This is a genomic window from Rossellomorea vietnamensis (assembly GCF_001305855.1).
GTDB lineage: Bacteria > Bacillota > Bacilli > Bacillales > Bacillaceae_B > Rossellomorea > Rossellomorea vietnamensis_A.
The window spans coordinates 1-57,671 of the sequence record NZ_LIXZ01000005.1 but is presented as its reverse complement, the minus strand read 5'-3'; the positions used below and the strand labels follow the sequence as shown (position 1 = coordinate 57,671).

The 57,671-nt window shown below is 40.9% G+C and carries 62 protein-coding genes (1 of these 62 running past the window's edge); 24 read left to right on the top strand and 38 right to left on the bottom strand.

Features of this window, described 5'->3' with window-relative positions:
• Both AM506_RS07705 and AM506_RS07700 read right to left on the bottom strand, forming a co-directional pair.
• Window positions 1–1,168: the 5' portion of an endonuclease MutS2 gene (locus tag AM506_RS07705; RefSeq protein ID WP_060671921.1), read on the bottom strand. The gene continues 764 nt to the left of window position 1, outside the view; 1,168 of the gene's 1,932 nt are visible here — the first part of the coding sequence; its start codon is at window positions 1,166–1,168; its stop codon lies beyond the left edge, outside the window.
• Window positions 1,169–1,592: 424 nt separating this feature from the next.
• Window positions 1,593–2,021, bottom strand: a complete 429-nt coding sequence (locus tag AM506_RS07700; RefSeq protein WP_060671920.1) for a DUF4395 domain-containing protein — start codon at window positions 2,019–2,021, stop codon at window positions 1,593–1,595.
• Window positions 2,022–2,394: 373 nt separating this feature from the next.
• Here AM506_RS07700 and AM506_RS07695 point away from each other — a divergent pair, with 373 nt between their 5' ends.
• Window positions 2,395–3,996 carry an ABC-F family ATP-binding cassette domain-containing protein gene (locus tag AM506_RS07695; protein ID WP_060671919.1) on the top strand — a complete coding sequence of 534 codons (1,602 nt, stop codon included), beginning with the start codon at window positions 2,395–2,397 and terminating at the stop codon, window positions 3,994–3,996.
• A 66-nt stretch (window positions 3,997–4,062) separates the two neighbouring features.
• Here the strand turns inward: AM506_RS07695 and recQ are convergent, their stop codons facing one another.
• From recQ to AM506_RS22470, 5 genes are all read right to left on the bottom strand, one after another.
• On the bottom strand, window positions 4,063–6,192 hold the full coding sequence (gene recQ / locus AM506_RS07690; protein ID WP_060671918.1) for a DNA helicase RecQ: 2,130 nt from the start codon (window positions 6,190–6,192) through the stop codon (window positions 4,063–4,065).
• 131 nt (window positions 6,193–6,323) lie between these two features.
• Complete coding sequence (locus AM506_RS07685; RefSeq protein WP_060671917.1) at window positions 6,324–7,925, bottom strand: amidohydrolase; 1,602 nt, start codon at window positions 7,923–7,925, stop codon at window positions 6,324–6,326.
• A 113-nt stretch (window positions 7,926–8,038) separates the two neighbouring features.
• A complete protein-coding gene (locus AM506_RS22715) occupies window positions 8,039–8,179 on the bottom strand; it encodes a hypothetical protein (RefSeq protein WP_160316860.1) in 141 nt (46 codons plus the stop codon).
• A gap of 120 nt (window positions 8,180–8,299) precedes the next feature.
• Window positions 8,300–8,515, bottom strand: a complete 216-nt coding sequence (locus AM506_RS07680) for a cold-inducible protein YdjO-related protein (RefSeq protein WP_034758928.1) — start codon at window positions 8,513–8,515, stop codon at window positions 8,300–8,302.
• A gap of 218 nt (window positions 8,516–8,733) precedes the next feature.
• Window positions 8,734–8,865, bottom strand: a complete 132-nt coding sequence (locus AM506_RS22470) for a YuzL family protein (RefSeq protein ID WP_152968553.1) — start codon at window positions 8,863–8,865, stop codon at window positions 8,734–8,736.
• A 145-nt stretch (window positions 8,866–9,010) separates the two neighbouring features.
• On the opposite strand from AM506_RS22470, the gene AM506_RS07675 reads away from it, so the two are divergent.
• Genes AM506_RS07675 through AM506_RS07665 form a run of 3 tightly spaced genes read left to right on the top strand, consistent with a single transcriptional unit; the run spans window position 9,011 to window position 12,795 of the window.
• The gene (locus AM506_RS07675) at window positions 9,011–10,534 is read left to right on the top strand and encodes a spore germination protein (protein WP_235576074.1); all 1,524 of its coding nucleotides are present in this window, start codon (window positions 9,011–9,013) and stop codon (window positions 10,532–10,534) included.
• A gap of 12 nt (window positions 10,535–10,546) precedes the next feature.
• The gene (locus AM506_RS07670; protein ID WP_060671916.1) at window positions 10,547–11,659 is read left to right on the top strand and encodes a GerAB/ArcD/ProY family transporter; all 1,113 of its coding nucleotides are present in this window, start codon (window positions 10,547–10,549) and stop codon (window positions 11,657–11,659) included.
• The gene (locus tag AM506_RS07665) at window positions 11,656–12,795 is read left to right on the top strand and encodes a Ger(x)C family spore germination protein (protein ID WP_060671915.1); all 1,140 of its coding nucleotides are present in this window, start codon (window positions 11,656–11,658) and stop codon (window positions 12,793–12,795) included. Before AM506_RS07670 ends, AM506_RS07665 begins: the two co-directional genes overlap by 4 nt.
• Window positions 12,796–12,828: 33 nt before the next feature.
• Here AM506_RS07665 and AM506_RS07660 read toward each other — a convergent pair whose 3' ends face one another.
• Window positions 12,829–13,176 (bottom strand): DUF1033 family protein, encoded by a 348-nt coding sequence (locus AM506_RS07660; RefSeq protein WP_060671914.1) that lies wholly within the window; start codon window positions 13,174–13,176, stop codon window positions 12,829–12,831.
• A 158-nt stretch (window positions 13,177–13,334) separates the two neighbouring features.
• Between AM506_RS07660 and AM506_RS07655 the strand changes: the two genes are divergently transcribed.
• Both AM506_RS07655 and yidC read left to right on the top strand, forming a co-directional pair.
• Window positions 13,335–13,790, top strand: coding sequence for a cupredoxin domain-containing protein (locus AM506_RS07655; protein WP_060671913.1), 456 nt, complete (start codon window positions 13,335–13,337; stop codon window positions 13,788–13,790).
• A gap of 534 nt (window positions 13,791–14,324) precedes the next feature.
• Entirely contained in the window at window positions 14,325–15,086 is a 762-nt protein-coding gene (yidC, locus tag AM506_RS07645; protein WP_060671911.1) for a membrane protein insertase YidC, read from the top strand.
• A gap of 43 nt (window positions 15,087–15,129) precedes the next feature.
• On the opposite strand, the gene AM506_RS07640 is transcribed toward yidC, so the two are convergent.
• Window positions 15,130–16,308 carry a D-alanyl-D-alanine carboxypeptidase family protein gene (locus AM506_RS07640; RefSeq protein ID WP_060671910.1) on the bottom strand — a complete coding sequence of 393 codons (1,179 nt, stop codon included), beginning with the start codon at window positions 16,306–16,308 and terminating at the stop codon, window positions 15,130–15,132.
• Between the two features lie 259 nt (window positions 16,309–16,567).
• On the opposite strand from AM506_RS07640, the gene AM506_RS07635 reads away from it, so the two are divergent.
• The 3 genes from AM506_RS07635 (at window position 16,568) to AM506_RS07625 (ending at window position 19,938) form a co-directional block, all read left to right on the top strand.
• Complete coding sequence (locus AM506_RS07635) at window positions 16,568–17,197, top strand: 5-bromo-4-chloroindolyl phosphate hydrolysis family protein (protein ID WP_060671909.1); 630 nt, start codon at window positions 16,568–16,570, stop codon at window positions 17,195–17,197.
• A 14-nt stretch (window positions 17,198–17,211) separates the two neighbouring features.
• Window positions 17,212–18,354 carry a toxic anion resistance protein gene (locus AM506_RS07630; RefSeq protein ID WP_060671908.1) on the top strand — a complete coding sequence of 381 codons (1,143 nt, stop codon included), beginning with the start codon at window positions 17,212–17,214 and terminating at the stop codon, window positions 18,352–18,354.
• Window positions 18,355–18,642: 288 nt separating this feature from the next.
• Window positions 18,643–19,938, top strand: coding sequence for an aldehyde dehydrogenase (locus AM506_RS07625; protein WP_060671907.1), 1,296 nt, complete (start codon window positions 18,643–18,645; stop codon window positions 19,936–19,938).
• Window positions 19,939–20,093: 155 nt separating this feature from the next.
• Here AM506_RS07625 and AM506_RS07620 read toward each other — a convergent pair whose 3' ends face one another.
• From AM506_RS07620 to AM506_RS07600, 5 genes are all read right to left on the bottom strand, one after another.
• Entirely contained in the window at window positions 20,094–21,668 is a 1,575-nt protein-coding gene (locus AM506_RS07620; protein ID WP_060671906.1) for a cation:proton antiporter, read from the bottom strand.
• Window positions 21,669–21,919: 251 nt separating this feature from the next.
• Entirely contained in the window at window positions 21,920–23,839 is a 1,920-nt protein-coding gene (locus AM506_RS07615; RefSeq protein ID WP_060671905.1) for a nitric oxide reductase activation protein NorD, read from the bottom strand.
• 10 nt (window positions 23,840–23,849) lie between these two features.
• Complete coding sequence (locus AM506_RS07610; protein ID WP_060671904.1) at window positions 23,850–24,731, bottom strand: ATP-binding protein; 882 nt, start codon at window positions 24,729–24,731, stop codon at window positions 23,850–23,852.
• A 133-nt stretch (window positions 24,732–24,864) separates the two neighbouring features.
• On the bottom strand, window positions 24,865–25,770 hold the full coding sequence (locus AM506_RS07605; RefSeq protein ID WP_060671903.1) for a GNAT family N-acetyltransferase: 906 nt from the start codon (window positions 25,768–25,770) through the stop codon (window positions 24,865–24,867).
• Between the two features lie 144 nt (window positions 25,771–25,914).
• Window positions 25,915–26,118: a DUF6501 family protein gene (locus AM506_RS07600; RefSeq protein ID WP_060671902.1), complete on the bottom strand. Its 204-nt coding sequence runs from the start codon at window positions 26,116–26,118 to the stop codon at window positions 25,915–25,917.
• Window positions 26,119–26,317: 199 nt separating this feature from the next.
• Here AM506_RS07600 and AM506_RS07595 point away from each other — a divergent pair, with 199 nt between their 5' ends.
• A complete protein-coding gene (locus AM506_RS07595; RefSeq protein ID WP_060671901.1) occupies window positions 26,318–26,647 on the top strand; it encodes a hypothetical protein in 330 nt (109 codons plus the stop codon).
• Window positions 26,648–26,672: 25 nt separating this feature from the next.
• On the opposite strand, the gene AM506_RS07590 is transcribed toward AM506_RS07595, so the two are convergent.
• The 3 genes from AM506_RS07590 to AM506_RS07580 form a co-directional block, all read right to left on the bottom strand.
• Window positions 26,673–27,299 (bottom strand): DedA family protein, encoded by a 627-nt coding sequence (locus AM506_RS07590; RefSeq protein WP_060671900.1) that lies wholly within the window; start codon window positions 27,297–27,299, stop codon window positions 26,673–26,675.
• A 119-nt stretch (window positions 27,300–27,418) separates the two neighbouring features.
• Complete coding sequence (locus tag AM506_RS07585; protein ID WP_235576073.1) at window positions 27,419–28,294, bottom strand: gamma-glutamylcyclotransferase; 876 nt, start codon at window positions 28,292–28,294, stop codon at window positions 27,419–27,421.
• 193 nt (window positions 28,295–28,487) lie between these two features.
• Entirely contained in the window at window positions 28,488–30,122 is a 1,635-nt protein-coding gene (locus AM506_RS07580; RefSeq protein ID WP_060672151.1) for an AMP-binding protein, read from the bottom strand.
• Window positions 30,123–30,506: 384 nt separating this feature from the next.
• Here AM506_RS07580 and sda point away from each other — a divergent pair, with 384 nt between their 5' ends.
• Window positions 30,507–30,641: a sporulation histidine kinase inhibitor Sda gene (gene sda, locus AM506_RS07575; protein WP_034758885.1), complete on the top strand. Its 135-nt coding sequence runs from the start codon at window positions 30,507–30,509 to the stop codon at window positions 30,639–30,641.
• An 80-nt stretch (window positions 30,642–30,721) separates the two neighbouring features.
• Here the strand turns inward: sda and AM506_RS22710 are convergent, their stop codons facing one another.
• The 3 genes from AM506_RS22710 to AM506_RS07565 form a co-directional block, all read right to left on the bottom strand.
• Window positions 30,722–30,859, bottom strand: coding sequence for a hypothetical protein (locus AM506_RS22710; protein ID WP_160316859.1), 138 nt, complete (start codon window positions 30,857–30,859; stop codon window positions 30,722–30,724).
• Between the two features lie 174 nt (window positions 30,860–31,033).
• Entirely contained in the window at window positions 31,034–32,275 is a 1,242-nt protein-coding gene (gene odhB, locus AM506_RS07570; RefSeq protein WP_060671898.1) for a 2-oxoglutarate dehydrogenase complex dihydrolipoyllysine-residue succinyltransferase, read from the bottom strand.
• 19 nt (window positions 32,276–32,294) lie between these two features.
• Window positions 32,295–35,141 (bottom strand): 2-oxoglutarate dehydrogenase E1 component, encoded by a 2,847-nt coding sequence (locus tag AM506_RS07565; RefSeq protein ID WP_060671897.1) that lies wholly within the window; start codon window positions 35,139–35,141, stop codon window positions 32,295–32,297.
• 552 nt (window positions 35,142–35,693) lie between these two features.
• Between AM506_RS07565 and AM506_RS07560 the strand changes: the two genes are divergently transcribed.
• A complete protein-coding gene (locus tag AM506_RS07560) occupies window positions 35,694–36,206 on the top strand; it encodes a hypothetical protein (protein WP_060671896.1) in 513 nt (170 codons plus the stop codon).
• Between the two features lie 13 nt (window positions 36,207–36,219).
• Here AM506_RS07560 and AM506_RS07555 read toward each other — a convergent pair whose 3' ends face one another.
• From AM506_RS07555 to AM506_RS07545, 3 genes are read right to left on the bottom strand one after another with little or no spacing between them, the layout of a single operon-like run.
• A complete protein-coding gene (locus AM506_RS07555) occupies window positions 36,220–37,629 on the bottom strand; it encodes a HAMP domain-containing sensor histidine kinase (RefSeq protein ID WP_060671895.1) in 1,410 nt (469 codons plus the stop codon).
• A complete protein-coding gene (locus tag AM506_RS07550; protein ID WP_060671894.1) occupies window positions 37,626–38,303 on the bottom strand; it encodes a response regulator transcription factor in 678 nt (225 codons plus the stop codon). The genes AM506_RS07555 and AM506_RS07550 overlap by 4 nt, the downstream gene beginning before the upstream one ends.
• Window positions 38,304–38,333: 30 nt before the next feature.
• A complete protein-coding gene (locus tag AM506_RS07545) occupies window positions 38,334–38,609 on the bottom strand; it encodes a hypothetical protein (RefSeq protein ID WP_060671893.1) in 276 nt (91 codons plus the stop codon).
• Between the two features lie 70 nt (window positions 38,610–38,679).
• Here AM506_RS07545 and AM506_RS07540 point away from each other — a divergent pair, with 70 nt between their 5' ends.
• The 4 genes from AM506_RS07540 (at window position 38,680) to AM506_RS07525 (ending at window position 40,942) form a co-directional block, all read left to right on the top strand.
• Window positions 38,680–38,868 carry a hypothetical protein gene (locus tag AM506_RS07540; RefSeq protein WP_060671892.1) on the top strand — a complete coding sequence of 63 codons (189 nt, stop codon included), beginning with the start codon at window positions 38,680–38,682 and terminating at the stop codon, window positions 38,866–38,868.
• 377 nt (window positions 38,869–39,245) lie between these two features.
• Window positions 39,246–39,971 (top strand): LamB/YcsF family protein, encoded by a 726-nt coding sequence (locus AM506_RS07535; RefSeq protein ID WP_060671891.1) that lies wholly within the window; start codon window positions 39,246–39,248, stop codon window positions 39,969–39,971.
• A gap of 52 nt (window positions 39,972–40,023) precedes the next feature.
• Complete coding sequence (locus AM506_RS07530; protein ID WP_060671890.1) at window positions 40,024–40,317, top strand: hypothetical protein; 294 nt, start codon at window positions 40,024–40,026, stop codon at window positions 40,315–40,317.
• 217 nt (window positions 40,318–40,534) lie between these two features.
• On the top strand, window positions 40,535–40,942 hold the full coding sequence (locus AM506_RS07525) for a secondary thiamine-phosphate synthase enzyme YjbQ (RefSeq protein ID WP_200908426.1): 408 nt from the start codon (window positions 40,535–40,537) through the stop codon (window positions 40,940–40,942).
• Window positions 40,943–41,043: 101 nt separating this feature from the next.
• Here the strand turns inward: AM506_RS07525 and AM506_RS07520 are convergent, their stop codons facing one another.
• On the bottom strand, window positions 41,044–41,433 hold the full coding sequence (locus AM506_RS07520; protein ID WP_060671888.1) for a thiol-disulfide oxidoreductase DCC family protein: 390 nt from the start codon (window positions 41,431–41,433) through the stop codon (window positions 41,044–41,046).
• Between the two features lie 219 nt (window positions 41,434–41,652).
• On the opposite strand from AM506_RS07520, the gene AM506_RS07515 reads away from it, so the two are divergent.
• Window positions 41,653–42,507: an STAS domain-containing protein gene (locus AM506_RS07515; protein WP_060671887.1), complete on the top strand. Its 855-nt coding sequence runs from the start codon at window positions 41,653–41,655 to the stop codon at window positions 42,505–42,507.
• A 50-nt stretch (window positions 42,508–42,557) separates the two neighbouring features.
• Here the strand turns inward: AM506_RS07515 and AM506_RS07510 are convergent, their stop codons facing one another.
• Both AM506_RS07510 and AM506_RS07505 read right to left on the bottom strand, forming a co-directional pair.
• Window positions 42,558–43,049: a hypothetical protein gene (locus AM506_RS07510; protein WP_060671886.1), complete on the bottom strand. Its 492-nt coding sequence runs from the start codon at window positions 43,047–43,049 to the stop codon at window positions 42,558–42,560.
• A complete protein-coding gene (locus AM506_RS07505; protein WP_060671885.1) occupies window positions 43,033–43,542 on the bottom strand; it encodes a hypothetical protein in 510 nt (169 codons plus the stop codon). Before AM506_RS07505 ends, AM506_RS07510 begins: the two co-directional genes overlap by 17 nt.
• 104 nt (window positions 43,543–43,646) lie before the next feature.
• Between AM506_RS07505 and AM506_RS07500 the strand changes: the two genes are divergently transcribed.
• Together AM506_RS07500 and AM506_RS07495 are read left to right on the top strand one after the other, a co-directional pair.
• Window positions 43,647–43,844: a hypothetical protein gene (locus tag AM506_RS07500; protein ID WP_235576072.1), complete on the top strand. Its 198-nt coding sequence runs from the start codon at window positions 43,647–43,649 to the stop codon at window positions 43,842–43,844.
• A gap of 447 nt (window positions 43,845–44,291) precedes the next feature.
• On the top strand, window positions 44,292–44,483 hold the full coding sequence (locus AM506_RS07495) for a hypothetical protein (protein ID WP_060671883.1): 192 nt from the start codon (window positions 44,292–44,294) through the stop codon (window positions 44,481–44,483).
• 68 nt (window positions 44,484–44,551) lie between these two features.
• On the opposite strand, the gene AM506_RS07490 is transcribed toward AM506_RS07495, so the two are convergent.
• Genes AM506_RS07490 through AM506_RS07480 form a run of 3 tightly spaced genes read right to left on the bottom strand, consistent with a single transcriptional unit; the run spans window position 44,552 to window position 45,671 of the window.
• Entirely contained in the window at window positions 44,552–44,896 is a 345-nt protein-coding gene (locus tag AM506_RS07490; RefSeq protein WP_060671882.1) for a VOC family protein, read from the bottom strand.
• A 23-nt stretch (window positions 44,897–44,919) separates the two neighbouring features.
• Complete coding sequence (locus tag AM506_RS07485) at window positions 44,920–45,285, bottom strand: aminoacyl-tRNA hydrolase (RefSeq protein ID WP_060671881.1); 366 nt, start codon at window positions 45,283–45,285, stop codon at window positions 44,920–44,922.
• 56 nt (window positions 45,286–45,341) lie between these two features.
• Window positions 45,342–45,671: a hypothetical protein gene (locus AM506_RS07480; protein WP_060671880.1), complete on the bottom strand. Its 330-nt coding sequence runs from the start codon at window positions 45,669–45,671 to the stop codon at window positions 45,342–45,344.
• A 171-nt stretch (window positions 45,672–45,842) separates the two neighbouring features.
• On the opposite strand from AM506_RS07480, the gene AM506_RS07475 reads away from it, so the two are divergent.
• Genes AM506_RS07475 through AM506_RS07465 form a run of 3 tightly spaced genes read left to right on the top strand, consistent with a single transcriptional unit; the run spans window position 45,843 to window position 47,099 of the window.
• On the top strand, window positions 45,843–46,436 hold the full coding sequence (locus AM506_RS07475; protein ID WP_060671879.1) for a TetR/AcrR family transcriptional regulator: 594 nt from the start codon (window positions 45,843–45,845) through the stop codon (window positions 46,434–46,436).
• A gap of 4 nt (window positions 46,437–46,440) precedes the next feature.
• On the top strand, window positions 46,441–46,785 hold the full coding sequence (locus AM506_RS07470) for a DMT family transporter (protein ID WP_060671878.1): 345 nt from the start codon (window positions 46,441–46,443) through the stop codon (window positions 46,783–46,785).
• Window positions 46,785–47,099, top strand: coding sequence for a DMT family transporter (locus tag AM506_RS07465; RefSeq protein WP_060671877.1), 315 nt, complete (start codon window positions 46,785–46,787; stop codon window positions 47,097–47,099). The genes AM506_RS07470 and AM506_RS07465 overlap by 1 nt, the downstream gene beginning before the upstream one ends.
• A gap of 42 nt (window positions 47,100–47,141) precedes the next feature.
• On the opposite strand, the gene AM506_RS07460 is transcribed toward AM506_RS07465, so the two are convergent.
• The 3 genes from AM506_RS07460 to AM506_RS07450 are packed head-to-tail and all read right to left on the bottom strand — an operon-like array spanning window position 47,142 to window position 50,885.
• On the bottom strand, window positions 47,142–48,248 hold the full coding sequence (locus AM506_RS07460) for a Ger(x)C family spore germination protein (RefSeq protein ID WP_060671876.1): 1,107 nt from the start codon (window positions 48,246–48,248) through the stop codon (window positions 47,142–47,144).
• Window positions 48,245–49,354, bottom strand: coding sequence for a GerAB/ArcD/ProY family transporter (locus tag AM506_RS07455; protein ID WP_060671875.1), 1,110 nt, complete (start codon window positions 49,352–49,354; stop codon window positions 48,245–48,247). The genes AM506_RS07460 and AM506_RS07455 overlap by 4 nt, the downstream gene beginning before the upstream one ends.
• Window positions 49,338–50,885 carry a spore germination protein gene (locus tag AM506_RS07450; RefSeq protein WP_060671874.1) on the bottom strand — a complete coding sequence of 516 codons (1,548 nt, stop codon included), beginning with the start codon at window positions 50,883–50,885 and terminating at the stop codon, window positions 49,338–49,340. The genes AM506_RS07455 and AM506_RS07450 overlap by 17 nt, the downstream gene beginning before the upstream one ends.
• A 187-nt stretch (window positions 50,886–51,072) precedes the next feature.
• On the opposite strand from AM506_RS07450, the gene AM506_RS07445 reads away from it, so the two are divergent.
• The gene (locus AM506_RS07445; protein WP_060671873.1) at window positions 51,073–52,164 is read left to right on the top strand and encodes an AI-2E family transporter; all 1,092 of its coding nucleotides are present in this window, start codon (window positions 51,073–51,075) and stop codon (window positions 52,162–52,164) included.
• A gap of 163 nt (window positions 52,165–52,327) precedes the next feature.
• On the opposite strand, the gene AM506_RS07440 is transcribed toward AM506_RS07445, so the two are convergent.
• The 3 genes from AM506_RS07440 to AM506_RS07430 form a co-directional block, all read right to left on the bottom strand.
• Window positions 52,328–52,597: a hypothetical protein gene (locus AM506_RS07440; RefSeq protein ID WP_060671872.1), complete on the bottom strand. Its 270-nt coding sequence runs from the start codon at window positions 52,595–52,597 to the stop codon at window positions 52,328–52,330.
• Window positions 52,598–52,675: 78 nt separating this feature from the next.
• The gene (locus AM506_RS07435) at window positions 52,676–53,380 is read right to left on the bottom strand and encodes a peptidase E (RefSeq protein WP_060671871.1); all 705 of its coding nucleotides are present in this window, start codon (window positions 53,378–53,380) and stop codon (window positions 52,676–52,678) included.
• A gap of 138 nt (window positions 53,381–53,518) precedes the next feature.
• Window positions 53,519–55,018 carry a glycine betaine uptake BCCT transporter gene (locus tag AM506_RS07430; protein ID WP_060671870.1) on the bottom strand — a complete coding sequence of 500 codons (1,500 nt, stop codon included), beginning with the start codon at window positions 55,016–55,018 and terminating at the stop codon, window positions 53,519–53,521.
• 200 nt (window positions 55,019–55,218) lie between these two features.
• On the opposite strand from AM506_RS07430, the gene AM506_RS23300 reads away from it, so the two are divergent.
• Window positions 55,219–55,341 (top strand): hypothetical protein, encoded by a 123-nt coding sequence (locus AM506_RS23300; RefSeq protein ID WP_268788382.1) that lies wholly within the window; start codon window positions 55,219–55,221, stop codon window positions 55,339–55,341.
• 166 nt (window positions 55,342–55,507) lie between these two features.
• On the opposite strand, the gene AM506_RS22705 is transcribed toward AM506_RS23300, so the two are convergent.
• The 3 genes from AM506_RS22705 to AM506_RS07415 form a co-directional block, all read right to left on the bottom strand.
• On the bottom strand, window positions 55,508–55,666 hold the full coding sequence (locus tag AM506_RS22705; protein WP_160316858.1) for a hypothetical protein: 159 nt from the start codon (window positions 55,664–55,666) through the stop codon (window positions 55,508–55,510).
• 141 nt (window positions 55,667–55,807) lie between these two features.
• Window positions 55,808–57,328 carry an MDR family MFS transporter gene (locus AM506_RS07420; protein ID WP_060672150.1) on the bottom strand — a complete coding sequence of 507 codons (1,521 nt, stop codon included), beginning with the start codon at window positions 57,326–57,328 and terminating at the stop codon, window positions 55,808–55,810.
• Between the two features lie 139 nt (window positions 57,329–57,467).
• The coding region (locus AM506_RS07415) for a transposase (RefSeq protein WP_160316857.1) at window positions 57,468–57,671 on the bottom strand (204 nt) is incomplete at its 5' end.

The following is a 57,671-nucleotide window of genomic DNA, read 5'->3' as shown; positions in this document are numbered from 1 at the left end:
GGGAACTGAATGTACTCAAGTTTTGTTGAAGACTCTGTCCATCCCCGATGTCCAGAAGGATTTGTTGATACAAACTTATTTCACTGCCCTCTGCTGCGGGAATATGCAACCCACATTGGGTCATGAGGGTAAGAAGCCCAACCGTCTTTATGGTTACGGTTTTCCCCCCGGTATTAGGGCCGGTGATGACCAATGCATGAAATCCTTCCCCCATCTTGATCGACAGTGGGACTGCGTGTTTCCCGAGCAGAGGATGAACGGCATTGATCAAGTGAATCCTCTGTTCTTCATTTACAACAGCTTCCACTCCATCATGGGCGCGACTATATTTTGCTTTGGCAAACAATACATCATAATGGACCATCGTTTCAACCGCGAGTGTTAATTGTGGCTCGTATGTTTGCACCATTCCAGTCAATGACCATAGAATATTTTCAACTTCATGATCTTCTTCGAGTCTTAAAGTGAGGAGCTGATCCTGTTGTTTGCTTAATTCCTCCGGCTCGATATACAGGGTTGAACCCGATGCTGAAGAATCCAAAACGGCACCTTTCATTTTCCCCCTGAATTCTTTCTTGATCGGAATGACATATCGCCCGTTTCGTTGACTCACGATCGCTTCTTGAAAGTATGATTTGTATTTAGCCGATTTAACAATCGATTGTATCTTGTCCTTTAACCGTTCTTCCTGGATTCCTGATTGCTTTCGTATCCTTAACAATTCTTTACTCGCATAATCGTCGACTCTGCCGTTTCTAATGCATCGGTTGATTTCCTCACTGAGATCGGGGATATCTTCAATTGAATAAACATAGGAAGAAACTCTCGGCGCCAGCCATTGTTTATCTTCCATATATTTTTTCAGCTTTTTACATGCATCGAGAAAATAATATAAACTTGTGAGCTGATCCGGCCTGAGGGGCATCCCTTTATTCAGATTTGCCATGATGCTTTCCACCCCGTCTAAAGCGTGAATCGGTACACTGGCACTTTTCTTTAAGATGTGGACAGCTTCCGTTACCTCTTCCAGGCGCATTTCAATTTGACGGATATTTGTCGACGGACGTAAGTTCATTAATTCCTTTTTCCCTTCTTCCGTAAGGGCAAACCCCATTAGTTCTTCTTTCACTAAGTTAAATTCAAGTGTTTGAAACGTTTTTTCATTCATTCCATTTTCCTCCGAATATACAAAAATAGACCACAACGAACAATGTCCATCGTGGTCTTCCTTCACTCGTATACAATCCTCCCCATCATTTTAGCGCACGTGTAAACGCAAACAGCCTCCCAATCAACTATGTGAAAAGAAGTCCTAACTTGCGGGATTGTGCACAAAAAAGAGCTGTGCACAAAGACACAGCTCTCCTGATTAAAGGTTGAGTATGCTATGACCATTGTTCTTAACTGCATTTTGAAGGCATAGCTAAATAAGCTGATTCAATCGCCTGAATTAAAATGGCCACTGCCTGCAAAATGTCCGTATTCATTTCACGGTTAGTTAAGAACGACACCTAACATATAACATACTCCCTTTGTATACACTATTTAAATTCAAGATTAGTTTACGATGGATTCCATCTATTGTCAATAGGTTACTGTAATGAACGTTTATATTGAAATCTTTTCCACTGAAAGCGAATGAAACATCCTATGCAGAATCCTGCAAGGGCGACTGATGCAGCCACAAAGACCATTCCTGAGAAGAGATAAAACCCTGTATCCCATCCTGCCAGGGAACTTATGATGGCGCCACCTAAACAGCTCACTGCAATGATATTGTTGAAGCGTTGCTGCTCAGCATCTTCTGGCGGATATGAGGAAGGTTCTTTCTTTAAGAAAAACTTCCCTGCCTTCATGACGGGATTATATTTAAAAAGTAGAGCTGACATTCCGACTAAGAACGGGAGCAGTAAGAGAAATTCTATTTGGAACAACCATGAAATGGCAACAGTTGATACGATGAACCATTGATTCAGCTGAACCAATGGTCTTGGTATTGAATTTGCTGGGGCTGAACTCATATTAATTCATACCTTTCTGATTGGAATTAGTGTAATTATAGTGTATGGGATAGAGATGAAAAAATCAAAAGAAAAAACCGAAACCTTCTGCCCATTTTTGGCCGGTTTCGGCTTCTTGTATATATAATAGAAAAGAGTCTGCTCGTTTCTGTCATTTCTTGAACGCATATTTTTTTGTAACCCCCGAGGTGGCCAAAATCGACCCATACATAAAAAAAGCCTGCTCCCATATGCTCCCTTTTTCTTTCACTCAAATCCTCTTTACTTATGTAAATACCCCGTAAAATTATCACTGTTCCTCCTAACACTCTATCTTTTTAGCATACTTGCGTGTTATAATCTTTTAGATTGAGTATTAGGAGGTTTTTCACATATGATTCAGGTATCAGATGTAAGCTTACGTTTTGGAGATAGAAAGTTATTCGAAGACGTGAATATAAAGTTTAACCCAGGGAATTGCTACGGACTCATCGGAGCAAACGGTGCTGGTAAATCAACATTTTTAAAGATTCTTTCAGGGGAAATCGAAGCGCAGACCGGCCACGTATCCATGGGATCGGGCGAGCGACTTGCTGTCTTAAAGCAGGATCACTTCGAATATGAAGAGTATGAAGTACTGAAAGTTGTCATTATGGGGCATACCCGTTTATATGAAGTCATGCAGGAAAAAGACGCTATCTATATGAAAGAAGATTTTTCTGATGAAGACGGTATGAGAGCAGCAGAATTAGAAGGTGAATTCGCCGAGCTTAACGGTTGGGAAGCTGAATCGGAAGCCGCTATCCTACTTAAAGGATTAGGAATCAACGAAGACCTTCACACAAAACAAATGTCTGAACTGACAGGTGGAGAAAAAGTTAAAGTACTATTGGCACAAGCACTATTCGGCAAGCCGGATGTCCTTTTACTCGATGAGCCTACCAACCACTTGGACATCCAGGCGATTCAGTGGTTAGAAGACTTCTTGATCAATTTCGAGAACACAGTCATCGTTGTATCACATGACCGTCACTTCTTAAATAAAGTATGTACACATATTGCCGATCTTGACTTTGGAAAAATCCAAGTTTATGTCGGGAACTATGATTTCTGGTATGAGTCCAGTCAATTAGCACTGAAAATGGCTCAGGATCAGAATAAGAAGAAGGAAGAAAAGATCAAAGAGCTTCAGGCATTCGTTGCCCGATTTAGTGCAAATGCATCTAAATCGAAACAAGCCACTTCCCGTAAAAAATCGTTGGAGAAAATTTCATTGGATGACATCAAGCCAAGCTCACGTCGTTATCCATATGTACAATTCAAGCCGGAGCGTGAAATCGGTAACGATGTTCTGCGTGTTGAAGGACTGACAAAAACGGTTGATGGAGTAAAGGTCTTAAACAATGTTTCCTTTATCCTGAATAAAGAAGACAAGATCGCACTTGTCGGAGCAAACGAAATTGCCAAGACCACTCTTTTCAAAATCCTTGCAGGGGAAATGGAGCCTGATAGCGGAACATTCAAGTGGGGCGTTACGACCTCCCAGGCATACTTCCCGAATGAAAACTCAAAGTACTTTGAAGGAAATGAACCTTCCCTTGTGGAATGGTTACGCCAGTACTCACCGGAAGATGAGAGTGAAACATTCCTTCGCGGATTCTTGGGTCGCATGCTTTTCTCTGGGGAAGAAGTATTGAAGAAACCGAGTGTCCTTTCCGGAGGGGAAAAAGTTCGCTGTATGTTATCGAAGATGATGCTTAGCGGGTCAAACGTTCTTCTACTTGATGAACCTACCAACCACTTGGACTTGGAATCCATCACGGCATTAAATAACGGATTGATCAACTTCAAAGGGGCGATGATTTTCGCAACCCATGACCATCAGTTCATTCAAACAATCGCGAACCGCATTATCGAAATCACCGAAGATGGTGTCATCGATAAGGAAACAACCTACGATGAATTCCTTGAAATGAAGGCTGCCATGAAGGCGTAACGAGATATAAATTAAAAGCAGAGGCCGAGAAATCGGCTTCTGCTTTTTTGGTGTGCGTGACAAGAGTTATGAACTTTGTCCGCTCTTCACTAAATACCCTTTAATTTGAAAATAGCTGATCTCTTTCGGCAGCTCTTCTTTTATTGGTTTCAACAGGTCTGTCCCTGCTTTTGAAACGGCTTCTTCGATCAGGCTTTCCTCTTCTTCTGTAAATAGAATGCTCCAATCATCGAGTATACCTTCCTGATAGGTACGAATGATATGATTTTCAATCGTAGCGGTACTCATCCCCCGCTCTATCGCAATCTCTTTAATTCCTTTTTGCTCCTTAAATAAGGCATAACTGATCAAATAGGATGCCGTATCAGATTTATTTGCCTTATGGACAGGTGCCGGCTTGACTATCTCCACTTGATGAGTTGGATTTTCTTCTAAAAAAGTTGAGATTTCTTGAATGAAAATTTCTCCATAGCGGTCTCTCTTACTTTCCCCTACTCCACTAACCTGTAGAAATTCTTCTGAGGTTTTCGGCATTTTCACACACATATCCTGTAAAGCCTTATCTGAGAAAATAACAAAGGGCGGGACTCCTTCTGAGTCTGCAATTGATTTCCGGAGGGCTCTAAGGGTCTGGAATAAACCATCTTCCTTAGGGATAATGGCCGAAACCGTAGGCTGGACCTTTCTAGATACGGTTCTTTCTCCCATTAATACCTCTTTCCCCTTGGATGACACTTTCAGAACGGGAAAACTGCCACCTTCAACCTGGATGATCCCTTCAGAAATCAAATAATCGATGAACAGTCCGACTTCTTTCTGAGATTGATCCTTCATTAATCCATAGGTGGAAAGCCTGTCAAATCCCCATTCAAGGATTTTCTTATTCTTTGATCCCGTCAGAACCCCACTGATCAGGGAGGTTCCAAACCTCTCATTCATCCTCATCATACAGGATAAGACCATTTGTGCTTCCTTTGTGACATCCTCGGATTCTCTCTCATCGAGGCAATTGCTGCAATGACCGCAGGCTTCCTCTACATGTTCCCCAAAATAGGTCAGAATGTAGTTCTGTAAACATGATTCTGTATGAACAAAATCAACCATGTCACGTAATTTCTGCATCTCATTCTGATGCAATTCCGGATTTATGATATTTTGATCAATGATGTACCGCTGCGTCTGTATATCCTGAGGGGAAAACAACAAGACACATTCGCTGTCCACTCCATCACGACCTGCCCTGCCGGCTTCCTGATAGTACCCCTCCATATTCTTCGGGATTTGATAATGGATCACGAAGCGGACATTGGACTTGTTAATTCCCATTCCAAACGCATTGGTCGCTATCATGATCGTAATAGAATCATTCAGGAATGCCTCCTGCTGGTCCTGCCTTAACGTATCAGAAAGCCCACCATGATATTTCCCGACGGATACTCCTTTTTTCTCAAAAAACATATAAAGGTTTTCAACTTCTTTGCGTGTCGCACAATAGATAATGCCTGAATGCTGCTGATTCTTTTTTACATAACCTTCTACCCAACGCTTTCGATCTTCTCCTTTTACCACCTGGAAAAATAAATTCGTCCTCTGAAATCCAGTCAATACTTTGTATTTTTCCGGAATGTGCAAGTGATGAAGGATATCGGATTGCACTTGGGGAGTGGCAGTTGCTGTAAGAGCAAGTATCGTGGGGTTTGAACGGAGCTGGTTCACTGCATTGTAGATCCCTAAATAGCTTGGTCTGAAATCATGGCCCCACTGGGATAAACAATGGGCTTCATCAACTGCTACAAGTGGAATGGGTAATGTATTGAGAAAACGAATGAATCCATAAGATTCCAACCGCTCGGGAGCAATATAAACAAGCTTGTAATCCCCTGATGAAATCTCTTCCATTCTATTTTCCACTTCACTGTTTGAAAGGGTACTATTAATAAAGGTAGCTGGAATACCCTCATGTATCAATGCATCCACCTGGTCTTTCATGAGGGAGATGAGTGGAGAAATTACAAGGGTCACGCCATCCATCATAAGAGCGGGAATCTGGTAACAAAGAGACTTCCCCCCGCCTGTAGGCATAATGCCGACTGTATTTTTCCCATCTAATATGTATTGAATGATAGTTTCTTGGCCATCCCTGAATTCATCATAACCAAAGTATTGTTTTAATACTTTTTTTGCTTCTGTGATCACAATCTTCCCTCCAAATGATATTCTTGTCCCTATATTGTATTAAAGAAAAGCCGAGGTGCCAATAGAAAGCCCAAAGTTCCCACAAAAAAGCCCCCTCTTTCTCTCCGTTTTGAGGGGGCCTTCCCATATTCTTATAACGAATAGACTTTCTTGCCATTATGCCATGTTTCCACAACTCTGATGTTGTTTAATTCTTCACTTGAAACCTCCTTGGGATGCCGATCCAGCAGTATGAAATCAGCACGTTCCCCTTCGGAAAGGGTTCCTGAATTATGTGGTTCATTTAATTCGATGATGGTGGGCATGGACGTATACCCTCTATATGCTTCATTCACTGTCAGCTTTTCCTGGGGCTGCCAGCCTCCTGATGGGTTTCCTGAAAGGTCGGTCCTGTTCACGGCTGCAAACATCCCTTCGAAAGGATCGAGGGAACCTATGGGCAAGTCGGAGCTTAATGTATAAGGGATGCCCCGGTTTACAATACTTTTAAATGCATCGCAATAGGGGGCCAGATCTTCTCCCACCCACTTTGCTTTCTGGTCCCATTCCCCCATCAGGAAAGAAGGCTGAGTTTCAATTGTGGGTTTGATTTTTTCCAACCGATACAATAAGTCTTCCCCCAGGGTTTGGGCATGGATGATTCTGTGATGAAACGTATCTGTTCCCGCTTCTTTCTGTTCGAGTGCGGTGATCGCCTGTTCAACCGCTTGATCGCCGATTGCATGCATGGCTACCTGCATCCGATTTTCACCTGCCAGCCTTACAAGTTCATTAAGCTCCTCCTGGGAATAGATCAATATACCGTTTGTATCAGGCTTGTCCTTATATGGAATCCTCATGGCAGAAGTATGAAGACGTTGAGTACCATCAAGGAAGATCTTCACAGCGCCCACCTTTACATGCTCTGTGCCTTCACCTGTCCGCTCTGGATGGCGCTCGAGAAAATCTTTCAGATGTTCTTTTTTAAAAATGTAATGATGCAAATATACCCTGATTGGTAATTCTCCCTCTTCTTCCAATTCGGTATAGGCCGTCCACAATCGATCGTAAGAACCAATGAAATTCAGGTCGTCCGTGTGAATGGTCGTAATCCCATTTTTGAGCATATGAGGAATCCCATGTTTGATTGCATCCTTGGCATCCTCACTGCTTCTGCTCCGGAAATGATGTTTGATGAAATGAACGGCACTATCCTTGAAACGACCTGTCCATTCCCCACTGTCATCTTTTTCTTTAAATGCATCTGGGATTTCGTTAAATTCCTCTTCATCCTTTAATAACTCCATGACCTTATGGTTCACTATGCATTCATGACCGTCCTGATGAAGAAAGAACATATACGTATGTAAATGCAGTTCATCCAGATCCTTACCTGTCAAAAGATCATTTCGGTCCTTAAACTCACTATCATCGAGGCCTCTTCCTACGATCCAATCCCCATTCTCCATCTCAGGGTAATATTCAAGAACTTCCTTTTTCATTTCTTCCCAACTTGTCACATGTCTAAGGTCCAGTTCCCTCTTCATTAATCCATAACGCAAAAAGTGCATATGTGAATCATGAAACGCCGGGGACAGCACTCTTTCCATACCATCGATGGCTTCCTTTGTTTCGCTTTGCCTTTCCCCGTCTGTAATTTCCCTTATTCTCCCCTCCTCGATCGTTACACTATATTTCTTAGTGGGGTTTGTGTATTCATGACCGTCATATAATCGAACATTCGAAATCTCCATTAGACACTTCCTCCTAAAGGTTTGGTATATTCTTGTTTATACCTCAACACGATTTGATTAAACGTAAAAAAAAGCTGTGCATGCATATTCGCATGTACAGCCCCTTCAATGAATCAGAACCATCTAAATGTTTTTTCTTCTTTATTTTCTTCAACTGGTTTGGACAGCTTCCAAAATCCGTCCCACACAGTTCCTTTATCCTCATTTTCAATGGAAGTACTTTTCACTTCTTTTTCTTTCTCTTTCTTGGACATGATGCTCCCTCCTTTAATACATACATACATTACATACTATTCAAATGTAAAAAAAGAGTTTAATCATTTTTCGAAATTCAAGAAAAAGAACCAATCAGAGGATTGGTTCTTTACGTTCAATCAGGATGATTTCATTGTAGGATGCGGATTATCCACTACTTGCAGTACTTTAGTGGAAGTCACCATATCTTCTTTACAAAGCGGACACTTTGGTGTATCTTCACTTTTGAAATTGTCTCTCATCCAGCCTTTACAATCTTCAGCGGAACAAGCCCAAATCTTGGTTTCCTCTGTTTTAATTTCTTCCTCAACTTGATTTCTACGACCAAAAGCCATTGAACGTCCTCCTTTAAGGTAAGTAGGATTTCCTTGCTATGCTTTCTAACAGGAAAATATTGATTGTGGTAATTTATGCTGCAGATAGTATGTGGTCAGTAATAGTACGATAATTAATCGGAACAATTGCATCGATTATTTCCATTATACCATACTTGACTCGATTTTAATATATCAACACTCAAGTAAGGGCACTATGTAAGGAAGGATAGAACGAATCACTTCTTCTTTTTGCTCCTTGAGGATGGAGCCTTCACTCCACCTGGCATTTCCTGACTGGTCGTTCCTTGGCCCTCTACTTGAGAAGAACCCTGAGCGGCTTTGGATGCATCTTTTTTTCTGTTGCTCATTGAAATCACCTCCATTTCTACCGTTCCCATGAACAACTTATTTTATGTACATCGTTTTAGAAATCCAAATCGCCCGTTTAATGAGTAAGAAACGGTTACATGGGAATTCTAATCATTAAATTAAGGTTTTAGGGTGTGGAAGTCTGTGTTCAATCGAAGAGGAAGAGAAGGTAAGAAGAGTATAAATAAACAAGGTTCTCCCCACAGCTTTAAGATTGAGGACTTACATAAGGAATTGCTTGTTTTGGTCAGCAATAGTGAAGATTTAGTATTCAGGACCATCACAATAGATGATCAAAAAATCGCAGTGGCATATTTTGACGATCTGATTAACCCGACTTCCATGCAGGACAGCATTATCAGGCCACTTGAAGAATCCAATCAGGAGCTGAACTATCAGCTGATTAAAGATACGATAAATATTGCAAAGCTTACAACAACCAATTCACTTACGGATGTCGTAGATAATCTAGTCAACGGGACCGCTTATATCTTTAAAGAAGGAGATACCCACGGAGTATTAGCAGATGTGGCGGATAAAGGCACCCGGGCACTTGAAAAGGCGGAAACCGAATCATTGGTGTTCGGACCGAAAATCTCATTCACTGAATCCATAACGAAGAATCTCAATTTAATTCGTTCTAACATTAACGACCCTAAATTATGCGTTGAGACTTTTATGTTGGGGTCAAGAACGAAGAAAAAAGTTCAAATGATTTATATTAGTGATATTGCCGAGGAAGAAAACGTCAACACGTTCAGACAGCGCATCACAGAAATTGAGATAGACAGCATTGTGGATTCAACTGTCCTTGCTCAATTGATTGAGGATAATTCATTCACCTTCTTCCCGCAATTCATTACGACAGAGCTGCCCGACCGGTGCACCATCTCCCTTCTTCACGGTAAGATTGCATTACTGGTGGATCGGAGCCCAACGGCCATCATCGGACCATCCACATTCATGAATTTCTTTGAATCTACCGAAGATATTTATATGAGATGGAATATGGGTACATTTCTGCGGATGATCCGCTTTGTAGCGATCTTTTTTTCTATTCTTTTAACTCCGGCATATGTAGCTGTCCTGACATATCATTACGAAGTGATTCCTTCTGCTCTCTTAGTATCATTGGGACAGTCACGGTCAAATGTACCCTTCCCCCCGGTCTTCGAAGCACTTCTGTTGGAATTTATCATTGAATTATTAAGGGAGGCCGGAGCCAGGTTACCAACCAAAGTGGGACAGACGATGGGGATCGTGGGTGGTATTGTCATCGGGCAGGCATCCGTTCAAGCAGGATTCACCAGTAATATCCTGATCATCATCATTGCGATTTCCGCACTTGGTTCCTTTACAGCTCCGAGCTATGCCATCGGGACTGCCGTTAGGATCATACGTTTCCCCATCATCGTCATGGCAGGATTGTATGGCGGAGTCGGAATCATGTTTTGCTTTTGCTTTATACTGATTCATTTACTGAAGATTACCACATTGGGGAGGCCTTATTTGTCCCCCATCTATCCATTTAGATTTTCGGATTTGAAATACAGTATATTTCGCATGCCCTATCAGTATTTAGTCAAACGTCCCGTCTCCAATCATCCCATTGACAAGGGACGTATCCCGATCAAAAAAGCGAAGATGAAAAAAGACGTCGATGAGTAAAGGGTGAAGTGTATGGAGGTCAATGTAAATCCTAAAGAACGACTGATGTTTAATGCATTTTTGCTTATGTTTATTTTACATACCGCCCAAACCGGAGTAGGAATTGCCGGACTACCAAGGATCATCTATATGGAGGCGAATAGGGATGCTTGGATCTCGGTGATCATTGCCGGAATTCTTGTTTCCATTGTGTTATTCCTCATGGTCAAAACACTTGAAACCTATGATAGTGCAGATTTATACGGGATCCATATGGACGTATATGGAAAATGGATCAGTAAAGGAATGAATGTAGTTTATATCCTTTTTTATCTGAGCGTGACGTATGTCATCCTCATGAATTACATCGAAATGGTACAAGCCTGGATCTTCCCGAGAATACCAACTTGGCTTTTGATGGGATTACTTATTTTTTTACTGGTATATGGTGTACTGGGGGGCATCAGAGTTGTGGTCGGAATTGCTTTTTTAGGGCTCATCCTGGCATTTTGGCTTTTATTCATGATTTATACTCCTGTAAAGTTCATGGACTTCAACCACCTCCAACCCGTCTTGACTTCCTCCCCTAAGGAGATCATGATGGGCGTCTATAAGACGAGCTTTACCATCATTGGCTTTGATTTGGTGTTATTTATCTATCCTTATATAAAGGAAAAGAAGAAAGTTTTAAAATACGCCCTCATCGGCACCGGTTATTCAACCTTTTTATTCACTTTGGTGACTGTTGTAAGCATTGGTTTTTTCTCAGAGGACGCTCTTTTAAAGACGATCTGGCCAGTTCTATCCATGTTCAAAATCTTGAGGATTCCAAACCTGGAGCGGTTTGAATTCATTGCCGTCTCCTTCTGGATGTTAGTCATCCTTCCAAACATATGCTTGTACTTTTGGGTAGCGACCAGGGGAATGAAGAGAGTATTTCATTTTTCGCAGAAAAAAGCCATCTATCTCTTCGCAGCCATCCTGTGGATATTATCACTATTCGTTCATGAAAGAGTCACGATGAATACGATTACGGATAAGGTGGGTACTGCAAGTTTTTTCCTCTCTTTCCTGTATCCCGCTCTCCTGTTTATCCTGGTCAAATTAAAAAATATCGGGAACAAGAAAAAAGGTGTAGATGTATGAATAAAATCATATTGCTTTTTTTGGTCTGTATCCCTTCGGTTTTCTTAAGCAGCTGTGTGGAAACGAAATATTTAGAAAAGCTCGGCCTGATTACCGCCGTCGGGTATGACCAGGCTGAAGATGACAAAATTTCGGGGACTCTTGTCCTCTATCAATTCAACCCTGCCATGGAGGATGTTGAAAAGGTCCTCTCCACCACTTCTAATACCAGCAAAGGTATCAAATTATCACAAAATCTAGAATCTGATCACAAGCTTGTATCCGGCCAGTTGAGGATCGTTGTATACGGCCGGGAGCTTGCAGCCAAAGGGATTTCTCATCTGGTGGATACACTCGAAAGGGATTCCGCAATCGGGAATATGGTGTACTTAACGATTGCCGATACGACGGCTGAAGAAATCTTGAGGTATCAGACGGAGGAAAAGCCTTCAAATAGAGGCACCTACCTTTACAATTTGGTCAGGCAAAACGTAGAAGCAGAGATGATTGTTTCTCCTACCCTCCAGGAATTCATCACGGATTACGGAAGCGTCGGTAAAGACCCGATTCTTCCCTTACTGACGGCATCCAATGGGAAGGTAGGGATAGACGGCTTCGCATTATTCACTAGGGATAAGTTCATTAAAGAAATTAAAAAAGACAAGATCTTCTTCATCCGTTCTCTTATGGAAGAATACAACGCAGGAAGTGTAGAGGTTGAATTACCTATGGAAAAGTTCAAGCCTTACTTATCGTCCCTCTCTGCAGCTCCGCTTAACGACAAAGTATATTTGATGATTGACAGCATTAAATCCTCCCATAAGATTCAGGCAGAAAAAAAAGAACGGGCTTCATTCAAGGTCGAATTGAACATTGAGTCACGAATACTTGAAATGACCGAAGAATTAAATTTGACTAAACCAAAAGCGCTTCAATTGGTTGAAGATGAAGTTGAAAAATATATTGAAAAGAACATTAAGGATACCCTCCTGATGCTGCAGGAAGAAGGAACAGATCCGATTGGATTTGGAATGGAGTACAGAAGTGTCAGGGGGCATGAGAATTTGACGAGAAAGGAGTGGGACAAACTGTATAAAGAGGCTGTTTTTGATGTGAAAGTGAATAATAAAATCATCCGGACAGGTGTGATCGATTAACAAACGAACAGGTCTATCCGATATCGGATAGACCTATCGTTCCATTCTATTGGTGATTTCCGTGATGATTGAGTCTTCATTAATCTCCATCGGCTGTTCATTTTCAAAGATGACCAATCCGTAATAGACCTGCAGATCATCATCACAGGCTTCGCAAAAATACACCTCTTCAGGATCCCAAAATGCTATGGAGTGAAATTTCTTCGTTTTTGCCTTTGGATAGCGTTCACTGAATCGTTTCATTTCCGATAGAAATGTCTCTACAGCTTCATCCCTGTTATCAAATGTCCACTCCCTATCAATATCCTTTTCCCAGCCTTCAAAAAACCACCACGGCTCTGCATCACTTTTTGTTGTTATAACTCTCCATGTCGTTTTCAATGCTTCACCCTCCTTGCTATCATGTCCAAATTGTACATAAAATGGGCCAGAAAGAAAAACATTTAACTTACCACCGTATAAATTATTGACAAGTTCCCTCATGTACAAGCATACGTTTAATAGAAAAGTACGATGCTGCTTGCGAGGAGGGAAATCATATGAATTTCATTGTATTGAAGAAAGGTTCCATCATTGCCATTTTGGTGACGATCCTGGTGATTACAGTCGGTACGATTTGGTCGTTATCTTCAAAGAACTCATACCCCACGGTGTCACTATCAGAAAAAACGGGAGAAAAACAAGTCATCCAGCTTGTAACCGGCGAATTCAAATCGAAAACAGCCGATGGCAAAGAAATTGAAGCCTATCGGTGGGACCCGGGGACCATTGTAGTAGAAAAAGGCAGAGAGGTCGAACTCCGCATATATGGAGTAAACGGCATGGAACACCCTTTTTACATTGAGGGAACTGATATTAAAGGAACTGTGAAAAAAGGCAAAGAAACCGTGGTAAATGTAACTTTCTCAAAAGAAGGAACGTACAGGCTTATTTGTGAGATGCATGAAACCATTGGAAAAAATGGTCCGATGATTGCTTATATCGTTGTTGATTAAGGATTTGAATCTTGAAGATGTAAGGTCTCTAAAGTGGTGTTCCACTTAGAGATCTTTTTAATATGATAAAATGGTCATTTTTCATGAAACCAATTGTTCACAAAATCGTATATAGAATTACCATGGATTCTATCCCCGTTTCGCAGTATACTGTATATGTGATAAAATGATCATTCATCTATTATAGTTGCAACTAGAATAGTAAAAGGAGTCTTCTCCATTGACTTATATTATTGTACAAGACTTATTGGACTTTTATTTAAGTCCTTTGCATGTTAGTATCGTATTTTTATTCATATTGGCATTAATTTGGGATCGGTGTCCATCACCATTCCATCTCTATACACAATATTATGATAAAAAACTTCAGGGAAACAACCTCATAGTCAGACAGGTTGCAGAAAATGAAATCATACCTGTCAGGGTCTGGTTTACGACCTGTATGAAGTTTCAGTTCTATCATACTGATAATGATGAAGAATCCTCTTCTGTATATGTGTAAAAGAAAAGCATATATACAGAGGAGGAAAAACATTGAAAAAAATTTCATTTATTTTTATATTACTATTATTTACATTGACTGGATGCCAGTCCGCCACCACTGAAGGAGCATTCTTTCATGATTATCTTGTAAATCCATTTTCATTTCTCATTCATGAAATAGGAACCTTGCTCGGTGGTAATTTTGGAGTGGCCATTATCGTGATCACCCTTCTTATTCGTCTTGTTCTTCTGCCTTTTATGCTTAAAACGTATAAGAATCAGCAGGATATGAAAGGGAAAATGGCGCTGATCAAGCCTGAGATGTCTGCGATCCAGAAAAAGATTAAAGAAACGAAGGACAAAGAAGAACAGAAGAAGCTTCAACAGGAATTGATGATGCTCTATCAAAAAAACGGTGTAAATCCTCTCAACATGGGTTGTTTGCCTTTATTGATTCAGACGCCTATCCTGATTGGACTCTATTATGCGATCCGTTCATCTTCAGAAATTGCCAGTCACTCTTTCCTATGGTTCAACCTGGGACAACCGGACCATATCATGGCAATTATTGCCGGGGTTGTGTACTTGGCCCAATCACGCGTTTCGTTGATGAATATCCCTGCAGAGCAGCAGGCGCAGATGAAGATAATGGGGCTTCTTTCCCCCGTTATGATCTTCATCTTTTCACTGAATGCACCTGCTGCACTTCCTTTATATTGGACTGTGGGGGGCGCATTCCTCATCCTGCAGACCCTTATTGGTAAGACCCTTTACCATCAGCAGCCAGCATTAGAAAAACAGGAAACTCAATAACAAAAGGGAGCCGGCCGGCTCCCTTTTGTTATATATTCAAGCATTACTTATTGAAAGACCCCATCCGTAACACGGACACCCCTGCTATGACTAGAAGGGTCATGTAAATGATGAATGGATAAAATAAAAGTTGCCCACTCCATTCCTTCCCGAATAACTGCCCCTTGTGCTCACTCGAAGCAACTGCTTCTGTGTGGGTTACGGGTGTTCCTTTCACCGGTGTCAAAATGGTTGAGAGCATTTCTTCATGATCCTGATTATAAAGAGTCAGCTCTCCACTTGGGTCAAGTTTCTGTGTGATCTTCCCGTTTACAGGCTGGGTAAATGGGATATCATTTTTCAATTCATAAGAAGTACCGTCCAATTGAAAGACGGTCTCCTTAGGGATATAATTCCTTTCAAACTGATTCAACCCATAATCAAGCAGTTTCTTCGTATCCGAATAAATGGCCCTTTTGGACTGCGCCTTCATCGTGACGACCACGATCGAAAGTTTGTCATTTTCTGCTGACGTCACCAGGGTGTGACGGGATTCGTCTATAAACCCATTCTTACCTCCCGTCACTTCAGGATAAGGAATCTCTCCCTTCACCATCTTGTGATGGTTATAAAGAGTAGTGTTCCACCCTTCAGCCTTCCAGTCCAGGGAGTCTATATCAAATAACTCCCTAAATTGTGTATTCTGTAACGCATAGCTTGTGATTTTAGCCATGTCATAGGCGGTAGTATAATGATTTTCCCCATAAAGTCCATGGGGATTTTCAAAATGTGTATTCCGGACCCCCACTTCCTCTTTAAGAAAGAGATTCAATTTATCTACAAACTGTTTTACTGAACCTTCTGTATGTTCCGCGATGGCAACGGCGGCATCATTCCCGGAGTTCACCATCAACCCTTGAAGCAGCTGCTCCATAGACATTGTTTCACCGGCAGCTAAATAAACAGTGGAACCCTCGGTACGGCTTGCCTTTTTACTGATTTTCACCCCGTCACGGAGATCGCTATGCTGAATTGCATAAATCGCTGTGGCAATTTTTGTAATACTTGCAGGGTTCATTCGTTTCGTACCATTTTTAGAGTACAGGATGCTCCCGGTTTTTGAATCTATAATAATAGCTGAATCACTATAAATATTTCCAGGTTTTTTTACTGCATTTTGTTGAGCTGAAACGCTTGGAGTAAGGAAGCACATTAATAAAATCAGCACAATAACCTTTTTCATATATCCACACACCTGTCTTGTCATTGATCTCACTAAACCATTCTACCAAAATTGGATATCCCATAATCACTTCATTAAAAAATGTTAAGAAATTGAAAGAATGATGCTAATTCCTTACATATTTACCCGATTCTTCTTTCAATACTGATACTTTATTTCCATTTTGCCTTTGTTTCCACTAAAATGAGAGTATGAATATGAAACCTTTTACACAATGAAACGTAAGTATGATAAGCATCTTTATTAAGGGGTAGATGAAATGAACACATTTCTGCAATTTTTATTAAGGACGGTCATCTCTTTCTCTATGGGGACCAGCAGTTTTATCGCTTACTTACTCCTCTTCGACATGGGATTTCCTCTTACACTTTTATCAGGTGTAGGTACCGGGGTACTCTTTTTCATTATCGTTAAGGTGCTTCAAAAAAAATGGTGGTTGAATAAAAATGGTCTTTCCGGACAGGAATTTCGATATATAAACAGAAATTTAAAGGAAGCGAAAGAAAAAGTAAAACGGCTTCAACGTCAGCAGTTAAGGGTAAGATCTCTTGGAGCCTTTAAGCAGGTCCTTGAGATCAACCGATTAAGCAGAAGAATATATCAACTTGTAAGAAAAGAACCTAAGAGATTTTTTTCAGCTGAGTCATTCTTCTTCTACCATTTAGACTCTGTGGTGGAAATTACCGAGAAATATACGTTCCTGGCATCCCAGCCTGGTAAAAATAAAGAAGCCTTCCTGTCTCTCCAACAAACCCGTACGACATTGGACGATTTAACAGGTTCCTTGGAAAATGATTTACAGAAAGTGTTGGCAGATGACATGGATCACCTACAAATTGAATTGAATTTCGCCAATCAGCACTTAACACACAAAAAAGATCTCAAATAAATTTCGGAGGTTTTATGATGGAACAACGAAATGAACAATCAGAACTGGATTTATTGCTTTCAAACCCATTTGGGGAAGAAATGCCTGCTTTGAACGAACAAGAAAAGTCCCCCCTTTTACTTGACCGTTTGCCTAAAGAACAGCAGGAAAAAGCCAAACAATTAGCAGCTCAAATCGACTACAAGGACTATGAAGCCATTCTAAAATATGGAACAGCGGCCCAGACCCAATTGTCGACATTCTCCCATTCAATGCTGGATCATGTGCAAAAACGGGACATCGGTCCGATCGGTGACGTGTTAGGCGATTTAATGAAAAAGCTCGAGCAAATGAATCCCGATGAGCTTAATGCGAAACAAAAAGGCGTATTTAAAAAGCTCTTTCGCAAAGTTTCATCCTCTTTACAGGAAGTGCTTTCTAAATACCAAAAAATCGGATCTCAGATTGATCGGATTTCAGTCAGACTGGAGCATTCAAAGAAGACGTTGCTCGATGATAATCGATTATTGGAAACCTTATATGAAAAAAATAAAGACTACTTCCAAGCCCTTAATATGTACATTGCCGCTGCTGAATTTAAACGGGAAGAAATCCAGCACACTCTCCTCCCTTCTTTGCGTAAGAAAGCAGAAGAAACCGATGATGAATTGATCTACCAGGAAGTCAATGACACCATGCAGTTCCTGGATCGATTGGATAAACGAATACATGATTTGAAACTGAGCAGGCAAATGACAATTCAGTCCGCCCCTCAAATCCGTTTGATACAAAATACAAATCAAGCATTGGCAGAAAAAATTCAAGCTTCTGTCCTTACTGCGATTCCCCTTTGGAAGAATCAAATCGCGATCGCTCTTACCCTTCTGAATCAACAGAAGGCTGTAGCCGCTCAAAAGCAGGTATCACGCACGACTAACGAGCTGCTATTAAAGAATTCCGAGATGCTCAAAACAAATAGCATCGAGACCGCTAAAGAAAACGAACGGGGAATCATAGACATCGACACCCTGAAGAAAACCCAGGAAAACCTGATCTCCACGATTGAAGAAACATTGGCCATCCAGGCAGAAGGCAGACAAAAGCGACAACAGGCAGAACAGGAAATGGTCACAATGGAAAATGATTTGAAACAAAAACTCATCGAAATTAGAAAGTAAAAAGCGTAATCAATATGAGCATTGGCCCTTCCCACGTATCTTATCGTGGGAAGGGCTTATTGATTTTAGACCGGCAATAGTATTCTCCCTTATCCAATCCCTGAATCATATATCTTGCATATCCGAATTGATTATACTATCATTCTCCACATGCAAATAATTGACACCTCAATAAATTGCACACAATTTTATTGGAACACAAGAAATAAATCCCAAGAGTATTTACGTAATAATAAGGGAAAAGCATAAGTGTCACCTGTCACTTAATTAGAAAAGGAGTTTTTTATCATGGAAAACTATCAAGAACTTATAAATAAACAGCAATCATTCTTTTGTACCGGCAAAACAAAAGGTACCAGCTTCCGGATCGAAGCTTTGACTAAGTTAAAGGATCTTGTCCAAACACATGAAACTGACATCCTACAAGCTGTAAAGAAAGATTTGAATAAGCCGGAAATAGAAGCTAAGCGGGCAGAAGTCGGCATGGTCCTTGGTGAAATCGACTTTACTATAAAGAACCTTACTGGATGGGCATCACCAGAGGAAGTTAAAACACCTGATACACATGGAGATGCAAAGAGCTTCATTTATCCTGAGCCCTATGGCTCGATCCTTGTCATCGCTCCATGGAACTATCCATTCCAACTTGCCGTTGCACCCCTTGTTGGAGCGATTGCTGCCGGAAACACAGCTGTCCTGAAACCATCGGAATTGACCCCGAACACTTCAAGACTGCTTGCAGGCATGATCAATGACCATTTTCAGGAAGAATACCTTCATGTCGTCGAAGGAGAAGTTGAAACAAGCACTGCATTGCTTAAGGAAAATTTCGATTACATTTTCTTCACTGGAAGCACTGGTGTCGGGAAAATCGTGGCAGAAGCTGCAGCTAAGCATTTAACACCCGTCACACTTGAACTTGGTGGTAAAAGTCCTGCCATAGTACATTCAGATGCGGACATTGATGAAGCGGCGAAACGAATTGCAAGAGGAAAGTTTGCAAATGCGGGTCAAACATGTGTCGCTCCGGATTATGTTCTCGTCCACAGCGAAGTAAAGAATGAGCTGTTGGAGAAAATGAAAGGAGCCATCCTAGCTAGTTACGGGGAGGATATCATTCATAACCCAGAATTTGGACATATTGTTAGCGAAAGGCATTTTGATCGTCTGAAAAGCTTTCTGGACAATGGGAAGATTGTTACCGGTGGAGATTCAGACCGTCATAATCTCGTGATCGAACCGACAATTCTTGATTCAATTTCTTGGGAAGATCGCATCATGGAAGATGAAATTTTCGGACCGATCCTTCCGATCATTGAATATGACGACACTTCCGAAGTGATTAATCAAATTTTAAACCGTCCAAAGCCGTTGGCGCTTTATCTTTTCTCTGAAAGTGAAGCCCTTCAGGATGAAATATTGATGAATATCTCATTTGGAGGTGGCGCTATCAATGATACAATCAATCACATGACATCTCACTATCTTCCTTTCGGTGGGGTTGGCGCCAGCGGAATGGGTGCATATCATGGTAAAGCAAGTTTCAATACGTTCTCCCATTTCAAGAGCATCTTGAAACGCTAGAATATTATAATCATGATACTTGAGGATTGTCCTTGTTAACACAGGAATTTCATTCTTTCGATAACTAAAAACAGGACCATGAGCTCTTTTGATAAGAGCTCATGGTCCTTTACTAATGTGGCCAGGTTCACCTTCTATCTTCTACATTACTTCATTCATTTCTCCTCGTTGTGGACGATGCTGTCTGTGATGCTGTCATATTCATTCTCCGCAATCGCACTACTGATGATTTCTTCTTTTTCAAGCTTTGCAACTGCCTCATATTCTGCATACAAGGCGTGTTTCCTAAGGGTGGCGAGCTGGTTTTCTTTTAGTACCGGATTCCGGTCAAATAAGTCATCCAATTGAGCTTTGAGCATATCGATTCTTTTCTTGTAAGTATCAATGAGCTCACCCGATACCGGGTCAGTAATATAGAGCTTCTGTTTCACACGATGGATCTCTGATATCGCCGTTTCATAACGATGAAGCTGACTGAGTAATTTTCCGAATTCCTCATGACCTTCCTCTTTCGGCTTGATGCCCAATACATTGATTAACGGTTTAATGGTAAGTCCCTGGACAACCAAGCTGAATAATACAACACTAAAACCAAGGATCAACACGTCTTCCCTGCCTGGGAAGTCCCGTGGCAGACTCAGTACAAGAGCAATTGAGAGAGAGCCTTTTAATCCTCCCCAATTCAATATGTGCTTCCACATATGCGGGAAGTTCCCGATAAGGGACAAGCTTGTGTAAACGGCTATACTCCTTGCCACTAATACGACAAGTATGGCTGCGAATATGTATGGCCACTTCTCCATGAGGTCAATCCTTGTTATCTCAAGGCCGACCATTAGGAAAACCAGAGAATTCGCCAGTAATGCTGCAACATCCCAGAAACTGTTGATATTCAGCTTGGTAGTGGGACTCATCCCGATCTTCCCGCCGAAATTTCCGAATATCAGTGCTGCTATGACCACTGCTATGACCCCTGAAGCATGAACGCTTTCCGCCAGTAGGAAGGAACCGTAAAACAGGATCACACTGAAAATAATCTCAAGGGGATAATCATCGTAGTACTTGGTTAAAATCGAAAAGGCATATCCCAAAGAACCACCAATGATTACTCCCAATGAGACTACCCTGATGAATTCCCACAATCCACTTCCAAGGCCCGCCCATCCAGCATCGATATATGACACAAGATAAAAGGCGGAAATATTGAATAATACAACAGCCAAACCATCATTGAATAAGCTTTCGCCTTCAATCACAACGGCCAATCTCTTCTTTACACCCACACTCTTGAAGATGCTTAATACACTGACAGGATCTGTGGCACTCATTAGTGCTCCAAAGACAAAAGCTGCCTGTATGGAGAAATCAAAGAAATAATACGCTGAAAAACCGATGATCAAAAATGAAATCAATGTGCCCCCGAATGCCAAAGCGATGATCGGTTCTTTATTCGCCTTTAGATGGGAATAAGGAAGCTTCAATGCCGCTTCTCCGAGTAAAGCTGGTAAGAACAAGGTGATAATGACGAAATTAAAGACTTCTCCTTCGGTAATGAAGGCTTTAAGCGGCTCCAAAACAGGTATATTGAATAAACCGATCAGCGCTCCAACAATCACGAGAGCAATTGGATAGGGCTGCTTGAATTTCTTGGATATCGCTGTTATACCGGCTGCAATCATGACTAATATAAGACCCAGTTCGAAAATATGGTGCATATCCAACTCATGCATATATGTTCCTTCCTCCCTTGTACACTACTTTCTCTTTCCCTATCATGCCTATTTACTAACCTACCCTTTTGTGTATAAAAAGACTCATCTTCACGACACAACCTACCAGTTAAACTACTCTCATCTTTCTTTAGTATACAGAAAATTCCTTAGGATTAACATTTTCCCTTCCAAAACCAGGATAAAGGATATAAAGTCAGGGAAAAAAAATGACGACTACCGAGGAACCCGGTAGTCGTCATTTTTATCATTCAAATACTCTTGTACAGGAGCTTCCTGAGTAAAGGGAATAATACTTCCGGAAGTTCTTCCACATCTGAAACAAGGATACTGTAATTTCCATAAATATTCTGGATGGTTTTTCTTTGGGACTCATCGATTTCACCGTTTGATAAAAAAACGTTGATGACTTCGATTCCCTTTTTCCGTGCATCCAAAACTGCTTCATGAGTATCGACAATTCCATTCTGTTCATACTCCATGGCTGCAGGCTCACCATCTGAAAAAACAAGAAGGAATTTTTGTTTTTCATTCCGCATCAAAATTCGTTCTGTCATCAAACGGATGGCAAAACCATCCCGATTGTCCTCTTCCGGCTGAAGCTGCATGATTTCAGAACCACTGCCTGGTTTCAGGGATGTATAGAAATCCAACACAGGGTTTAAGTAATTCGGCTGACTGGTCTTGGTCGCACGATTCGTATCTTCCCAGAAGCCGACGACTTCATGTGGCACCCTGACTGATTTTAACGATTCGTGAAACAACGTTATGCCAAGCTTCGTCTGATCCATTTTGTCATACATGGATCCTGAACAATCGACCAGTAGAGAAAACACGGCATCTATCTCTGAGGAAGGGTTCTGCTTTTTATAAAAAAGTCTTGGATTATCATCAGTTATGAACCGTAATAACTTGTTGTTCAATCTGCCAAAATGCAGATCGCTTCGAGGCTGTATACGCTTATGTTCCAGTGTTTTCTCAATCATCTTCTGAAGCTTTTTCTGATACGGAGCAATCCTTCCTTTGTTCTGACTATACCCAATCTTCTCTTCAGAAGTGGGAACAGATGGAGTAAGAAAATGAGGTACTGCGAAGCGATTGTCTTTACCGTACTCACTTTCTCCCCCTCCGGACTCTTCTCTCTCCTGCTCCTCGGCTTTCACATTATGGTACTGCTCCCTTTCCGTCTCCTGCTTGGAGCCTTGAACCATTGCTAGAGCCTGATCAGCATCATCTCCTTCACGGACACCTTCTCCCATGAGGTCGGATTGAGAACCTTGATCCAGGTCGAACTGCAGGAAAGATTCCCCTTTGTCACTTGTTTCCCTGTGCCAAGTACGGAATTCTTCATCCATTATTTCCTCTTCCCCCGTGCTTTCTTCTTCCAGCACATCGTGATTCTCCAGGGGATCTTTCCTTTTCATATCGTCAAATGTTTCACCGGATGTTTCTTCCATCTCGTAGACGTCCTCAGGCAGATGGAAGTATTCATTCAACATATCTTTTTGGACTATTTCATCTACAACCTCTACAATCTCCAAAGCTACCCTCACGACATCCTTCGTCTGACGGGTCTCATAAAATCGGGTAATCTGTCCATGAATAAACGGCATGGCCAGGTCAATATCCTCATTAATCTTCACCGGTTGTTCCAACGGGGATTGGGCGTGTAGAAGAAGGTAAATCGAATTGAACAGAGCATCTGTAAACACGCTTTTCATCAAATTCACTTTAAGCTGGGCTTCAAAGTGCTGACGGTATAATGTTCTTCTCGTGTCAAATGATCTCTTGGTACCCGGACGTTTGGATTTGCAGATTTCCTCTAATCGTATTTCTTCCCCGATGACAAACAATTGCTTTGCAAAACGTGGAACCGAAGTTGTTTTTACTTTTTCAATGTATTTTATCACATCTTCTTTCACCGTTTCATGGAGATTACCGATGGTCCTCAAGTAGATATCACTTTTCAAACCGTGGACTTCGTCATCTCGCTTTCGATGGTCCCAGAAGTGACTGACATAGACCGTTTCCTCTTTATAGTCCAAATAAGAAAAAGGACCATATTTCAGATTCATATCCCCATTCTTAGACAGCGTCTTTGTAAGATCCGCCATTTCCATCACTAAAAATGAATCAATATTTTCATCATTAAATTGAATAAATCGGTGCATTACAAACCCCTCATTCAAATAAGGTTTCTGCTATATTCAGAATAGCCGCTTTCTCACGTTCATCTTCAAGCTTATCAACGATTCCCCTCTGTATTGCACGTTTGGCAGGGAGATACAGAGCCAGATCACAGGCATCAAGGAGAGCTCGTATGGAAGCCGCTTCCTCTGAAATTTGTCCATTTTTCACCTGGATCAGTAAATCCGAAGACAAGTCCACAAATTGGCCGATGAGCTTGTCATCCGTAAGCTTACTTTGACTTTCAATGACACTCTTCAGCGTTTCTCCTTCAATATAAGGTACGTCTATGACAACAAATCGATTTTTCAGGGCCTCATTTAACGGAACCGTACCTACATACCCTTCATTAATAGCAGCTACAACCCCAAATGAGGGAGCAGCCTTCACAACTTCACCTGTAAATGGGTTCGTAATACTTCTTCTATAATCCAACACACCGTTTAAAATCGGCAATGTTTCAGGTTTGGCCATATTGATTTCGTCGATATAGAGCAGGTGACCATTTTTCATTGCTTGAATCACAGGTCCTTCAATGAAATCGATGGTATTTTTTCCAGCTCTTTCGCTGATCGTTTTATAGCCTAATAATGCTTCTGCATCTAGATCAACCGAGCAGTTGATACTGTGCATAGGCTGAGAGAATATTGATGATAATGTATCGGACAGCTTTGTTTTTCCTGATCCCGTTGGTCCTTTAAGGAGAAGATTTTTCCCCAGGGAAAGGGAGATGATGCTGTCCTCGATGATATAATCTTCACTGGCCGTATATCCCCCTTCACCGATCAATGAATGGTGCTCAGTACCAGCGAATGCTTGTTTTCTTTCATTTATTATACGAGTGACCGATTCCGGTAGTCGTCTTTCCGAATTCATGCTTTGACATCCTTTCCAATTCACATACTTGTCATTCTACATGTAATAGCGCTTCCACTGCAAAGGGTCTGCACAAATTTATTATTTCGGCAGATCTAGAAAAAAACACCCATTTCCGGGTGTAGTATGGTTTTTATATGTTCAGATCATATCGGGTGAATCCCCTATAGACATACATACCGGCTTTTTCATAGACAATGGTGGCATCGGTATAGCTATCGCTGTCTACGGAAAGGGCTGCTGTCTTCATCCCACGTTCTTTCAACATGCGAAATGCGTAAGAAAGCAAATGATGAGCAAGTCCCCTGCGACGCGAGTCTCTCTGAATCCCCAGATGAGTGATTTCCCCCAACCTGGTCTCCTCATTGACAGAACAAAGGATAAATCCTATCAGATTGTCTCCTTCTTTCAATAGAAACCAAAGAGTCGGATCGAAAGAAGGGCGATGAAAACGCTTCTTGAATTCTTCCAATTCAGTCGGGTGATAATCGAAATGGTCTGAAAAAACCTCTTCAAACAGTTCATGAAGACACTGTGTTTCAGTTTCGGGATTGAAACTCGAAATTTGATAAGAGGAAGGAATGGTGGTAAACGTCAAATCTTCAAGATCCTTTTTCATCTGAAACCAGAAACGGGTTGCAGTAAACCCACATTGTTTGAGGGTCTTTTTCTCTACTTCCAGGTTTGCAGACAGGATGATGGTCTTGTTTTCACTTTTCTTTTTTTTACCGATTCTAGCGGTTGATACTAATTCTTTTACCATCTCCTTTATATAGTGATCCATATGTTCATTTGGGTTGGCAAGAATTAAAGAAGGAAGGCGATGATCTTTTTCAGTCAGAATGGAGAGGGCTGCTAACTCCCCATTATGCCAAAGACCTATGCGATCCGTTTCTGGAATCGATTCCACCATTTCTTGTATTTCTTCTTCACTGGTTTGTCTTTCTCCGAATGCCTTTAGTTCATAGTTCATAAATAATTCTTTCAGCGATGACATGTCCTGTAGAGTAACCACCCGTTTACTAAATGACTGTTGCATTTGTCCTCTCCCCATCCATCCCAATTTTCAAGTTCCTTTTGATCAATACATTAAATAATAAAATGAATAGTATATATTTTTCGTAAAGTTTACATTAAAAAAGCTGATTTCTTCCGTTCAGGAAAAAATCAGCTGGAAGATGGTTTAGACCTCTTCGAAGTATTCTTTGTAGAAGCCTCCCATTTTGCCACTTTCATCGATTACGAAGTAGTAATCTTCTGATTCGTTTTTCACTTCATATTCTTTTCCAACTGTAAGGACATTCGCCACTGTATATTTCTTCGCGTCCGTATGTACACACTTTATCTTTTTATTCGATGAATTCTCCGTCCAAGTCTTATGGATCAAGTCGATACCCTCCTTTTCAATAGAACTATGCTACTAGTATATTCTTACAGGCGCATTAGTTCAACTACTATCTAAATCGTAATACTGCTGTACGCTCGTTATATAGTTTTTTTGTCGACTTTTTAAGAATTTTGTCACACCAACCTATTGTTATATGGTATATTATAGGAGATAAATTAGTGGAAGAGGTTCGATATTCGTGAAAAAAGGATTAACCAGAATAGGGATCGTTTTCTCCATCCTTCTGTTTTTTTATATGAGTACGCATCGGCCGAATGAAGAACAGTTTTACTCTTGGCTATTGACTGAATACGATATCGAGTGCCATACTTCGATAACCTGCACCAAAAAAGTGGAAGGGAATTCCTATACAACCTTGATCGAAACCGGATCAAATATTAAGAATGGCTACTTGCTGTTTAACACGATCGGCAAGATCTTTGAGGACGAGAATGGTTCCAGAACCACGGTTAAAGCGATAGGTGTATTCGGGAAGTATTTCACGATCATTATGGATGAGCAAGGCTGATGGAAATACCTTCATCAGTCTTTTATTATTTCCGATACCTTACTTTTTTCCACTTTGTTGTATGGGTACTTTTTTTCATAGTGAAGAAGAGTCCATAAACAATCAGTGCGATCAGTAGGATGACAAAAATAATCCCCGCTTTCAGGCTCACTTCCTCTAACAGTGCCTGGAAGCTCTTAGGGAAGTAACGTCCAATCTGAAAATAGATGATTCCCCATACGAAAGCTGATGGAAGGGCATAAAGAAGATACTTGATGAAGGAGATCCCTCGTGTTGTACCTGCAATATAAGGCATGAATAGCCGGATCCCTGGTATAAAATAGCTGAATGAAATAGCCAATGGACCATATTTATTCAGCCAAACTTCACCGTTTTCAATGAGTTTTTTGGATTTGCTCCCATTCCTCATCCGCGAGGTTAATTTTGTGCCAAAATACCTGCCATTCATGAAGGCAAAGATCCCATAGGAGATCAGTCCACTATACATAAAGAAAAAAGAGGTGTACGGATTAAAATGTCTCCATTCAGAAAGATATCCGGCTAATGCGGCAGCCAGTTCGTTTGGTACCGGCAATCCCACAAACACGACCCAACTAAACAGAAACATGGCAATATAACCGAATTGATCAACTAAATGAAGTAAAAAGTCCATCACACACCTCTTTTCACACATTACTATTTGTGTCTCCCCAGGTACCCACCTGGTCACTTATTAAATACCCCAGCTGATTAACATGAAAACCACTGCTGATTCTTGAAGTGTCTGTACCTTTAACTTGACTTAAGGAGATTCTCCACTTGATCTTTCGTCATACCTATCTCCATTAACTGTTTTTGAAGTTTTTCATGGTAAGACTGACTTACATGCGGACGGCTTCCCCTAAGGATTTCCCTGGCGTAATGATCAGGGGGACACGTTTCATTATATTTCAATTTTACTATAAAGGTCAGTACATCGTTATACGGTTTGCCGTCTATCAGTATGTCAATGAAAGCCGCTCTGTACCAACCCGGGGTGACCCCCTCCCTTGTAAACAAGTACTCTACTGCCTCTCTGGGGATATCATATACAACCCCTTCCATCGTTCCTCCATCTTCAATGATATCTCCACGACCTCCATCATGTACTTGAAAGAGATACTTCATTGTATATCCTTCCAACACCCCTGCTCCAAGGCATTCCTTGAAATGTCGATCGACCTGGGCTTTTTTAAATCGATCATCATCCATACAGGATCCGTATGCGAAGTAAAGCGTTCTTTCGGGTTTCCCCTTAAGAAATTGATGGACCTTCCAATCTCCTGAAGGAATTTCTTCTTGAAATAATGATTTATCTTTGGAATAAAAGACAAATGCTTCCCGGGTTCCGGTGTCTGTTTCAACTTTCTTAAGCTTGCGGATAAACAGGTTCTCCTCACGACCTTCCAGGAAATCCTCAAGTTCATCGATCTTCACTAAGATGTCTGAGTCGATCTTATATAATTCTCCATAGACCGTACCATTGCCTTCTTTCATGGCTGGATAGCCTCTATTCGTTTCATATAGAAGCCCTTCTACCCAGGCTTGTTCCCGGATCAATGAAGCATCCTTTAATAAGGAATGATTACTTTCATGTCTTCTTAACGTACCATAGACAAACACGTACACCACGTTACCCCTCTCTCTTGTTAACATAACTTTATTACAGTTAATCACTCAAACTGGCTTTCTTATATTTTATCAAATGATCTTTGAAATTTCAGTATTCTCTACTTTCATTATACGAAGAATCATTAAAAAAGGACATTCCCATCATTACGATAGGGATGTCCTTTGCAGGGAAACGCTTACAATTTTTTAATTACTTTTTTGGAATGGCGGTTTGCTTCGCCTGCTCTCTTAAGCGGAATTTTTGAATCTTACCAGAGGCAGTCATTGGGTAGGAATCAGTAAATTCAATATATCTTGGGATTTTATGACGCGAGATCTTACCAGTGCAATACTCTCTGATCTCTTCAGAGGTCGCAGTTTGTCCTTCCTTCAAAATGATCCAGGCCATGACCTCTTCACCATAAACCTCATCGGGAATCCCAATGACCTGTACATCCAAAACCTTAGGATGGGAATAAAGGAACTCTTCAATCTCTCTAGGGTAAATATTCTCACCACCTCGAATGATCATATCTTTTAATCTTCCTGTAATCCTGCAATATCCGTGTTCATCCATGACGGCTAAATCACCCGTATGGAGCCAGCCTTCATCGTCAATGGCAAGCCTTGTCGCCTCTTCATTCTTATAGTATCCTTTCATGACGTGATATCCACGGGTACACAATTCTCCCTGGACTCCGTATGGGACTTCCCGATTTGAACCTGGCTCTACAATTTTCACTTCTACATTCGGCAAGGATTTCCCAACGGTCTCGACCTTTAATTCAATCGGATCGTGGGTACGTGTCTGGGTGATAACAGGGGATGACTCTGTCTGACCATAGGCAATCGTGATTTCATCTGCTCCCATTTTGTCCATGACCCCTTTCATCACTTCAATCGGACAATTACTGCCTGCCATGATACCCGTGCGAAGATGGGAGAGATCATATTGATCGAAATCCGGGAGATTTAACTCAGAAATGAACATGGTAGGCACTCCATGAAGGCCCGTGCACTTTTCATCCTGGACCGTCTTCAAGACCTGACGGGGATCAAATTCCTGTAATGGGACCATTGTGGCTCCTACGGAAACACAAGCAAGTACCCCCAGTACGCACCCGAAGCAATGAAAGAATGGAACTGGAATGCATAAACGATCTTCATTGCCAAGCCTCATGCAGCCGGCGATATTATACCCGTTGTTTACGATATTGGAGTGCGTGAGCATGACCCCTTTTGGAAACCCTGTCGTCCCGGACGTATATTGCATATTAATGACATCATGTGGGGAGAGGGTTGAAAGTCTTTGATCAAGGTCTTTATCTTCCACTTCTTTCCCTTTCTCCATGATATCCTGCCAGCTATATGTACCCGGATAGGAATTCTCACCTAAAACAATCACATTTTTTAAGAAAGGCAGTTTTGCACTCTTTAACTTCCCAGGCTCGGAAGACTTCAATTCCGGACAGATCTCATAAAGCATGTCTATATATGACGCACCTCTGAATTCTTCCATCAAAATAATCGTCTGACTGTCAGATTGTCTTAGTAAATATTCTAATTCAGCACTTCGATAATTTGTGTTCACTGTGACCAGTACGGCACCCATTTTCCCGGTAGAGAACTGGCTCACTAACCATTCAGGTGTGTTTGATGCCCATATGGCGATATGATCGCCTTTATTAATGCCTAGATTCATGAAGCCCTTTGCAGCCTGTCTGCATAATTGGTTGAATTCGTGATAGGACCACCTTAACCCCCTATCAGCATAGACAACTGCTTCAATGTCCGGCTGAATACGTGCTTTTTCTTCGAGAAGATCCCCTACTGTAGTGTGTAAAATCTCCGACAAATGATTTTCCCCCTTTATTATGACCCTGTATAAATTGGAACCATCCACAAGTGATTCAAGAGGTGACATTATTAGTTCCTTATGCGTGTATATTATCACAAAAATTAAAATTTTCAAACTAATCAACATGTACCTATAGAATCAGATTAGATAGTCCGATACCGTACCGTCGACAAAATCCACCAAGTCTTAATATGTATAGCTGGATGATGCAGACAAAATACTCCTTCATTAAACCAGATTCAACAAAAAAACTAAAAATACAACTTTAGACGGAATTTATGAAAAAACACTTTTCAAATGAAGGTTTTCTATGTAGAATATATAGAAAATATAGAAAATTCTATATTTTATACATTTCCTGGGAGGTTGGTCATGAAAATCTTAAGTAATGAACAGTTGGTGGCAGCTTATCGTGATGCTGAGAAACAAGGGAATGATCAAGACTGGATATCGCTTCTTAAGAAAGAAATTCGTAACCGTGGATTGAAACCTTTTAGGAAATCTTGACGCTGTAAATAAAGATAAAAATTGAAAATCAATCAAACTATCTCACCCCCTGAGATACGATATGGATGACAGACTCAAATTCATTTGAGCCTGTCTTTTTTCATGACTTTTAATCCATGGTATTCCTCGATTTGCTTAATTTGATCATGATCGAGAAGTCCGATCTTATGAAATAGATAGGAATACTGAACCACTTTTTTTGAGTGATAAGCTTTCACATTTTTTCACCCTTTCTGATTGTTGTCCACAAGTTTCCTTGAAGAAACATTATTTTGTTTAACCATATTTTATTCCTCAGGTGAAAATTTGTGAAAAAAAAAGCTGACTCATATGCCACCAGGGGTCATATGAATCAGCCAAACATTCATCTATCATTATTCAATCAGAGTTGTTTACCCTTCAAGAAGTAAATCTTCAGGGTTTTCAAGTAAGTCTTTAACCATTGCCAGGAATCCAACAGCTTCTTTTCCATCAATGATTCTATGATCATACGATAAGGCAATGTACATCATTGGACGATTTTCCATTGTATCTTTATCAATGGCTACAGGGCGAAGTTGGATTTTATGCATTCCAAGAATTCCAACCTGTGGTCCATTTAAGATCGGAGTGGACAGTAATGAACCGAATACCCCACCATTTGTAATGGTGAATGACCCTCCTTGCAGGTCTCCAAGGGATAATTTATTGTTTCTGGCCTTAGTCGCCAGTTCCATGATTTCCCCTTCAATTTCGGCAAAGTTCTTACGTTCACAGTCACGTACGACAGGTACAACTAATCCATCATCAGTGGATACGGCTACACCAACATCGTAGAATTTCTTAAGGACGACTTCATTCCCATCAATTTCAGCGTTAACATAAGGGTATTTCTTAAGAGCCGCTACCACTGCTTTTGTGAAGAAACTCATGAAACCAAGTCTTACATCATGGTCATCAAAGAATTTGTCCTTTTTACGCTTACGTAACTCCATCACTTTACTCATATCAATCTCATTGAATGTCGTCAGCATGGCAGCTGTCTGCTGAACTTCGACTAATCGTTTCGCAATAGTTTGACGTCTGCGGGACATTTTCTCACGTACCACTGGCTTTCCATCATCTTTCTTTGCTGGAGCCTTTTTCTCCTCTGCTACAGGTTTAGAAGGTGCTTCTGCCGGTTTATTGCTATATGCTTCAATGTCCTGTTTACGCACACGTCCAAGTGGATCTGTTGGAACATCAGAGAGATCGATGCCTTTTTCACGAGCTAACTTGCGTGCTGCAGGAGAAGCGATCGGACGATTCTTTTTGTCCTCTTTCACTGGTGCTTCTTCAACTGGTGCTTCTTCTGTCTTCTCTTCGTTTTCTTCCTTCTTAGGCGCTTCTTCCTTTGCATCAGAGGTGGCTTTAGCTTCTCCGCCTGCACCTACAATGGCAATCACTTGACCAACTTCAACTGTATCGCCTTCATCAGCTTTAAGCTCCTGGATTGTGCCGGCTTCTTCTGATATGACTTCCACATTTACTTTATCGGTTTCAAGTTCGACGATATATTCGCCTTTTTCAACATAATCCCCTGGCTGCTTCAGCCATTGTGCAATCGTACCTTCTGTAATTGATTCTGCTAATTCTGGAACTTTAATTTCTGCCACTGTGATGTCCTCCTCATTCTTATCGGGTTAACGCTTCGTTTATGATCCTTGATTGTTCTTTTTTGTGTACAGTTGGTTCGCCTTCGGATGGGCTTGAACGTCTGCGACGCCCTACATAATGTACATCGACATCCTCAGGGGCAATGTCGCGCAGTCTTGGTTCCGCAAATGTCCATGCTCCCATATTCTTAGGTTCCTCCTGGATCCAGACCAATTCTTTCAGGTTTGGATACCTTTTTAGGATGGCTGTGATATCCCCTTTAGGGAAAGGATAAATTTCTTCTACCCTTAGAATGTGCAGCCAGTCTTTATCATCGATATCCTGAAGCTTCTCTTCTAAATCAATCGCGATCTTCCCACTGCATAGCACAACTCTTTCAACCCTATCCGTGCTTTCCCCAAGGCCTTTTTGCTCAAGGACTGAATGAAATTCCCCATTGGCCAATTCTTCTGCCGTGACAGCTGCAAACTGATTTCGCAGTAAGCTTTTTGGTGTCATGATGACAAGCGGCCTAACTTCTTCTTTTTGGAGGATAGCGGCTTGACGTCTTAGGATATGGAAATATTGACCCGCTGTTGAACAATTGGCGACTGTCCAGTTATATTCCCCGCCAAGCTGCAGGAAGCGCTCCAAACGGGCGCTGGAGTGTTCAGGACCCTGTCCTTCGTAACCATGTGGCAGAAGCATGACAAGACCTGTTTTTTGTCCCCATTTCGCGCGACCGGCTGAGATGAACTGATCAAACATCACTTGTGCCATATTAGAGAAATCACCGAATTGAGCTTCCCATAGAACAAGTGTTTCTGGAGCAAAGACATTATACCCATATTCATATCCAACAACCGCAGTCTCAGTAAGAGGGCTATTAAGAACAACAAACGATGCATGACTATCTTCAAGATTGTGTAAAGGAATATATTCTTCTCCGGATTTCTCATCATGCAGTACAAGGTGGCGCTGAGCAAATGTACCACGTTCTGAGTCCTGACCAGTCAATCGTATTGGGGTGCCATCCTTTAAGATGGATGCAAAGGCAAGAGTCTCGGCATGTGCCCAATCGATCTTTCCTTTTCCTTCAAAGACCTGGCTGCGTCTCTTCAGGATACGGTCTAATTTCTTGAAAACATTGAAGCCTTCTGGCCATTGGAGCAGTTCGCTGTTCAACCCTTCCAGTTTATCGAAATCGACGCTTGTGTTGATTTCCGGAAGGCCATTCGCCACGTATTCAGGTGGAGCAAGGACCGTATCTGGATCATCGTCTTTGGCTGGTACTTTATTATAGGCTGCTTTTAATTCTTCCTCGATTTCAGAATCCATCTTCTCTACATCTGCATCCGTTACGATGCCCTCTGAGATGAGTTTGTCCGCATACATCTTCTTGACGTTTGGATGATTCTGAATGACAGAATACATCAATGGATTCGTTACCATCGGTTCGTCCATTTCATTATGACCAAAACGTCTGTAGCCGATTAAATCAATGACAAAGTCTTTACCGAATGTTTTACGATATTCATAGGCAAGGACTGCTGCAGCTAGACATGCTTCCGGATCATCTGCATTGACATGCACAATTGGCACTTCAAAGCCCTTGGCCGTATCTGATGCATACTTTGTCGAACGTGAATCACGGCTTTCAGTTGTGAAACCTATCATGTTGTTGGCGATAAGGTGAATAGATCCACCTGTATTGTATCCACGCAGTTGACTCATATTTAACGTTTCGGCAACGACACCTTGACCCGGGAAGGCAGCATCCCCATGGATCATCACGGCATATGAAGCTTCAGGAGATTGCTCAGGGTAGCCTTTATCTTCCCGGACTTCCTGGGCTGCACGTGTGTATCCTGCAACGATTGGGCTGACAACTTCCAAGTGACTCGGGTTGTTGGCAAGCGTTACCCGTGCACGGGCTGTCGGTGACTGCTGTGGAGAAATTTCACGGTCTGCACCCAAATGGTACTTAACGTCTCCCGTCCAACCAAACGTGATGCCGATTGATCCCTCAGAAGGAATTAAGTCCTTACTCGGAGCGTGTTGGAATTCTGCAAAAATCATTTCGTATGGTTTCCCGATGACATGTGCGAGAACATTCAGACGTCCTCGATGAGCCATTCCGATATTGACGGTTTTAGCACCTGATTCAACTGAATAACGAACCATCTCGTCCAGTAATGGAACCATCGTGTCCAATCCTTCGATTGAGAAGCGCTTTTGGCCAACAAAGGTACGATGAACATATTTTTCAAATCCGTCCACTTGGGCAAGACGCTTTAATAACGCGATTTTCTTCTCTTTAGAAAGTGGAGTGAAATAAGATTCCGATTCTATCTTTTCCCTTAACCAATTTTTCTCTTCAAGCTCATGAACATGAGCATATTCGAATGCTAGCTTATTTGTGTATACCTCTCTTAAGTGCTGAATGGCCTGAAGCCCGTCTTTTATATGGGAAGGAGCATTCGGACATAAGAAATCAACAGGTATTTGCTTTAAATCTTCTTCTGTTAGATTAAACTCGGAAAGTTCAATTCTTCTCGTATCCTTATTCCGGTCATTCAGGGGATTAATATCCGCAGCTAAATGGCCATATGTACGAATATTATCTGCTAATTTAACCGCAGCCACCATTTTGCTCAAGGCGGTAGGCTGTTCGGGTAGTGTAAACGATGAATCACCGTGCTGGGCGCTCGCGATCACCTTAACGTCTTCAACGGTGGGAGGCCCCCATTGTTCGAATAATTCCTTTAGTTCAGGATCTACTTCTGATGGATCTTCAAGGAATTGTTCATAAACCTCCATTACATAACCAAGGTTTGGTCCGTAAAACGATTGCCACGGTTCCCCTTTTGCAGATTGCTTTTTCATTGTGAAAAACCTCCAACTATTTTGCCAGTTAGTATAATTTGKGTATCATGTATTCTTACAATTCAATCAACGGTATTCATTATGCAAGAATAGTAATTTTTAAAACATAAAAACGCTTACAAGGACATTTTATCACTGTGCAGTAGTAAGATAAAGTCTTTATAACAAATTTCTTAAAATTTTGTTTTCCGTACTTCTTATGTGAATATTACTTATATTCCCATAAGAAATTACATGAAAACCTTTTTGTATAACGACTATTCTGAAATAATATTTTATTAAGCGCTTTCTCTTTCACCTTCTTGTATCCCTGTGTTAGGGTACTTTTTTCATAAACCATCTTACTACTGTTACCTAAAAAAACCAAATATTTTTTGTTATTTTCTACGTTTTTTTGTTTTGTACTAGGTTTACAGAGTCATAGACAAAGATTTTTGGGTCGCAACATCCTCTTGCATCTCCAAAAATGAACTCATCGCCCACCCAATGCATAGGATAGAACCAGAAGGAAACATAAGGGTTATTTACTATGTTTAAAGTGAGGTGGTTCACATGTTCCCATGGAGTTTATTCCCTTTCAATAAAAACATGAAAGATCAAATGAATCAAATGAACCCCAAAGAAATGGATAACTATATTCAAGGAATGATGAAGAAAATGTTTCCTGGCGGATGGGACAGCATGATGAATCCCAATGATATGATGAATGGGGCACAATCCTTTATGAATCCGATGGGCAATCAGGCGCAGCAAACGAAACGAGAGGAAGAAGCCAGATCCACTTCCGCCATTCCTACCAATGTGTTCGAGACCCTTGAAGATATCTATATCCGTTTCCAAGTACCGAATGAGGAATGGATGAAACATCTGAAGATTTTTCACACGTCAAATCAAGCAATCATAGAGAACATACCCGGCTGTGATGAAAGACAAGTGATCACCCTCCCTTGTCTTGTTAAGAAAAAAGGTGCTGTAGCTCAATATAAAGAAGGAATTCTGGAACTGAAAATCCCTAAAAGCATTGACATGCAGTACACAGAAATAGACGTCTCAGAAAAATATTGAGACGTCTGTAAACTCAATGCTTTTGTTTAAGGGATAGTCGAATGATGGTCCCATAAGGATGATTTCCGATGGCTGTAATGTCACCGTCATAGTTTTGGACCAGCTTCGATGCGATGGCCAACCCCAGTCCATATCCACCTTTCTCGCGGCTTCTTGCTTTGTCCACACGATAAAAGCGATCAAATACTTTCGGAAGATCTTCTTCAGGAATACCAATCCCCTCATCCCTGACTTCTATGATGACATCTTCCTGAGAGTCCATCAGCTTCACTTCTATAGTGGAATGCTCATCAGAATACTTCACGGCATTATCCAACAGGATGATCATGATTTGCTCCAGATGCCTCGGCATAATGGTTACCACTGCTTCGCGGTGTAGATCATCATAACAAGAAAAAGTGTATTCCTGATGAAGAAACCTAAAGTCCCTCATCACCTTATCCACTACTTTCTGTACATTTGCCCTGGCGTTTTCCAAATCGAATTTTTCCCTATCCGCTCTGGAAAGCTCCAGCAATTCACCTACGAGCCGCTTTACTCTCTCAAGTTCGTCTAATGATACTTGTAACGATTCCTCCAATATGGTTGGATCCTTTTTTCCCCAACGATTCAATAATGCAAGATGCCCTTCAAGTACCTGGATGGGGGTTCTCAATTCATGTGAAGCATCTTCCACAAATTGCTGCTGCTGTTGAAACGATTTTTCGATCTGACTCATCATTTTATTGAAAATCTGAGATAAGTCACTGATTTCATCATGTGCCTTTACAATCTCTACTCTTTCGTGAAATCCTTTTCTTTCGATGGATCTCATTGTTTCAGAAAGTTTATTCAATGGGCGGACAAAGCTTTTCGCCATGGAATAACCAACGACAGCACTGATCAAAAGGGCCAATATACCTGTGATGGTCATCATCCAGAAAAGATTTTTCATGATGTTTTCATAACGGTTCAATGGCTGTATGATTTCCACATATCCATTAAATCGGGTTGATTTGATGGGAGAACGCCCAATGAGCATTTTCTTTCCTTCAGATTCTATAAGTTCCACGGACTTATTTCTGACAGGTTGAAATGGTACATAGAAGGCAGACTCATTTTCTCCCCTTATTTCCAATACTTGTTCCCCTTGACGATCCAATATCCGTATCGTCTGGTCTTTTTCGGCTATTTGTTTCATTAGGTCCCGGCTATCATAAATGTCCTGGAGCTCGATATCGTTCCCTCTCTGTTTAAAGAAAACAGTAATTTCATCCAAGACCCGGCCAAAGTTACTTTCTTCTTCATCAAGCATCCATTTATTAATGGCATGATATTGAAAAAAACTGAATAAAAAAAAGGCAAGGAATATTGCTGACCCGGCTGCAAATGCCCACTTCACCTTAAGGGAAGAAGGCTTGAGACGATTGATGAATGTATTCATGTCCTCATCACATAGCCGGTTCCACGTACGGTCTGGATATAACTCTCTTCGTCTTTAGAATCTATTTTATTCCTTAAGTACCTTACGTAGACATCCACAACATTCGTTTCTACTTCAGTATCGTATCCCCATACTTTATTGAGGAGGACTTCCCGGGTCAACACAATATTTTTGTTTTCTAAAAAAGCAAGTAAAAGGTCATACTCCCGTTTGGTCACGTCAATTTCATCTTCAAGCTTAAAAACCTGCCTGGATTCCTTGTATACGATAATATCCCGGTAATGAAACGTGGTCTGTTGTGTGACTTCCTCTTTTATGGCGCGCCTGAACACAGCCCTAAGCCTTGCTAGCAACTCTTCAATTGCAAAGGGTTTGACGATATAATCATCCGCCCCGCTGTCAAGCCCCGATACCCGGTCCATAACGCTGTCCCTAGCAGTAATCATCAGGATCGGGATGGCTTTTACCTGCCTGATCCTTCTGCACACTTCCAATCCATTTAATCCGGGGAGCATCAGGTCAAGGAGGATGATATCCCATTCTTCGTTCAGGGCTTGATCCAGACCATCTCTCCCGTCGTATGCAAGGCCGACTTCGTATCCTTCGTATTTCAGTTCCAATTCAATGAATCGGGATAGATTTTTTTCATCTTCAATGACCAAGATTCTTTTCACACAATCACCTGCTCTAAATCTTAATACCCTTTATTTTAATTTACTTTTATTGAAAATAAAATCGTTTAGGGCATGGAATATTTCAATGCCTTGATACGTCATTAATGTTATTGCTGTAAAGCTGAAAAATAAAATAGGAATAATTCGAATCCACATGGTTCTAACCTCCCTTTTATCACTACACTCATTCTCCTCCTGCATCATTAAAATAAAATGAGAAAAAGGTGAGTTTTTATTAAGAGATAAACCACTTAACATAATCACATTATAATCTTCTGCGCGAATCTGTTTGTTATTCCTTATCATGTTTCATTCTCTACATAATGTGGTAGATATATCCATAAATATAGTTGAGAAGGAAAAGGGAGGGAAATGTATGACTTGGATCGTCGTGATTGTTTCGTTCTTTATCCTCATCGTCCTGTCAGAAGAATTGGTTTATCACCTTTTAAGAACAAGGATTATGGAGGGCGGCCAGCCTGAGAGGAAAAAAAGTGCAGGAAAAATAAAAGAATGGCTTCATAAAATGAAACTCATTCCCAATAACGGGCAACAAAACCACTGACAGGCGGAGAACATCTTCCCTGTCTATTTTTTTGAATCTATAAAAATAAATAAAAAAAGAAGACAAAAGCTTCAGCAAGGCTTTTGTCTTCAAAGGAAAGAAATTAGAATGGGTCTTACATAATAAAGATTTAAACAGAATAGAAAGCTACCCCACTTTCATTCTGTTTAGGGAGTGATAAATCCTTATTCATAAGCAAGATTCATTGTAACGGCTGAAAAAGTGAACACAATTAAAACAAGATTAAAATTTGATGAGAAAATACAAGCCTTAACAGGTGTCTATCTTCAAAACAAACAAAAGGACAGGCTTTTATGATATGATGAATAAGAATTCAGAATGTTGCAATACATTCTCATGCTCGAAAGGATGAAAAAATGAAAATTGATTTAAATTGTGATTTAGGGGAAAGTTTTGGTGCATATACGATAGGAAAAGATGAAGAAATGATGAACTATGTTACATCCGTCAATATCGCTTGCGGTTTTCATGCGGGGGACCCACTTGTGATGAAACAAACTGTTTCAAACGCATTGAAGCATGAAGTGAAAATGGGTGCGCATCCAGGGCTGCCGGACATCCAGGGATTTGGAAGAAGAATGATGCACATCTCTCCTGAAGAGACGTATGCCCTCATTCAATACCAGATAGGAGCATTATATGCTTTTATTAAAGCGCAAGGCGGGGAACTATCACATGTAAAACCACATGGAGCTTTATACAATATGGCGGCAAAGGATTTCACATTGGCTAAAGCGATTGCTGAAGCCGTTTATGACCTTGACCCCACCCTCACTCTATTCGGCCTGTCACAAAGTGAACTGACTAGGGCTGGTGAGGAAGTCGGCTTGCATGTAGCACATGAAGTATTCGCCGATCGTGCCTATCAATCCGATGGAACATTAACTCCACGCTCTCTTCCCCATGCTGTACTTCATGACGGGGACGAAGTGGAAAAACAGGTTCTTCGAATGGTTGAAAAACAAGAAGTGATTTCGATTGATGGGAAGACCGTATCCATCCAGGCAGACACGATTTGTCTTCATGGAGATAATGAAGCGGCACTATCCCTGGCCCAGCGTCTATTTGAAAAGTTAAGTTAGGGAAACATCGGGAAAAAGTAAAATAAAGCTATAAGGGAGATGGGGCTGAACCGTGAACAAGACATTTCTATTAAAGGGGTTAAGGTGGTTTTTCATCTTTCTTATAGCTTTTGTCATTGTGGTATACGTATACAAGCGGAGCATTTTGCACAACAGTATTCAATCCTCCATTCGTACGGTGGCACCGGGTTCGACCGTAGTGGGTATTATTCAGACCCATACCACAAAGAGCCGAGAAAAAATCTATAAGGCTCTCTATAAAACAAAAGAAGGAAAGTGTTTCAGGGCATCATTCGAACGCACATCGTATACACTCATTGAAAATCAGGAATCACCTTGCCAGTAAAGGAGCATCATGATGAAAAGAGCGATCCATATCTTCCCTTCATTTCAATCAATTCATAACACCCCTCCACTTAGTACACTCGTTTTTCCTTTCCCCTCCTTCATACTTGGACTGTCTGCCAACGTCATCGGCCGTGTCTCCCTTAAGGAAAACAGGTTTTAACCTGGACGCTTTGTGGAATGTAAACGAATAGGTCTAATAAGGGAAGGGTTTAATTATGATAAAAACATTAACCATTGATACCAAGAAACGTGATGAAATGATCGACATTACCCGTTACGTACAAGATATCATTAATCGGTCAGGGATGACAGAAGGTCTTGTGGTGGTGCAGTCCCTACACACAACAGCGGGGATCACGGTAAACGAGAATGCCGATCCCGATGTGAAAACCGACTTCATTCGCCGATTGGACGAACTGTACCCATGGCACCACACATCAGATCTACATGGAGAAGGAAATACGGCTGCACATTTGAAAACCAGTACCGTCGGCCATTCTCAAACGGTCATTGTGTCAAATGGTGAACTCTTATTGGGGACATGGCAGGGTATATACCTTTGTGAATTCGATGGACCCCGTTCAGGAAGAAAAGTGTCCGTTAAAGCGATTCAAAGTGAGTAAGAATTAATATTATTTGATCAGAAAATAGACCCTGTCACTTGTTCAGGGTCTTTTTATTTGGTCTGCTTCTTTCCACATTTCATTTTTCAGTGCAATTGTGCTTATTCTATGAACCGTTCCCGGATCTCCTTTGAAGGAATCATGCATGATTCCCGTTTCCCAAACCATTTGTATCTATTCCGTGCAATAATCCTGTATATGCTGTCTCTTAAAGGCCTCGGAATGACAAGAAACAGACCGAAAATCTTCCATGGCCATTTCAGTTTAGTACATACTTTCAAGGCTGCTGTTGATTCAATGGAAACATGGTCTCCATCAACCAATACGAAGCTGTCCGTCTTTTCCGGAATATTGTGCTTCTCTAATAATTTCTGACCGGTCTCACTTTGTAACGAGGTAAATCGAAATTCCCCTCTTGTATCACGATTAATGATAAACCGTACACTGGTATTGCAAAAATTGCATATGCCATCAAACAAAATGATCCGCAAGTAAATCACCCCTCGCTATAGTCGAATTACCTTTTCCTTATATAATACAATTAAAAAAGGATAAAGAATAATCATTTCTCCTCACGTGCCTGAACGGCATGTACTCCTTAAAGAAAAGTATAATTTTACTAGATTCTATGATATACTATATTACCATTAATAGGGATTATCTCGTAATAGAATAAATAAACATGCAGTATAAGGAGTTGGCTGAAGAAAATGAGAGACGAATTATTATATTTGGGTAAACAAATAGTTTCCAATAAATCCGAAATCGCTCAAGGTGTCATTCGCTACCATGAACAAAAATTTTCTGAGCAGCTTACGTTAGCGGGATTAAAGATGGAACAAGTCACCGAATGGCGCATGCAATTAATCGAACTGCTCGGACAATCTTTGTACGAAGACAAAGTAGAATCATCCCGAAGAATAAAGGAATGGACTGATAAAGTGGGGAAAGTGGCTCTTGAATATGGATTGCCTCTCAATGAATCCCTAATAACCCTATCAGGTTTCCGTACTGCCATTTGGGATATATTCACTGAACAATTGGATGACAATCAAATTCCAGCCTCCCTTATGCTTCAAGTAAATAAAGAAATCAATCCCATTCTTGATGAAATTGCGTATTTGTTAAATGAAGTATTCCGCACTCAACAAAAAGATCAGATTGACCTCATCCATACTGCCATGGATGAGCTCTCGGCACCGGTTGTACCCATTGCAGAGAAGATTGCCATACTTCCACTTATCGGGGAAGTTGATACCCACAGAGCAAGTGCCATCATGGAAACTGCGTTGAAAAAAAGCTCTGATCTGCAATTAGACTATCTATTTATAGATATTTCCGGTGTTGCCATCATGGACACGATGGTATCCCATAATATTTATCAAATCATCAATGCACTAAAAATGATGGGTGTTCAATCCGTCTTAACCGGTATCCGCCCTGAAGTTGCTCATACACTGGGTAATCTCGGTATTACCTTTGAGGATCTGAAAACAAGTGCAAGTCTAAAAAAAGCTCTGGAAGATATCGGCTTCACTCAATACGAAGTGGTACTCTCAGTCTAAAAAAACCGGAAACCCTGCTAACAGTGGGTTTCCGGTTTCTATTTAAATAGCTATCGGAAGTCTTTTTTTATTTGATGATGTACTAGAAGTTGAATACTTTGAACTGCCATATAGATAGGGATGGACCAATACATCTTATATCCCTTGTCGAAGTGGAAGATTCCGATCTTTACTGTAAACCACTCCATTAAAAGGGAGAATGCGGTCCAGATCAAGATGTACGCAAGGTTCATGATCCCTTTAATTCTAATTTTACGATAGATATAAATAAAGAAATAACTATATGGTCCATACATGATGTAACTGATAAAATCTATCCCCTGATAGGCAGAACTATCGTTTACATCATAAAAGTCCCATGGCGGGATACTGATGGTATGATCATAGAACATGCCCACCCCTATTCCGTAAACGAAATAACTCAACCCTTCAAGAAAGGAGAAAATTTTTGGAGTGGCCCATATCAGCAAAAGAAGACCGATCAGACTAATGATGATGAACCATTCATTTAAATCGAAGGATCTCTCATATATCCTGTCCATGCCTTCCTTCCTCCTTCTTCTGGAAATAATATAGTCCCATCCCCATCCATATACATAATAGTAAATACAACCCATTGACGATAACTGTATTGAGTAAGCTCCAGTCTGGATAGGAAAGAGAATGAAAATACACGTGAAGGACGTCCAATATACTAATAAAAACCAAAAGACTTACATAACAAAGGATTTTTTCGCTTCTCCTTTTATAATTCATGTACCCATTCACCATGATCACACCCACCAAAGGTAAAATACATTCCCGGTTTATGAGGAGACTGATGAACTGAGTGACGTCCTCGGAAGCTTTCATCCACTCCAGGTTATTCGTCATGATGGTAATATAATTAGTGGAAATAATGGATAACACAATAAATTGAATAAAGTTAGCAGTAAATGAAAGTTTTTTCTTCATAAAAAGAGCAATGTATATCAATATGACCAAAACGGTAATAAAGAAAGGAAGCGACATAAGAATCTCCTTTACTTTTTTCATCATTCTTCCCTTAATCCCTTCTTCACATAACACTAGAAAGCACTAAGATGTTTGAATTATGTGACTTGGGGAAAATAAGGAAGAAGAAGCAAGGAGGTATATCGATGAGAAATGAAACGATTAACCCCAAATATGGGACAGATGAAATCAAAGAAATTTTCGTAGATGGATTGCAACGAGACTTGTCGACAGAAGAAGAAACACTTCTATCCGGATGGACCCGCACATTCGATAAGAGTGAGAGAGCAACCATCATCAATATGATGAAGGAATTACTTAATAAACATAAAAGACACGACTAAACAGCGTGCAAATTCAATTTGAAGCATGAAAAAGGCAGACCCTTCTTTAGGGCCTGCCTTTTCCATGCTCTATATGGAACTCGTCTTATATATCACTTGTTAATTCTAGTAGTTTATCGATGTCGACGCGATAGATGGGGCGATTGATATCTTCTTGGCCAAGTTCTACGGTATCTTCTAGTACTTCGTCTATATTCATACTTATAAATACCTCCCAAAGTTGTTAATATTAGAATGTGCAGAAAGATGATCCATCATCTTCACTATAAACTACGAATCCAACCATGTTTTCATGGGGGTACTTTCAAATATATCAGGTCGTTAATCGTATTCAAAAATCAGAAAGTTGAGTCAAATAATATTTTATGTTATCGTTATAAAACCATAGATTCTACTTAAATAGTAATAGATGGGTAGAATGGCTCTCTCCTTAAAGGAGGCATAATGATGAAACGATTTTCCATGCTTCACGTACCTAAGGATTTCAGGCATAGAGGACGACCAGCTGTTACCGTTCATGTCTTACATGTTCATAAAGAATTCTTTGCAATAGGTAAATCATTAAAGGGAAACGGTAAAGCTGCAAACAACAATGAAAAACTAGCCGCATATTATGCGTATCTAGATACATTAAAATAAGCGCTTATCTATATAGAAAAGCTGATCAGAACCTCATCTGATCAGCTTTTATGCGCTAATGGATTTTTTTATAACGGTATGTATTGACATACTTCAAAACCATTTCCATCCAAGTCACGAAATTTAAAATAGGTCACATCTTCATCTACTTCAATTTCCCCGACCTCCACATCCTTCTCCAAAAGCTTCAACCTCGTTTCTTCCAGGGCATCGGAAAAAAAAATGGGTGTGATTGATGAGGGACGGACCTTTCCTTCTTGAATCGTTAGAGTCGATTCCCCTACCCCGATTTTAAATACCAGATATTTTCCTGAATCAAAGATCTGCTCCAACTCCAATACCTCTTCATACCAGTGTTGAGCTTTCTTTAAATCATTCACTTGGATATGTACCGTGTCGATTTTGGAAAACAATGCACATTCCTCCCTCAGTTAATTTAATCTTTTAATAGAGACAAATGACCGACAATTTCCTTCGCATCACTTTTTCCCATCGGTGGAAGTGCGGTCACCGTCAAGGACCCCTCTTTTATTTCAGTTAACCCACTATCATGGATGCTGAAATAACCTTTCTTCTCTAACTTCTCCAGTTCACCCGTTTTCCCCTTTAAAACCACTTTTTTCATGCCCGTCTGCACCCATTCGATAAAATCAGACTGCCTGCTTTGGAAAGGAGAATCCTTTGACATCATCGTCAAAGTACTCAAGGTGGCGGCATGTGCCACTTGTGCTGCGGTCTTTCCTTTCGACATTGATAAATCTTTATTAACGATAAAATATTGAACAAGGTCCTTTTTCGACATATGCGTGATCATCCCATCATAAATGTATTCAGTACTATGGTATTATCCTAACACAATTACTTCCTTCTTAGTTTTACCTCATTATTATCAATCGAGACTATTCTGACCTTGTCCCCGATGTTGTAATCAAGGTATTCATCGCAATCCACTGAAAAGATATGACCATTATCAAATTTCATGGCACATGTAGAACCACTTTGAGGGGTATCCAGTTTTTCCCCCGACTTGATTCCTAACGGACCGTGTCCTTTCTTTGCGGGAAAATACTTCTCTTCGATTACTACCCAGTCACCTTTCGTACTCACCACTATTTTCAAAATCACTAAACACACCAGTGTTAAAACCAATAAACCCAGAATGCCTATTTTCAGCCTTAAGACTCTCATGCGAATCCCCTTTCCCATCATTTCAAATCAACAAAAGATTATATGTATGGGATAGGGTAATCATTCGAGTGTATTCTTTAAGAGTGACGACTTGCGTTTCTTGCATTTTTTTAAAAAGGGTTTTATAATCAAACTAACGACCGTTAGTTAGTTTAGAGGAGAGGGATCTTCGTGAGTGATAATAAAGTGTTGATAAAGAATGTGGCTCTCGATTTGTTTGGACAGAAGGGCTATGAAGATACTTCCTTGGCAGAAATCGCAAAAGAGGTTGGAATTAAAAAACCTTCTATTTATAATCATTTCCATAGTAAAGAGGATCTTTTTATCGAAGTACTAAAGGACTTGATTGAATCGGAAGTGACAGCGTATAGAAAAACGGAGGAAAACATGAATCAACAAGAGCCCCTCAAGAATATCAGGGTACTTTTCGATTTGTTTTGTCAACGATTGATGACAACGAAGGAAGCCTTACTGTGGAAAAGGGTGACCTTCTTTCCTCCTGAACAGTTTAAGGATTTTATACAGGAACAATTTATATATTTTGAAAAGGTGACCACCTCTATTTTAGTTTCTGTTTATAAAGAAGGGTTTACAAAGGAATTGTTTCAAGAGGTCACCGAGGATGAATTTGTGGCATCGTTTCTATGTCTCGTTGACGGTGTCTTTCTGGAGCATCATTATTACACAGAAAAAATATTTCAAAAACGAATCGAATCGGCTTGGAAAGTTTATGCACTTGGGATATCAAGCCAAAAAGGAGAGTAGCATCATGGGCTGGCTATATGTGATTATTGGGGGAATTCTTGAAATTGGCTGGGCAACGGGATTATCCCTTTCAGAAGGGTTTACAAAACCGGTGCCGAGTATCATTACGGCTTTTCTCATATTAGTGAGTTTTTACTTTTTTTCTCAGTCAATGAGACTCCTGCCAATCGGGACAGCATACGCAGTCTTCACCGGTATCGGCGCAGCAGGCACGGCTGTGGTTGGGATGTTGTTCTTGAATGATGGGATAAGCATATTGAAGATTGCCTTCATCTCTTTACTCATCTTCGGAGTCATTGGACTAAAGATGAGTGATAAAGAAGAAACAGATACGGGGGGTGGCTACTGATGGCATGGGTGTTTCTCATCTTTGCAGGATTCTCCGAAGTGATCATGGTGACGTTCATGAAGCTATCAGAAGGATATAAAAAGCTCCTCCCTTCCTTGATCAGTTTTACAGCAGGAGCCATGAGTTTTTATTTGTTGTCACTATCCCTTCTTGATATTCCCGTAAGCACAGGCTATGGAATTTGGACCGGTATCGGTTCTGCTGGTGCTGTACTCACGGGGATGATGTTTTTCAATGAAACAAAAGATGTGAAAAGGCTGTTTTTCATCTGCTGTATTGTTGGCAGCATCATCGGCTTAAAGATTGTCTCTTGAACATGAACCTTGGTCCAGTACTTCATTCATGGTGCTGGCCCTTTAGTTTATGATCCCGTGGCCTATAATATCGACTTTGATTGTTGGAACGATCGTGATCTCAGGATAAGCTTTATCCCAATTTACTTTTTCCCACGTTTTGGGATGGAACGCCATCAGCTCCCTTCCGATCCCGAATAAATCTGAGTTTGCCAGTTGAATCTTCTCTATCATCTCTTCTGCATCTTCTGTTAATTTCTTTGAAATCTCATCATTGAGCTTCTTTAATTTTTTCTTATCGGTTAATTTATCCTGGGGGAATTCGACGATGGATACTTCCATGTCTACGTTTATCCCAACCTGTATATTATCCGGTGCATCTGAAATGATTTTGAGCTTTGACTTGGATTCTGTCACATTATACGTAATATAATTATCCACGTTCAAACGTTTATCATTCTCTATTTTGGACACAAAACGGGCAAGCTTGGCCTTTTGGTTATTCATGATCAGAAATAATGATGATTCCTTAAACGTTAAAACACCGGATAATGAATTCTTATGGAAAATACCGGTACCGTCCAAAATGACCTCGCCATCCTTCAGTTTTAAAAGAGGCAGGGCAAAGTCTTTTCCTTCATCGAACATAAGTGTGCATACTGTTTGTAGATTCTGTTTCGGAACGCCCGTCGCGGATTCGGCACTCGTTAGTAATTCAATCATAAACTCAGATATGAGCACGTTCTTTTCACTCAATTTGGAGAGGATCTCTTCTCCATTCCCCTCTACGACAGCAAGTTTAGCAGAAATCGAACTGTTTGGATCACGATAAAAAATATCCAAAAACTTATAAATATCCTTTTTGGCCAGTTCTTCTCCTAATAAAAAGATGCGGTTTTTCGACGGCTCAAATGACCCGGAAATCTTTCTGTCCATGACCATTCGGGTTTCACGAATCGTCTTTCCTTCGCCTTGGACTATTGTATTCATGGGAGTTCCATTCTTGAAATCCCGGATGATGGCAGTGGCTCTGATGGTTTCATCATCCAGGAGATCAAAAGAAGATGAAAAAACAAGCCTTCCATTTTTAAGCAGTCTCTGATCCCAACAACCAGTTAAGAAAGGGAGAACAATAAGAAGAATACTGATAATGATCCATTGTTTTTTCATGCGTCTTCCCCTCTTTCTACTTTCTTGAAAAGATATGACACGCTTAATAATAAAACAGGTATCACCAAAATATAGAGATACGAAAGATTGATCACCATTTTATTATAGATTTCCATTTCTCCCTCTTTGCTTGGTATTAAAGCAATGACATAAGCAATCATTGCAAATAACACAGTATAAATGTAGCGTTTACGTTTAAACCACCTGAACGTTTGTATGCTCCCTTCTGTAGATAAAAAAAGATAACTTGTCAGGGAGGTGATGACATTGACGACCCATAAAGACATGAATACCAAATCAATCCTCTCAACAATCTGCAAATAAAGGGATTTCACAAAATACAGAACCGGTTGGGGAACGATGACGATTTCTTCAGGACTGAAGGTAATAAGGCTGACGATAGTGAGGAAAGTATACGTCAGTGTCACAAACAGGTTTGCAATCGATGCTGAATATAGGACAGAACGTTCACCATTGTGTTGAAAATATGGGAACAGAAAGAGCAGCAATTCAAACCCCAGCATGGAAAAGTATGCTTCTTTTGCGCCCTTTAATATCTGAATACCTCCGGCCTGCCCGATAGGTAATAAGTATCTCCATTCAATGGGATAAGTGACCAGCACCACTACAGAAATCAGAAGAAGAAAAAAAATCAGACTCGATACCACTACATATACATCGCTGATCGCAGCAACCTTTTCCTTCCCCAAATAGATTCCAGTGAATATCAATAGAAACATGACAATCCATTTTGGCGTAAGGGGAAGCACCCAAGTCTTTATGATGGCGGTCGCGTACATCAATATTAATGCCGTTACCAGCACCCCATATATAATAAAAGTAATATTCACAGTCGATCCCGCCACTTTCCCCAAAAGTAGCTTGGAATACTGAAAGAGAGACTTCTTTGGAAATCTCCTCCCCAATATCCAGAAAAGAACGATAAGGATCTGAACAATGAAACCGGCAAGCAAAACAGATAGCCATGCATCTGCCTTCGAAACAGAAAATACGCTGAATGGAAGCCCGAGAACCCCTACCCCGATTTGAGTTTGAATAATGAAGAATATTAGTTGGATGGAAGTAAGGTTAGTCTGAATCTTCATTTTTTTTCCATCTCCGGGAATCCGACGTTTTCCATCTGTATAATGTTTGTAAATCCTTCGGCCGCTTTTTCATCACCCATACCGGAAGCCGGATAAACGTATCTTTCAGCCCTTTAACATCAAATGGAGCTATTGGGTATAAATAATGATGACCCATCGACTTCAGATTGGACATGTGGATTAAGAGCAGCATCAGACCGATGACAATTCCAAGGACACCGAATAAAGCCGCTGCGATCATAAGCGGGAATCCCAGAATCCTCACAGTTGTGCTTAGCTCATTGGAAGGTATGACAAAAGAAGAAATCGCTGTGATGGCTACGACAATAACCATCGTATTGGAAACCAGATTGGCTTCTACAACTGCGGTCCCAATGACCAGACCACCTACAACCCCGATGGTTTGGGCAATCGGATTGGGAAGCCGTATCGCTGCTTCACGCAGCAATTCCAGGGTAAGCTGCATGATCGCCGCCTCAATCAATGGTGGAAAGGGCACATATTCAAGTGAGCTTTTAATCGAAAAGATGATTTCAACTGGGATGATTTCATAATTATAGGAAATCACCGCTATATAAAAAGCTGGTAAGCATAGGGTGGCAATGAAACTGATCAGCCTGATGAAACGAATAAAGGACCCAATAAATGCGCGATTATTATAATCCTCCGATGTTTGAAAAAAGCTGAAAAAGTTCACAGGAAAAATGAGCACCGTCGGACTCCCTTCCATTACCATGGCCACTCTCCCCTCCATCAGGTTTCCCACTACACGGTCCGGGCGTTCGGTGTTCAAAAACTGTGGGAATGGGGAAAATGAATTATCTTCGAGAAACTCTTCAAAATACCCTGGTGATTGTATCGAATCGCTGTCAATATAGCTGATCCGGTCCTCTATGGTATTCACTATTTCCATATTTGTCAGATCGGATATATAGACAAGAGAGTACTTCGTTCTTGTCGTCTCCCCTACACTCGAATATTTCACGGTCAACTTTGGGCTGGAGATCCTTTCACGAATGAGATGGATATTTTCCGAAATATTTTCACTGAATCCCTGGTGGGATCCCCTAATCACCTTCTCATTAACGGGCTCGTACCGATTAGAGACGAACTTTGGCATACTTATAAAAGTAATCCATTCACTATCTTCCTGTAAGATGACACAGTGCCCATCAACCATCGAACTCAGCGCCTCTTCTAAATGAAGTGTTTCATTCACACTATTACTACTTACTGAATCTTTAACTGTGCCACCCTCTTTCTCTAGGAGGGGCTTGATGATATATGTCTGTAAACTCCTATTATCAATGACAGAATCTATAAATAGGATGATCATTCTTTTTTCATTAAAGGTTAAATCTCTTATTTTCAAATCATCCGTGTGAAATAGACCTTTCTGAAAATAGGACACCTTCTCCTCCAATGTATGGGTTTCCATCGTCACTTCTTCTTTTTCTGAAAGGAGCTGCTTCGGTTTTCTTATATTCTTTTTGTAAAAGGAACTCATATTTGCACCTTCAGTCAGAATCATTTCTTACTATGCTTCCCAAAGATGCTGCCCTTATGCATTTTCACCTGCTGTATTATCGTCGTTTCCATATAGCCTTCATACTCATGCTTAAAATAATTCTTCATCAACTTAGATATTAGTAGGGGTTCCTTTTGATTTTTTGATATACTTAATCAGATAAACTAGTCGAGAGGCAGAGGTGAACAGGTTGACCAAGAAAAAAATGTATTCGTGGAGCTTACAAATACTTATCATTCTTACGATTATCTATGTTTCAACGAAGATCTCCTTTTTGTTTGAACCGATTGTCGTTTTTGCATCTACTTTATTTTTTCCGATCATCATTTCCGGGTTTCTTTATTTTCTACTGAATCCATTAGTCAATCTTCTCGTTAAAGCAAGGCTGCCGAGAACGATTGCAATCATCGTACTTTATGCTGCGATCATCGGGGCGTTGGTGTTGATCATTGGAAATATTGCACCTGTCATTACCCGTCAGGTCACAGCTCTATTCAATGCCCTGCCTGAATATGCAACGCAAACGAGGAACTTCATTGAATATCTGTCTGAAACAGACCAGTTTAAGTGGATGATGAATCAGGATTATGTATCATTGAAAGATATCGAGAATCAGTTGGTGGATTTCGCCAATACATTGCCTGATAATATTACAACAGCTTTAAAGGGATTATTGAGTGTTTTGACGAGCATTACCATACTCATTGTAACCGTGCCTTTTCTACTGTTCTTTATGTTCAAGGACGGTCATAAGTTTCCTAAGGCTATTTCAAAATTTTTGCCCCCTGCTTACCGTGAGGAAGGAATCAACACGTTAAAAGATACGAGTGAAACACTTGCTGCATACATACAGGGTCAATTGACCGTCGCTTCGTTTGTAGGGACTTTGACCTTTATCGGTTATTTAATCATCGGGTTGCCTTATGCACTCGTGATGGCACTGATCGGAGCCGTCACAAACATCATCCCATTCATCGGTCCGTTCATCGGCGCAGCACCAGCCATTATCATCGCGTTGTTTGACTCACCGACAAAGGCGATACTTGTCGCAGTGGTGGTCACGATTGCGCAGCAAATTGAAGGGAATTTACTTTCACCCCTTATTTTGGGCAAACGATTGGATACCCATCCTGCGACGATCATCATATTATTACTTGTTGCAGGTAACTTAGCCGGAATACTCGGCATGATCCTAGCCGTACCCACCTACGCCGTATCGAAAACGATTGTATTGAATTTAGTGAAGTTCATTAAGCTGAGAAGATCTTCCATACAGGAGTGAACACTAGAGACAACCGGGCCATGGCCCGGTTGTTTTATTGTAGAAGGTTATTCCGTTCTTACATATTTTTAAATATAATCAGGAGCAAATGAGTCCTGACATTCCACCACCACAACGCAAATAAAAAGAAGCAATCCCCTAGGAGGTTGCTTCTCTCATCACGTCATTTCTTTTTAAATAGTTTATCGGACGCCCCCTTCACGGCTTTACTTGCTGTATCAACGGTTTTCCCGACCATTTTATTTCCAGTGTTGCTTACGTTTTTCACAAAGTCTGCTGATGTATCCGATACTTTCCCCACCAATCCGCCTTCACCGCTCACACTCTTTATGATTCCGTTTGCTGTATCTGCGGTTTTGTTCAGGAGTTCACTTGCCTGCTTCGAAGTGTTCTTTACAAAATCCCCTGACATGTTGCGTTTATCCTCATTCATGATGATTCTCCTCCCTGGAAAAAGACTCATCACTATCCCTATGTGAAGGAAGGTCGAAGTATGCAGGATGATTGAAAACTACTTGGGATTAGCCAAATAGTTTGTAGGGATTTTGTACTCTTGAATCACACCATCTTTTTTTTCTACCCGGTAAGCCGATGCATGTGGTCTTGAACTCACCGCTTTGGAAAGTTCTCCTTCAATAAAATGCAAAGCTGCTCCATCATCAGCAGCAAAGCCGTCCTTCAATTCCCCACTCTCAATATAAGAATGATACAGGGGACGACGATTTTCTTCTCCATCATAATGAGGGGAGTGACTGCCTTCTATCAAACCCAATCCCTTGATGGTCTCAAGTCCATCTCCGTATGAATCGGTGGTTCCTTCTTCGAACCAGCAGATCGATCCAGCACTTAATCCGGCAAGAATGATTCCTGATTTCCATGCCTGCCTTAGAATCGAGTCAATTCCCCACTCCCTCCATAAGGCGAGCATATTCTTCGTATTTCCCCCTCCTACATAAATAATATCTTTTTCAAGTAGGAACCCTTCTAAATCCCTAGTGGAGGGTTTGAATAAAGACAGGTGAGAAGGTTCACATGACAGGGAATTAAAAGCTTTATAAAAGCGTTCAATATAATTTTCTGCATCTCCGCTTGCTGTCGGAAGAAAACACACCTTTGGTTCGGATGCTTTAGACTGATTTATTATGTACTGATCCAATAACAGGTTATCAGGTTCCATTGAGAAACCTCCACCACCCATTGCAATAATTTGTTTCATTAGCTACCCCACTCTCTATTTGGTTGGTATTTCTATTTTACCAAATGAATGACGTTGGCGGTGATAACGGTTGAGAATATTTACACCCACTAAACGTTCAAACCCCTTATCGCCTTGATAGAGGGTTTTTCATACCTATTATTTAACGCCTTCTTTTTTGTTCTTCAAACTGGTCTCTTTCTGAAAGGAAAGGAACAAGCCATACGTCATGACGAGCAGGATAATCCCGAGGGGCAGAGCGGTGATGATTGTAGCCGCCTGTAATCCACTGATGCCGCCAGTTCCCATTAAAATAGCTGCGATAGCAGCCAAGACGATTCCCCAGCTGAATTTAACAAAGAATGGTGGGTTCAGACTTCCATTAGATGTTTGCATACCCAACACAAAGGTGGCAGAATCAGCTGAAGTAACAAAAAATGTAATGATCAGAAATAGAGAGATGATCGACAAAACCCCACTTAAAGGCATCTGATCATACACATAAAATAATGCCGTTTCCAGACTTTGACCTGCTACGTCCATTCCCTGTACAAAATCATAGTACAATCCAGTTCCTCCGAATACCCCAAACCATAGAGAGCAAACGATGGTAGGGACGATGATGACCGCTATGATGAATTCACGGACAGTCCTACCTTTTGATACCCTGGCAATGAACGTCCCCACGAAAGGTGTCCATGAGATCCACCATGCCCAATAAAAAATCGTCCAGTCCTTCACCCACTGGTTATTTTCTACGTTAAATGGAGAAAAGCGCAATCCCATACTCGGCAGATTCTGTACATAGCTTCCAAACGTGGTCAAAAATAATTCCAGTACGAATTGTGAAGGTCCTACGATAAGGAAAACAATGAATAACAAAACTGCAAGAATCATATTGGCATTACTCAAATATTTTATTCCTTTGGATAAACCCGTAGAAGCGGACGTAATATAAAGAACTGTAGCAATCCCCATGATGATTAGCTGAATGTTAAAACTTATCGGTACATCCATAAGATAATGGAGACCACTGTTGATTTGTTGTGCTCCTATCCCCAGTGATATGGCTACTCCGAAAATAGTGGCAAATACAGCAATGATATCCACGATGTAACCGATCGGACCTTTCGCTCTATCACCGATAACCGGATACAGAGTAGCGCTCATTAATCCAGGCATCCCCTTCCTGAACTTGTAATAGGCCAACGCCAGTGCGACCACGGCATATATGGCCCATGCATGGAATCCCCAGTGAAGATATGTATATCTTAACCCGACCTTGGCTGATTCAATGGTCCCGCCTTTTCCGAAAGGAGGGGTGGCATAATGTGAAACAGGTTCAGAAACCCCGTAAAAGAGGAGTCCGATTCCCATTCCTGCACTGAACAGCATGGCAAACCAGGTCAATGTAGAGTATTCCGGTCTGTCCGTGTCTTTCCCCAGTCGGATCTTCCCATACTTACTTAGGGCAAAAAAGATGGCGACGATAAAAAAGAATGTGGCTGAAAATTGATAAAACCAGCCGAATTTATCAAGAAGGACCCCTTGAGTATTTGTCATGACATCGACTAACATTTGAGGAAAAAGGACTCCCCATAAAACAAAGATCACGCCGATCGAAATCGCGATCCAAAACATCCTTGTGAAATTTTTCAACTTGCTTCCCCCTCGGTTCCAATTGTGACTCAACTTATGTAATGAAAAATAAAGGCATGAACTTAGTGATACCCTTTTATACAACAAGCTAAACTAGTAAGTAAATGGTAACCGGAAACTGAATGAGAATGATAAAAAAGTAATATTCGTGTATTTTTTTTTCATATCTGGGCAAATTAAGGTAGAGGGAGGTGATCATGATGACGAACAATAACAACAAAAAGCCGCAACAACAAAAAAATGAAGCAGAATTTGCTCAAGAGCAAAACGCTTCTGAAAGAGCTAAAAAAGCTTCTAAACAACAAAACCAACAAAATAAATAATCTAACATAGTAATAAAAACCGATACTTAAAAGGAGATCAGTCAAGCGACTGGTCTCTTTCATTATTTATTGAACCCTTTAATTCGATTAATCATATTAAAAAGCCTCCCCGAAATTTCCGGGAAGGTTCATCATTCGTGCTATTTCTTGAGCAAAAAGTGATTTCCTACCTTTTATATGGATCGCTTTTTTTGAACGGTTTGTATGCAACCAACACGGCAATCACAGCTGAAGCTCCATTTATCAAGGTTCCGATCACGGGAGAACCCTTATAACCGGTACCGTCGTACATATAGGTGATAATCAGACCTGTTATAATACTCAATATGAGACTTATCCCGAGGAATACCCCTATAAAAATAAAAAATTTCTTCGCATTCTTCCACAAAATTAAACACTCCAATGCAATGGATCATGCCCTAATCTGTACAGAGAGAAAAATGAACAGATTAAAATGGGCAATTTTTTATTCCTTCATTTTCTGAGAAGATAAATCAGTTGAAACCTCAAGTCTTGATTTTCCCATAAGGAACACAAACACTAATGCTATCCCAAGGGGAATCAATGCATAGGCAAAAGTCGTTGTAATGGAATCAGACATAGCGTTCGTGATTTTAGTAAGAACGAAATCCGGGATCTTTTCACGCATTTCGGGTTCAAAAATACTCCTTGGATCACCTTGGAAGCTCCCTCCTGCTTCCTGTCCCTTGAAGGCATTTTCAAGATTAGAGGCAAAGAGTTTTGTTTGCAGCGTCCCATAGACCGTTATCCCGATGGTCATCCCAAGTGAACGAAAAAAAGCGTTCGTCGAGTTGGCAGATCCTCTAAACCGCGGATCAAGTTTATGGATCGTTGCATTGGGCAGTAATGAAAATGAGAAACCTACACCAAAACCACTTATGACCATATAGAGCGTCAACAACCATCTATTTGTATCTGGCCCCATCGTCGCGAGTAACACCATGCCGGCGATAAAGGAAATGATGGAAACCCACATGATATTACGATAACTTGTTTTCGTCATTCGTATGCCCGCAACGGCACTGCCTGCTACAGAACCGAGCATCAACGGTGTCAGAATCAATCCGGCATTTGTTGCAGATCCACCATATACAGCCTGAACAAAGATCGGAATCAGTATGGTCAAGATAATGAATGCAGCCCCATACAGAAAAGCGAGGGCCTGTGCTGACGCGAACAGCGGACTTTTAAACATCCAAAATGAAATAATCGGTTCAGATGCCCTTCGTTCGATCCATAAGAAACTCATAAAAAAGATAAAGAATGATGCAAACAATCCAATGATTTGCCACGACGCCCAAGGGAATTCCTTTCCGCCGAATTCAAGGGCAAACATGAGACTGACAACCGCTATCACCAGGGTGATCGCCCCTCCCCAATCAATTCGCTGATCGGATCGTTGTGGGGATTCTTTATATGCCGTTGTAATAAAAAAGAGCGACAGGAGACCAATCGGTACATTGACATAGAAGATCCAATGCCAGCTTAAATGATCCGTTAAAAATGCTCCGATCAGGGGACCGAATACGGATGCGGATCCAAATACTGCACCCAGGAGTCCTGTCATCTTCCCGCGTTTTTCGGGTGGGAATAAATCAAACACAATGGTAAAGGCGATTGGCAGCAATGCTCCGCCCCCAATTCCTTGAATCGCCCGGAAAATGCTTAACTGAACGATATCCTGTGCAATCCCACACAGTGCGGATCCAATTAAGAAAATCGAGAGACCGAATATGTAAAATCTCTTTCTGCCATACATGTCAGACAGCTTACCGAAAATCGGCATCCCGGCCATGACCGCTACCATGTAGGCGCTTGTGACCCAGACAAACTTGTCCAGTCCGCCCAGATCTGACACGATGGATCCCAATGCTGTTGCTACAATGGTATTATCCATGGCTGACATAAGGATCCCTAACAATAAGCCGGCAAGTGCCAGTTTCATATTACTATCTTTTGCCACCAATACGATCATCCTCCATAAACAAAGTTATAACGTCTATTTCATTATAGAACTTTCCATCTGATTGTCCACATAGACTTTCCTATAGAGCAAAAAAGGGTTCAACGTCAAATGTTGGGGTGGAGTGAATTTTGCTCCACCCTTAACCAATATGTGAACCCAATCTTTTATACTTATGTGTTAATAGTATTTTCGCTCGAAAACGCGTAAAGCTTCGAAACCCAAATGCGTTTCGCTTCATCACTTTCGTTAGGTTATTGATTCCCTCCAAGAAGCCATTGGAATAGTTGTACATAAAGCTATTTAATATTTCAATCTGCCAATTCTTTAAGGTTTGCGCTGCTTT

Bases quoted from the DNA above. Each gene is read 5' to 3' on its own strand.
- AM506_RS07700 (WP_060671920.1), bottom strand. From the start codon at position 2,021: ATGAGTTCAGCCCCAGCAAATTCAATACCAAGACCATTGGTTCAGCTG.
- AM506_RS07695 (WP_060671919.1), top strand. From the start codon at position 2,395: ATGATTCAGGTATCAGATGTAAGCTTACGTTTTGGAGATAGAAAGTTA.
- AM506_RS07685 (WP_060671917.1), bottom strand. From the start codon at position 7,925: ATGGAGATTTCGAATGTTCGATTATATGACGGTCATGAATACACAAAC.
- AM506_RS22715 (WP_160316860.1), bottom strand. From the start codon at position 8,179: ATGTCCAAGAAAGAGAAAGAAAAAGAAGTGAAAAGTACTTCCATTGAA.
- AM506_RS07680 (WP_034758928.1), bottom strand. From the start codon at position 8,515: ATGGCTTTTGGTCGTAGAAATCAAGTTGAGGAAGAAATTAAAACAGAG.
- AM506_RS22470 (WP_152968553.1), bottom strand. From the start codon at position 8,865: ATGAGCAACAGAAAAAAAGATGCATCCAAAGCCGCTCAGGGTTCTTCT.
- AM506_RS07670 (WP_060671916.1), top strand. From the start codon at position 10,547: ATGGAGGTCAATGTAAATCCTAAAGAACGACTGATGTTTAATGCATTT.
- AM506_RS07665 (WP_060671915.1), top strand. From the start codon at position 11,656: ATGAATAAAATCATATTGCTTTTTTTGGTCTGTATCCCTTCGGTTTTC.
- AM506_RS07655 (WP_060671913.1), top strand. From the start codon at position 13,335: ATGAATTTCATTGTATTGAAGAAAGGTTCCATCATTGCCATTTTGGTG.
- AM506_RS07640 (WP_060671910.1), bottom strand. From the start codon at position 16,308: ATGAAAAAGGTTATTGTGCTGATTTTATTAATGTGCTTCCTTACTCCA.
- AM506_RS07635 (WP_060671909.1), top strand. From the start codon at position 16,568: ATGAACACATTTCTGCAATTTTTATTAAGGACGGTCATCTCTTTCTCT.
- AM506_RS07630 (WP_060671908.1), top strand. From the start codon at position 17,212: ATGATGGAACAACGAAATGAACAATCAGAACTGGATTTATTGCTTTCA.
- AM506_RS07625 (WP_060671907.1), top strand. From the start codon at position 18,643: ATGGAAAACTATCAAGAACTTATAAATAAACAGCAATCATTCTTTTGT.
- AM506_RS07620 (WP_060671906.1), bottom strand. From the start codon at position 21,668: ATGCATGAGTTGGATATGCACCATATTTTCGAACTGGGTCTTATATTA.
- AM506_RS07615 (WP_060671905.1), bottom strand. From the start codon at position 23,839: ATGCACCGATTTATTCAATTTAATGATGAAAATATTGATTCATTTTTA.
- AM506_RS07610 (WP_060671904.1), bottom strand. From the start codon at position 24,731: ATGAATTCGGAAAGACGACTACCGGAATCGGTCACTCGTATAATAAAT.
- AM506_RS07605 (WP_060671903.1), bottom strand. From the start codon at position 25,770: ATGCAACAGTCATTTAGTAAACGGGTGGTTACTCTACAGGACATGTCA.
- AM506_RS07590 (WP_060671900.1), bottom strand. From the start codon at position 27,299: ATGGACTTTTTACTTCATTTAGTTGATCAATTCGGTTATATTGCCATG.
- sda (WP_034758885.1), top strand. From the start codon at position 30,507: ATGAAAATCTTAAGTAATGAACAGTTGGTGGCAGCTTATCGTGATGCT.
- AM506_RS07565 (WP_060671897.1), bottom strand. From the start codon at position 35,141: ATGAAAAAGCAATCTGCAAAAGGGGAACCGTGGCAATCGTTTTACGGA.
- AM506_RS07560 (WP_060671896.1), top strand. From the start codon at position 35,694: ATGTTCCCATGGAGTTTATTCCCTTTCAATAAAAACATGAAAGATCAA.
- AM506_RS07555 (WP_060671895.1), bottom strand. From the start codon at position 37,629: ATGAATACATTCATCAATCGTCTCAAGCCTTCTTCCCTTAAGGTGAAG.
- AM506_RS07545 (WP_060671893.1), bottom strand. From the start codon at position 38,609: ATGATAAGGAATAACAAACAGATTCGCGCAGAAGATTATAATGTGATT.
- AM506_RS07540 (WP_060671892.1), top strand. From the start codon at position 38,680: ATGACTTGGATCGTCGTGATTGTTTCGTTCTTTATCCTCATCGTCCTG.
- AM506_RS07535 (WP_060671891.1), top strand. From the start codon at position 39,246: ATGAAAATTGATTTAAATTGTGATTTAGGGGAAAGTTTTGGTGCATAT.
- AM506_RS07525 (WP_200908426.1), top strand. From the start codon at position 40,535: ATGATAAAAACATTAACCATTGATACCAAGAAACGTGATGAAATGATC.
- AM506_RS07515 (WP_060671887.1), top strand. From the start codon at position 41,653: ATGAGAGACGAATTATTATATTTGGGTAAACAAATAGTTTCCAATAAA.
- AM506_RS07510 (WP_060671886.1), bottom strand. From the start codon at position 43,049: ATGGACAGGATATATGAGAGATCCTTCGATTTAAATGAATGGTTCATC.
- AM506_RS07505 (WP_060671885.1), bottom strand. From the start codon at position 43,542: ATGAAAAAAGTAAAGGAGATTCTTATGTCGCTTCCTTTCTTTATTACC.
- AM506_RS07500 (WP_235576072.1), top strand. From the start codon at position 43,647: ATGAGAAATGAAACGATTAACCCCAAATATGGGACAGATGAAATCAAA.
- AM506_RS07495 (WP_060671883.1), top strand. From the start codon at position 44,292: ATGAAACGATTTTCCATGCTTCACGTACCTAAGGATTTCAGGCATAGA.
- AM506_RS07485 (WP_060671881.1), bottom strand. From the start codon at position 45,285: ATGTCGAAAAAGGACCTTGTTCAATATTTTATCGTTAATAAAGATTTA.
- AM506_RS07480 (WP_060671880.1), bottom strand. From the start codon at position 45,671: ATGAGAGTCTTAAGGCTGAAAATAGGCATTCTGGGTTTATTGGTTTTA.
- AM506_RS07470 (WP_060671878.1), top strand. From the start codon at position 46,441: ATGGGCTGGCTATATGTGATTATTGGGGGAATTCTTGAAATTGGCTGG.
- AM506_RS07465 (WP_060671877.1), top strand. From the start codon at position 46,785: ATGGCATGGGTGTTTCTCATCTTTGCAGGATTCTCCGAAGTGATCATG.
- AM506_RS07460 (WP_060671876.1), bottom strand. From the start codon at position 48,248: ATGAAAAAACAATGGATCATTATCAGTATTCTTCTTATTGTTCTCCCT.
- AM506_RS07455 (WP_060671875.1), bottom strand. From the start codon at position 49,354: ATGAAGATTCAGACTAACCTTACTTCCATCCAACTAATATTCTTCATT.
- AM506_RS07450 (WP_060671874.1), bottom strand. From the start codon at position 50,885: ATGATTCTGACTGAAGGTGCAAATATGAGTTCCTTTTACAAAAAGAAT.
- AM506_RS07440 (WP_060671872.1), bottom strand. From the start codon at position 52,597: ATGAATGAGGATAAACGCAACATGTCAGGGGATTTTGTAAAGAACACT.
- AM506_RS07435 (WP_060671871.1), bottom strand. From the start codon at position 53,380: ATGAAACAAATTATTGCAATGGGTGGTGGAGGTTTCTCAATGGAACCT.
- AM506_RS23300 (WP_268788382.1), top strand. From the start codon at position 55,219: ATGACGAACAATAACAACAAAAAGCCGCAACAACAAAAAAATGAAGCA.